Source organism: Rhodoglobus galactosidasius (assembly GCF_054957775.1).
Map to the genome: position 1 here is coordinate 1 of NZ_JBQIAV010000002.1, position 56908 is coordinate 56908.

The 56908-nt window shown below is 59.5% G+C and carries 59 protein-coding genes (1 of these 59 cut by a window edge); 56 read left to right on the top strand and 3 right to left on the bottom strand.

The window, feature by feature from the left end:
• The first annotated feature begins 206 nt into the window (after positions 1–206).
• From thrS to ACTJJW_RS02620, 13 genes are all read left to right on the top strand, one after another.
• Complete coding sequence (gene thrS, locus ACTJJW_RS02560; protein WP_462642883.1) at positions 207–2120, top strand: threonine--tRNA ligase; 1914 nt, start codon at positions 207–209, stop codon at positions 2118–2120.
• A gap of 3 nt (positions 2121–2123) precedes the next feature.
• Entirely contained in the window at positions 2124–2687 is a 564-nt protein-coding gene (locus tag ACTJJW_RS02565; RefSeq protein ID WP_462642488.1) for an HIT family protein, read from the top strand.
• Positions 2688–2739: 52 nt separating this feature from the next.
• Positions 2740–3642: a pyridoxal 5'-phosphate synthase lyase subunit PdxS gene (gene pdxS, locus ACTJJW_RS02570; protein ID WP_462642490.1), complete on the top strand. Its 903-nt coding sequence runs from the start codon at positions 2740–2742 to the stop codon at positions 3640–3642.
• A complete protein-coding gene (gene pdxT, locus ACTJJW_RS02575; RefSeq protein ID WP_462642491.1) occupies positions 3632–4243 on the top strand; it encodes a pyridoxal 5'-phosphate synthase glutaminase subunit PdxT in 612 nt (203 codons plus the stop codon). The genes pdxS and pdxT overlap by 11 nt, the downstream gene beginning before the upstream one ends.
• 18 nt (positions 4244–4261) lie before the next feature.
• Complete coding sequence (locus tag ACTJJW_RS02580; RefSeq protein ID WP_462642493.1) at positions 4262–4876, top strand: hypothetical protein; 615 nt, start codon at positions 4262–4264, stop codon at positions 4874–4876.
• 51 nt (positions 4877–4927) lie between these two features.
• Complete coding sequence (locus ACTJJW_RS02585) at positions 4928–5686, top strand: YebC/PmpR family DNA-binding transcriptional regulator (RefSeq protein ID WP_462642494.1); 759 nt, start codon at positions 4928–4930, stop codon at positions 5684–5686.
• Positions 5687–5689: 3 nt separating this feature from the next.
• Positions 5690–6295, top strand: a complete 606-nt coding sequence (gene ruvC / locus ACTJJW_RS02590) for a crossover junction endodeoxyribonuclease RuvC (RefSeq protein ID WP_462642495.1) — start codon at positions 5690–5692, stop codon at positions 6293–6295.
• Positions 6292–6909, top strand: a complete 618-nt coding sequence (ruvA, locus tag ACTJJW_RS02595) for a Holliday junction branch migration protein RuvA (RefSeq protein ID WP_462642497.1) — start codon at positions 6292–6294, stop codon at positions 6907–6909. The genes ruvC and ruvA overlap by 4 nt, the downstream gene beginning before the upstream one ends.
• Positions 6909–7940: a Holliday junction branch migration DNA helicase RuvB gene (gene ruvB, locus ACTJJW_RS02600; RefSeq protein ID WP_462642498.1), complete on the top strand. Its 1032-nt coding sequence runs from the start codon at positions 6909–6911 to the stop codon at positions 7938–7940. Before ruvA ends, ruvB begins: the two co-directional genes overlap by 1 nt.
• Positions 7941–8004: 64 nt before the next feature.
• Complete coding sequence (locus ACTJJW_RS02605; RefSeq protein WP_462642500.1) at positions 8005–8451, top strand: preprotein translocase subunit YajC; 447 nt, start codon at positions 8005–8007, stop codon at positions 8449–8451.
• 91 nt (positions 8452–8542) lie between these two features.
• The gene (secD, locus tag ACTJJW_RS02610) at positions 8543–10288 is read left to right on the top strand and encodes a protein translocase subunit SecD (protein ID WP_462642502.1); all 1746 of its coding nucleotides are present in this window, start codon (positions 8543–8545) and stop codon (positions 10286–10288) included.
• The gene (gene secF, locus ACTJJW_RS02615; protein ID WP_462642504.1) at positions 10288–11304 is read left to right on the top strand and encodes a protein translocase subunit SecF; all 1017 of its coding nucleotides are present in this window, start codon (positions 10288–10290) and stop codon (positions 11302–11304) included. Before secD ends, secF begins: the two co-directional genes overlap by 1 nt.
• Before the next feature lie 112 nt (positions 11305–11416).
• Positions 11417–13663, top strand: coding sequence for a RelA/SpoT family protein (locus ACTJJW_RS02620; RefSeq protein WP_462642505.1), 2247 nt, complete (start codon positions 11417–11419; stop codon positions 13661–13663).
• Here the strand turns inward: ACTJJW_RS02620 and ACTJJW_RS02625 are convergent.
• The 3 genes from ACTJJW_RS02625 to ACTJJW_RS02635 all read right to left on the bottom strand — a co-directional run bounded on the left by ACTJJW_RS02625 (position 13660) and on the right by ACTJJW_RS02635 (position 16424).
• Complete coding sequence (locus tag ACTJJW_RS02625) at positions 13660–14232, bottom strand: hypothetical protein (protein ID WP_462642506.1); 573 nt, start codon at positions 14230–14232, stop codon at positions 13660–13662. The genes ACTJJW_RS02620 and ACTJJW_RS02625 overlap by 4 nt on opposite strands.
• Before the next feature lie 82 nt (positions 14233–14314).
• Entirely contained in the window at positions 14315–15544 is a 1230-nt protein-coding gene (locus ACTJJW_RS02630; protein WP_462642507.1) for a DUF349 domain-containing protein, read from the bottom strand.
• Between the two features lie 85 nt (positions 15545–15629).
• The gene (locus tag ACTJJW_RS02635) at positions 15630–16424 is read right to left on the bottom strand and encodes a peptidylprolyl isomerase (RefSeq protein WP_462642509.1); all 795 of its coding nucleotides are present in this window, start codon (positions 16422–16424) and stop codon (positions 15630–15632) included.
• Between the two features lie 152 nt (positions 16425–16576).
• Between ACTJJW_RS02635 and ACTJJW_RS02640 the strand changes: the two genes are divergently transcribed.
• From ACTJJW_RS02640 to trpA, 43 genes are all read left to right on the top strand, one after another.
• Entirely contained in the window at positions 16577–17908 is a 1332-nt protein-coding gene (locus tag ACTJJW_RS02640; protein ID WP_462642510.1) for a replication-associated recombination protein A, read from the top strand.
• A gap of 254 nt (positions 17909–18162) precedes the next feature.
• Positions 18163–18792, top strand: coding sequence for a 30S ribosomal protein S4 (gene rpsD / locus ACTJJW_RS02645; RefSeq protein ID WP_343924933.1), 630 nt, complete (start codon positions 18163–18165; stop codon positions 18790–18792).
• A 117-nt stretch (positions 18793–18909) separates the two neighbouring features.
• Entirely contained in the window at positions 18910–19272 is a 363-nt protein-coding gene (locus ACTJJW_RS02650; RefSeq protein WP_462642512.1) for a DUF948 domain-containing protein, read from the top strand.
• Between the two features lie 68 nt (positions 19273–19340).
• Complete coding sequence (locus tag ACTJJW_RS02655; protein ID WP_462642513.1) at positions 19341–19568, top strand: hypothetical protein; 228 nt, start codon at positions 19341–19343, stop codon at positions 19566–19568.
• A gap of 46 nt (positions 19569–19614) precedes the next feature.
• Positions 19615–22269 (top strand): alanine--tRNA ligase, encoded by a 2655-nt coding sequence (gene alaS / locus ACTJJW_RS02660; protein ID WP_462642514.1) that lies wholly within the window; start codon positions 19615–19617, stop codon positions 22267–22269.
• A 3-nt stretch (positions 22270–22272) separates the two neighbouring features.
• Positions 22273–22734, top strand: coding sequence for a Holliday junction resolvase RuvX (gene ruvX, locus ACTJJW_RS02665; RefSeq protein ID WP_462642516.1), 462 nt, complete (start codon positions 22273–22275; stop codon positions 22732–22734).
• Positions 22735–22737: 3 nt separating this feature from the next.
• Positions 22738–24090: an endolytic transglycosylase MltG gene (mltG, locus tag ACTJJW_RS02670; RefSeq protein WP_462642517.1), complete on the top strand. Its 1353-nt coding sequence runs from the start codon at positions 22738–22740 to the stop codon at positions 24088–24090.
• Between the two features lie 11 nt (positions 24091–24101).
• Entirely contained in the window at positions 24102–24968 is an 867-nt protein-coding gene (locus ACTJJW_RS02675; protein ID WP_462642518.1) for a shikimate dehydrogenase, read from the top strand.
• An 81-nt stretch (positions 24969–25049) separates the two neighbouring features.
• Positions 25050–26255 (top strand): chorismate synthase, encoded by a 1206-nt coding sequence (gene aroC / locus ACTJJW_RS02680; protein ID WP_462642519.1) that lies wholly within the window; start codon positions 25050–25052, stop codon positions 26253–26255.
• Entirely contained in the window at positions 26245–26754 is a 510-nt protein-coding gene (locus tag ACTJJW_RS02685; protein WP_462642520.1) for a shikimate kinase, read from the top strand. The genes aroC and ACTJJW_RS02685 overlap by 11 nt, the downstream gene beginning before the upstream one ends.
• Entirely contained in the window at positions 26751–27827 is a 1077-nt protein-coding gene (gene aroB, locus ACTJJW_RS02690; RefSeq protein WP_462642521.1) for a 3-dehydroquinate synthase, read from the top strand. The genes ACTJJW_RS02685 and aroB overlap by 4 nt, the downstream gene beginning before the upstream one ends.
• A gap of 28 nt (positions 27828–27855) precedes the next feature.
• Entirely contained in the window at positions 27856–28311 is a 456-nt protein-coding gene (locus ACTJJW_RS02695) for a type II 3-dehydroquinate dehydratase (RefSeq protein WP_462642523.1), read from the top strand.
• A 71-nt stretch (positions 28312–28382) separates the two neighbouring features.
• Positions 28383–28946, top strand: a complete 564-nt coding sequence (gene efp, locus ACTJJW_RS02700; RefSeq protein ID WP_462642524.1) for an elongation factor P — start codon at positions 28383–28385, stop codon at positions 28944–28946.
• Positions 28947–29360 (top strand): transcription antitermination factor NusB, encoded by a 414-nt coding sequence (gene nusB / locus ACTJJW_RS02705; RefSeq protein WP_462642526.1) that lies wholly within the window; start codon positions 28947–28949, stop codon positions 29358–29360.
• A 92-nt stretch (positions 29361–29452) separates the two neighbouring features.
• Complete coding sequence (locus ACTJJW_RS02710; protein WP_462642527.1) at positions 29453–30283, top strand: ABC transporter ATP-binding protein; 831 nt, start codon at positions 29453–29455, stop codon at positions 30281–30283.
• A complete protein-coding gene (locus ACTJJW_RS02715; protein WP_462642528.1) occupies positions 30283–31320 on the top strand; it encodes an aliphatic sulfonate ABC transporter substrate-binding protein in 1038 nt (345 codons plus the stop codon). The genes ACTJJW_RS02710 and ACTJJW_RS02715 overlap by 1 nt, the downstream gene beginning before the upstream one ends.
• Complete coding sequence (locus ACTJJW_RS02720; protein WP_462642529.1) at positions 31307–32149, top strand: ABC transporter permease; 843 nt, start codon at positions 31307–31309, stop codon at positions 32147–32149. Before ACTJJW_RS02715 ends, ACTJJW_RS02720 begins: the two co-directional genes overlap by 14 nt.
• A gap of 101 nt (positions 32150–32250) precedes the next feature.
• Positions 32251–32778: a bifunctional pyr operon transcriptional regulator/uracil phosphoribosyltransferase PyrR gene (pyrR, locus tag ACTJJW_RS02725; RefSeq protein WP_462642531.1), complete on the top strand. Its 528-nt coding sequence runs from the start codon at positions 32251–32253 to the stop codon at positions 32776–32778.
• Positions 32775–33722 carry an aspartate carbamoyltransferase catalytic subunit gene (locus ACTJJW_RS02730; RefSeq protein WP_462642532.1) on the top strand — a complete coding sequence of 316 codons (948 nt, stop codon included), beginning with the start codon at positions 32775–32777 and terminating at the stop codon, positions 33720–33722. The genes pyrR and ACTJJW_RS02730 overlap by 4 nt, the downstream gene beginning before the upstream one ends.
• A gap of 58 nt (positions 33723–33780) precedes the next feature.
• Positions 33781–35106 (top strand): dihydroorotase, encoded by a 1326-nt coding sequence (locus tag ACTJJW_RS02735; protein WP_462642534.1) that lies wholly within the window; start codon positions 33781–33783, stop codon positions 35104–35106.
• Complete coding sequence (locus ACTJJW_RS02740) at positions 35099–35593, top strand: PH-like domain-containing protein (RefSeq protein WP_462642535.1); 495 nt, start codon at positions 35099–35101, stop codon at positions 35591–35593. The genes ACTJJW_RS02735 and ACTJJW_RS02740 overlap by 8 nt, the downstream gene beginning before the upstream one ends.
• Positions 35590–36729 carry a glutamine-hydrolyzing carbamoyl-phosphate synthase small subunit gene (gene carA, locus ACTJJW_RS02745; protein WP_462642537.1) on the top strand — a complete coding sequence of 380 codons (1140 nt, stop codon included), beginning with the start codon at positions 35590–35592 and terminating at the stop codon, positions 36727–36729. Before ACTJJW_RS02740 ends, carA begins: the two co-directional genes overlap by 4 nt.
• Positions 36729–40043, top strand: a complete 3315-nt coding sequence (gene carB / locus ACTJJW_RS02750; RefSeq protein WP_462642538.1) for a carbamoyl-phosphate synthase large subunit — start codon at positions 36729–36731, stop codon at positions 40041–40043. Before carA ends, carB begins: the two co-directional genes overlap by 1 nt.
• Positions 40036–40878 carry an orotidine-5'-phosphate decarboxylase gene (gene pyrF / locus ACTJJW_RS02755; RefSeq protein WP_462642539.1) on the top strand — a complete coding sequence of 281 codons (843 nt, stop codon included), beginning with the start codon at positions 40036–40038 and terminating at the stop codon, positions 40876–40878. The genes carB and pyrF overlap by 8 nt, the downstream gene beginning before the upstream one ends.
• Complete coding sequence (gmk, locus tag ACTJJW_RS02760; RefSeq protein WP_462642540.1) at positions 40878–41807, top strand: guanylate kinase; 930 nt, start codon at positions 40878–40880, stop codon at positions 41805–41807. Before pyrF ends, gmk begins: the two co-directional genes overlap by 1 nt.
• Positions 41800–42060, top strand: coding sequence for a DNA-directed RNA polymerase subunit omega (gene rpoZ, locus ACTJJW_RS02765; RefSeq protein ID WP_462642541.1), 261 nt, complete (start codon positions 41800–41802; stop codon positions 42058–42060). Before gmk ends, rpoZ begins: the two co-directional genes overlap by 8 nt.
• A gap of 11 nt (positions 42061–42071) precedes the next feature.
• The gene (coaBC, locus tag ACTJJW_RS02770; RefSeq protein WP_462642543.1) at positions 42072–43271 is read left to right on the top strand and encodes a bifunctional phosphopantothenoylcysteine decarboxylase/phosphopantothenate--cysteine ligase CoaBC; all 1200 of its coding nucleotides are present in this window, start codon (positions 42072–42074) and stop codon (positions 43269–43271) included.
• 29 nt (positions 43272–43300) lie between these two features.
• Positions 43301–44497 (top strand): methionine adenosyltransferase, encoded by a 1197-nt coding sequence (gene metK / locus ACTJJW_RS02775; RefSeq protein ID WP_462642545.1) that lies wholly within the window; start codon positions 43301–43303, stop codon positions 44495–44497.
• A gap of 2 nt (positions 44498–44499) precedes the next feature.
• Positions 44500–46476 (top strand): primosomal protein N' family DNA-binding protein, encoded by a 1977-nt coding sequence (locus ACTJJW_RS02780; protein WP_462642547.1) that lies wholly within the window; start codon positions 44500–44502, stop codon positions 46474–46476.
• Between the two features lie 54 nt (positions 46477–46530).
• The gene (gene fmt, locus ACTJJW_RS02785) at positions 46531–47451 is read left to right on the top strand and encodes a methionyl-tRNA formyltransferase (RefSeq protein ID WP_462642884.1); all 921 of its coding nucleotides are present in this window, start codon (positions 46531–46533) and stop codon (positions 47449–47451) included.
• On the top strand, positions 47448–48812 hold the full coding sequence (locus ACTJJW_RS02790; RefSeq protein ID WP_462642548.1) for an RsmB/NOP family class I SAM-dependent RNA methyltransferase: 1365 nt from the start codon (positions 47448–47450) through the stop codon (positions 48810–48812). Before fmt ends, ACTJJW_RS02790 begins: the two co-directional genes overlap by 4 nt.
• Before the next feature lie 13 nt (positions 48813–48825).
• Positions 48826–49488, top strand: coding sequence for a ribulose-phosphate 3-epimerase (gene rpe, locus ACTJJW_RS02795; RefSeq protein WP_462642549.1), 663 nt, complete (start codon positions 48826–48828; stop codon positions 49486–49488).
• Positions 49489–49524: 36 nt separating this feature from the next.
• Positions 49525–49899 carry an FKBP-type peptidyl-prolyl cis-trans isomerase gene (locus ACTJJW_RS02800; protein ID WP_462642551.1) on the top strand — a complete coding sequence of 125 codons (375 nt, stop codon included), beginning with the start codon at positions 49525–49527 and terminating at the stop codon, positions 49897–49899.
• A 61-nt stretch (positions 49900–49960) separates the two neighbouring features.
• Complete coding sequence (locus ACTJJW_RS02805) at positions 49961–50224, top strand: phosphoribosyl-ATP diphosphatase (protein ID WP_462642552.1); 264 nt, start codon at positions 49961–49963, stop codon at positions 50222–50224.
• 43 nt (positions 50225–50267) lie between these two features.
• On the top strand, positions 50268–51110 hold the full coding sequence (gene hisG / locus ACTJJW_RS02810) for an ATP phosphoribosyltransferase (protein ID WP_462642554.1): 843 nt from the start codon (positions 50268–50270) through the stop codon (positions 51108–51110).
• A 2-nt stretch (positions 51111–51112) separates the two neighbouring features.
• On the top strand, positions 51113–51865 hold the full coding sequence (gene hisF, locus ACTJJW_RS02815) for an imidazole glycerol phosphate synthase subunit HisF (protein WP_462642555.1): 753 nt from the start codon (positions 51113–51115) through the stop codon (positions 51863–51865).
• Positions 51862–52239 (top strand): phosphoribosyl-AMP cyclohydrolase, encoded by a 378-nt coding sequence (hisI, locus tag ACTJJW_RS02820; protein WP_462642557.1) that lies wholly within the window; start codon positions 51862–51864, stop codon positions 52237–52239. The genes hisF and hisI overlap by 4 nt, the downstream gene beginning before the upstream one ends.
• A complete protein-coding gene (locus tag ACTJJW_RS02825) occupies positions 52232–53758 on the top strand; it encodes an anthranilate synthase component I (RefSeq protein ID WP_462642558.1) in 1527 nt (508 codons plus the stop codon). The genes hisI and ACTJJW_RS02825 overlap by 8 nt, the downstream gene beginning before the upstream one ends.
• A complete protein-coding gene (locus ACTJJW_RS02830; protein WP_462642560.1) occupies positions 53755–54324 on the top strand; it encodes a Trp biosynthesis-associated membrane protein in 570 nt (189 codons plus the stop codon). The genes ACTJJW_RS02825 and ACTJJW_RS02830 overlap by 4 nt, the downstream gene beginning before the upstream one ends.
• Before the next feature lie 60 nt (positions 54325–54384).
• On the top strand, positions 54385–54615 hold the full coding sequence (locus tag ACTJJW_RS02835; protein WP_343924999.1) for a DUF6704 family protein: 231 nt from the start codon (positions 54385–54387) through the stop codon (positions 54613–54615).
• A gap of 1 nt (position 54616) precedes the next feature.
• Positions 54617–55387, top strand: coding sequence for an indole-3-glycerol phosphate synthase TrpC (gene trpC / locus ACTJJW_RS02840; RefSeq protein ID WP_462642562.1), 771 nt, complete (start codon positions 54617–54619; stop codon positions 55385–55387).
• Positions 55387–56604 (top strand): tryptophan synthase subunit beta, encoded by a 1218-nt coding sequence (gene trpB, locus ACTJJW_RS02845; protein ID WP_462642563.1) that lies wholly within the window; start codon positions 55387–55389, stop codon positions 56602–56604. Before trpC ends, trpB begins: the two co-directional genes overlap by 1 nt.
• Positions 56601–56908 carry the beginning of a tryptophan synthase subunit alpha gene (gene trpA / locus ACTJJW_RS02850; RefSeq protein ID WP_462642564.1) on the top strand. Its footprint extends 475 nt past the window's final position, so 308 of the gene's 783 nt are visible here — the first part of the coding sequence; it begins with the start codon at positions 56601–56603; its stop codon lies off the right edge, out of view. Before trpB ends, trpA begins: the two co-directional genes overlap by 4 nt.

Genomic DNA, 56908 nt, shown 5'->3' on the forward strand with positions numbered 1-56908 from the left:
ACCAGACAACGGGTCGAGTTGAGAGAGTTCGGCACACCTAAGGGTCACCGAGTATGACAACCTCGCTCTTGCCCAGTATTCATATGGTCAGATCAAGATCCCATCCACACGTTTTGGCCTATAACCCGCGGTTGGGCGAACGCCGCTAAAGTTGTTGTGTGAGTAAGACTGGATTTGACCTGTACACCGACCGCAACGTCGTCGCCATGCGCGTCAACGGTGAGTTGAAAGACCTCGCCACGACAGTCACAGAAACGGATGAGGTCGAGGCAGTCACCATCGACTCGCCTGATGGGCTCAACATCCTTCGCCATTCGGCAGCGCACGTCGCTGCGCAGGCGATCCAAACCATCAACCCTGAGGCGAAGCTCGGCATTGGCCCTCCCGTCACTGACGGCTTCTACTACGACTTCGATGTCGAGGAGCCGTTCACTCCTGAGGACCTCAAGGCCATCACTAAGGCGATGGATCGCATCATCCGGCAGGGGCAGCGTTTTCAGCGCCGTGTCGTCACTGAGACTGAAGCTCGCGAAGAGCTCGCCAACGAGCCGTACAAGCTCGAATTGATCGGTATCAAAGGCTCGGTGGGCGAGCGCGAAGCAGATAGCGACAATGAGTCTGTTGAGGTCGGCGGCGCAGAGCTCACCATTTACGACAACGTCGACGGCAAAACCGGCGAGGTCTACTGGAAAGATCTGTGCCGCGGGCCGCACCTGCCCAACACCCGCATGATCGGCAATGGTTGGTCGCTGACTCGCACCGCAGCCGCCTACTGGCGTGGCTCGGAGAAGAACAAGCAGCTTCAACGGGTCTATGGCACGGCATGGCCTACCAAAGACGAACTGCGTGAGTACCAAGCCCGTCAAGAAGAAGCGCTCAAGCGCGACCACCGCAAGCTCGGTGCTGAGCTTGACCTCTTCTCCTTCCCCGACGAGATCGGTTCGGGACTAGCGGTATTCCACCCCAAGGGTGGCATCATCCGTCACGAGATGGAGGACTACTCGCGCAAGCGTCACGCGCAAGAGGGCTACTCCTTCGTCAATACGCCTCACATCACTAAAGAGGCGCTGTTCGAGACATCCGGTCACCTGGGTTGGTACAAGGACGGAATGTTCCCGCCGATGCACCTCGATGAGGCTCGCAACGAGGAAGGCGAGATCACTCGCCAGGGTGCTAACTACTACCTCAAGCCCATGAACTGCCCGATGCACATCTTGATTTACAAGTCGAGCGGTCGCTCGTACCGTGACCTGCCAATGCGTCTCTTCGAATTTGGCACCGTCTACCGCAACGAGAAGTCTGGCGTGATTCACGGCCTTACTCGTGTTCGTGGACTAACTATGGATGACGCCCACATTTTCACCACGAAGGAGGGGATGAAGCAGGAGCTCACCAACACTCTCAACTTCGTGCTCTCGCTGCTGCGGGACTATGGCCTCACCGACTTCTACCTTGAGCTATCGACCAAGGATCCCGCGAAGTACGTCGGCGACGACGACACCTGGGACGAAGCAACACAGACTCTCGCCGAGGTTGCGGCGGAGTCGGGCCTTGAGCTTGTTCCTGACCCGGGTGGAGCCGCGTTTTACGGCCCCAAGATCTCGGTTCAGGCGCGCGATGCCATCGGCCGTACGTGGCAGATGTCTACTGTGCAGCTCGACTTCAACCTTCCTGAGCGCTTCGATCTGGAATATACCGCAGCGGATGGCTCACGCCAGCGCCCGGTGATGATTCACCGGGCGCTCTTCGGATCAATTGAGCGATTCTTCGGAGTGCTCACCGAGCACTACGCAGGCGCGTTCCCCGTGTGGCTGTCACCTGTTCAGGTCGTGGGCATCCCGGTTGCTGAAGCGTACGAAGCGTACTTGGGTGGCGTAATCGACCAGTTGAAGGCTCTTGGTGTTCGTGCCGAGCTTGATGCATCCAGCGAGCGTATGCAGAAGAAGATCCGCACGCACACGAAGTCGAAAGTCCCATTCCAGCTTATTGCGGGTGAGCAGGACCAGGCTGCTGGATCGGTGAGCTTCCGCTTCCGCGATGGAAGCCAGGAAAACGGTATTCCGATTGCGGATGCTGTCGCACGTATTACCGACGCGATCGCAACTCGAGCGCAGGTCTAGTTCGTGCGCGACTATGACGGTGCAGAGTTGCCAGCGGGGGAGTCGAGCAACGACTTCGCCGCGGTACCTGATGCTTTTCAGCGGCTCTGGACGCCACACCGCATTGCGTACATCCAAGATCAGACTCAGCCAGATAAAGACGACTGCCCATTCTGCGTAGCGCCGAGTCTGGATGACGAAAAGGCCCTCATCGTCGCGCGTGGTACCCATGCGTACGTGCTGCTAAACCTCTTCCCGTATAACAGCGGTCACCTTCTCGTGTGCCCGTATCGCCATGTCGCGCTCTATGACGAGGCTACGGATGACGAGATTGCTGAGATCGCCTCCCTGACGCAGACGGCAATGCGCATTCTGCGGGAGACCTCGAAGTCTCACGGCTTCAACATCGGCATGAATCAGGGTGCGCTGGCTGGCGCCGGTATTGCTCATCATTTGCATCAGCATGTGGTGCCCCGATGGGCTACCGACTCAAACTTCTTCCCTATCGTGGCGGGCACGAAAGCGATTCCGCGCCTGCTAGGCGAAGTGCGTGAAGAGCTCGCTAACGCGTGGCCGACGAACCACTGATTCTGAATTGGCTACGCTCTGAGCGGCCGATGCGACGGTAAAATTGGTTCACATGAGCGAGAACACTTCATCAAACCAATCGGGCACGAGCCGCGTTAAGCGTGGACTCGCTGAAATGCTCAAGGGTGGCGTCATTATGGACGTCGTCAACGCAGAACAAGCGAAGATCGCGGAAGACGCTGGCGCAGTTGCCGTCATGGCTCTTGAGCGCGTTCCCGCCGACATCCGCTCGCAGGGTGGAGTGGCTCGCATGAGTGACCCCGACCTGATCGACGGAATCATCGAAGCTGTCTCTATTCCCGTCATGGCAAAGGCGCGCATCGGTCACTTTGTTGAGGCGCAGGTTCTTCAGGCGCTCAAGGTCGACTACATCGACGAGTCCGAAGTTTTGAGCCCGGCTGACTACGTGAACCACATCGACAAGTGGAACTTCGATGTTCCCTTCGTTTGTGGTGCAACCAACCTGGGTGAGGCGCTTCGTCGCATCAGCGAGGGTGCCGCGATGATCCGTTCGAAGGGCGAAGCCGGCACCGGTGACGTTTCAGAGGCGACCAAGCACATCCGCACCATCAAAGGCCAGATCAACGAACTTCGTTCGAAGACCGTTGACGAACTTTATGTTGCGGCAAAAGAGCTTCAGGCTCCCTACGAACTCGTTCGTGAGATCGCTGAGACGGGGAAGCTTCCGGTTGTGCTCTTCACTGCTGGTGGAGTCGCGACTCCCGCTGACGCCGCACTCATGATGCAGCTCGGTGCTGATGGCGTCTTCGTTGGCTCGGGAATCTTCAAGTCGGGCAACCCGGCTCAGCGCGCAGCGGCAATCGTGAAGGCAACCACCTTCTTCGATGACCCGAGCGTTATCGCGGCAGCCTCGCGTGGACTTGGTGAGGCCATGGTCGGCATCAACGTCTCCGACCTTGCTGCGCCACACCGTCTCTCCGAGCGTGGCTGGTAGTTCACCAGTCGATCAGCTCCCCATCGGGGTTCTCGCTCTCCAGGGCGATTTTCGTGAGCACCTGAATGTGCTCCAACAACTGGGCGAAACTGCAGTAGCGGTTAAGACGCCTCAGCAGCTGGAGCACATTGCGGGCCTTATCATTCCCGGTGGCGAATCCAGTGTGATCGACAAACTATCTCGCCTCTATGGGCTTGCTGAGCCCATCCGATCCGCTATCGCCGCTGGACTGCCCGTGTACGGCACGTGTGCGGGGCTGATCATGCTTGCCGACACCGTGCTCGATGCGATCGAAGGCCAACAGTCCTTTGGCGGTCTCGATGTCACTGTGCGGCGTAATGCTTTTGGCTCACAAACTGAGTCCTTTGAAACGAGCCTCAACGTGCCCGAATTGGGAGCTGAGCCCGTGAACGCGGTATTCATCCGAGCTCCCGTAGTGGAGTCCATGGGCCCCCAGGTTCGCGCTCTTGCAACTCTCGACGACGGCCGCGTGGTCGCCGTTGAGCAGGGCACACTCATGGGCACGTCGTTTCACCCCGAGATCACCGGTGACACCCGCTTTCACCAATACTTCATATCGCGAGTGCGCAGCGGCCGCTAGTTCCTGCATCATGGGTGGATGCAACTGTACGCAGACCACGCTCCTCGACGGGCCCGCCAAGTGACCGGTGACATCGTCGCCCTAGTATTCATCGTTGTCTGGATCGCGCTTGGTGTGTGGGTCTATCAGTTGATAGCCGCATTCCAGCAGCTCGGCATTCAGATGCAAGAGGCAGGAGCCGGATTCAAGTCGACGATGGTTGAACTGGGGGACACCCTCGGGTCAGTTCCGCTTATTGGCTCAGGCATCCGAGTTCCCTTTGATGGCGCGAGTGATGCTGGTGCCGCGCTGGAGACTGCGGGGCAAAGTCAGCAAGACACCGTGCTCGCCACTGCAACCTCCGTTGGCGTGGTCATCGCAGTAGTGCCCATCATATTGATCCTTCTGTTGTGGCTGCTGCCTCGCGTACGGTTTGCGCGTCGGGCAACCGAAGCGAAGAACCTCCTGAGCTCGCCTGGCGGCGCAGACTTGCTCGCTTTGCGTGCACTGTCGACCCGCAAACTGGCGGAACTCGCCGAGATCGCGCCAGACGCGGCCTCGCTGTGGCGAGCAGGCGATCCAGCGACGGTTGCGCGGCTTGCTCAACTCCAATTGCGCTCACTCGGCGTGCGCACCGCGCTTGTAGAGCAATAGCACGGGGATTCGCGCAGGCGGACATCGGTCTCGCCCGGTAGAATGGTGTGCATGTCAGGGCATTCTAAATGGGCAACTACCAAGCACAAGAAGGCGATAACTGATTCTCGCCGCGCGAAGTCATTCGCGAAACTGATCAAGAATATTGAGGTCGCCGCCAAGATCGGTGGAGCAGACCTCTCGGGCAACCCGACTCTCGTCGACGCCATTCAGAAGGCTAAGAAGACCTCGGTTCCCAACGACAACATCGACCGCGCAGTCAAGCGTGGTTCTGGTCAGCTCGGTGATGCTATCGAGTATCTCAACATCATGTACGAAGGCTACGGCCCTAATGGTGTTGCTCTCATGGTCGAGTGCCTTACCGACAACAAGAACCGTGCTGCAGCGGATGTTCGCACGATCATGAGCCGCAACGGTGGCTCACTTGCTGATCCGGGCAGCGTCGCCTACAACTTCGAGCGCAAGGGCGTCATTTCGATCACCAAGACCGAGGGCGTCGCTGAAGACGACATCCTCTTGGCCGTGCTCGACGCAGGCGCTGAAGAAGTCAAAAACCACGGCGAGGGCTTCGAGGTAATCACCGATACGGCTCACCTCGTTCAGTCGCGAGACGCGCTGCAGGCAGCCGGAATCGACTACGACTCTTCAGAAGCCGAGTTCGTACCTCATCTCACAGTTGAAGTCGACGCGGACACGGCTCGAAAAGTGTTTCGCCTCATCGAGGCACTAGAAGAGTCTGACGATGTGCAGAACATCTACTCGAACTTCGACATCACGCCTGAGGTACAAGCCGAACTCGACGAGGACTAGTCAATGGCGTTGCGCGTAATCGGGATTGATCCCGGGCTTACGCGGTGCGGTATCGGCGTCGTCGATGTTGGGGCAGACCGCTGCGCGAGCTTGGTGCACGTTGGTGTTGTGCGCACACTGCCCGAAATGGCGCTCGAAGAGCGGCTACTTCTGATTGGCGAGGGGATTGACGCCGTCATCGCTGAGTTTGCGCCGCAACAGCTTGCCCTTGAGCGCGTATTCGCGCAGCTGAACGTCAGCACGGTTATGGGCACAGCGCAGGCGAGCGGGGTCGCGATGTTTGTCGCAGCCCAACGGGGCATTTCGGTCACGCTCCATACGCCCACCGAGGTCAAATTGGCGATTACCGGCTACGGCGGTGCAGACAAGAAGCAGGTTGGTGCGATGGTTGCCCGCGTTCTCGGGCTCGCTGAGGCACCCAAGCCGGCGGATGCTGCGGATGCCTGTGCCCTTGCTATTTGTGGAGCGTGGAAAGGTGCAACTCCCGTAGCGAAGCGCTCTCGTGCTGCGTCAGAACCCGGGCCTGCACACTCATCCTCGTTGACGCCAGCCCAGGAGGCGTGGCGGTCAGCCGAGAAGTCGGCGGGTGCTCGTAGGCTGAAGTCATGATTTCTTCCCTTCGCGGCACCGTTCTCGCCGCGGTCGGAACCTCCATTGTTGTCGAGGTTGGGGGAGTGGGCCTCGCCGTGAGCGTTACTCCGGAGCACGCACTCTCAGTTCGTGTTGGCGATGAGACGCAATTGAACACTGCTCTTATTGTGCGCGAAGATGACCTCGCGCTCTTTGGCTTTCGCACTTCGGATGAACTCGGCGCGTTCAACCTCTTGCGCGGAGTTACTGGAGTCGGACCCAAGAGCGCTATGGGTGTTCTAGCAGCTCTCACGCCTGACGACATCGCGCGCGCCGTCACTGAAGAGAACGACTCTGCCTTTCGCAAGGTATCGGGTATCGGTCCCAAAACGGCAAAACTCATCGTTCTCAATCTGGCGGGAAAGCTATTCGTTGCCGCTCCCCAGCGCGGCGCTCAGCCCGTTATCTCCACGCCAGTGTCCGAAAGCGTGTCGATGGCGTTGCAGGGACTCGGCTGGTCGGAGAAGCTCGCTCGACCTGCTGCAGAGGCCGCGTTCCGTGAGGCTAGCGACGCAGAGAAGGGCAATACGCAAGCAATCCTGCGACGTGCACTGTTGCTCGTTGGTTCTCAAGCGATAAACGGTGGTTCGTGATGCCTGAAGACGAAGACGTCGTGGCCAACCCCACAGTTGAGTCAGACGCAGAACTTGCCTTCGAGGGCGCCCTGCGACCGAAGTCTCTCGACGAGTTCGTTGGGCAGCAGAAAGTGCGTGGACAGCTACAGCTGCTCTTGCGCGCCGCCGCTATGCAGAACCGCACTGCGGATCACATTCTGCTTGCGGGGCCGCCAGGGCTTGGCAAGACCACCTTGGCGATGATTGTCGCGCATGAGAGCAATCGTCCGCTGCGTATGTCGAGCGGCCCCGCAATCCAGCATGCCGGCGACCTCGCAGCGGTGTTGTCGTCGCTGCTGCCCGGAGAAGTTCTCTTTATCGACGAGATCCATCGCATGGCCCGCTCCGCCGAGGAGATGCTCTACCTCGCGATGGAGGACTTCCGTATCGATATCATGGTGGGCAAGGGTGCTGGGGCGACATCCATTCCGCTCGATATTGCACCGTTCACGCTGGTCGGCGCGACTACGCGGTCTGGTCTGCTTCCCAATCCACTTCGTGATCGCTTCGGCTTCACCGCTCACCTTGAGTTCTATGACGAGCCCGAGCTGGAGCAGGTGCTCGTTCGTGCAGCAGTAATGCTCGATTTGGGGATCGAGAGAGACGCGATCGCCGAGATTGCCGGTCGGTGTCGGGGTACGCCTCGAATCGCAAACCGATTGCTGCGGCGCGTGCGTGACTTCGCACTCGTCAATGACATCCCTGCATCTCGGGATGCGGTTCGTGCTGCCCTTGAGCTCTACGACGTCGATGAACGCGGCCTCGACCGCCTTGACCGCGCGGTGATGCAGACCGTACTGACCCGTTTCGACGGTGGACCAGTGGGGCTTAGCACCCTCGCAGTTTCCGTTGGCGAAGAAGCTGAAACTGTCGAGTCGGTTGTTGAACCTTTCCTCGTGCGCATTGGGTTGCTATCACGCACGCCGCGAGGCAGAGTCGCTACTCGGGCCGCCTGGGAGCACTTTGGAATAGCCGACCGGAATTCGACTCTATTCAGTGATGAACTATAGTTTTAGTGGCTTAGCACGCGCCTCAGCTTGAGCGCCAGGCCCACAGACCACCGAAAGGTACCTCATGGATCCTCTTTCTATTGCGATGCTCGCCATTCTTGGCGTGCTCATCTTCTTCATGTTCCGCAACAGCCGTAAGCGCAAAGCTCAGATGGCAGAGCTGCGCGACCAGATGGTTCCCGGCGTCGAGGTTATGACCAACTTCGGGCTCTTCGGAACGCTCATCACCAACGACACCGTTGCTAACTCGGCAGAGATCGAGATCAGCAACGGCGTCATCGTCAAGGTGCACAGCCAGACACTCGCCAAGGTCGTCGTTGACGAAGTGACCGAAGAGGGTGCACCTCGTTCAGTCGAAGAAGCCATGGAGATTGCCAACCGCGAAGCTACAGAACGCGAAGTAGGAGAAGCAGGGGAAGAGACCTCGCAGGCTGCAACGAAGCCCGAATACGGTGAGCTCTCTGACACCGAGGCCCCCAAGTCGGCCGAGTCAAAAAAGGCGTCCGAGTAACCCACTAGTGTTGAGAGTCGTCCCTCCCGAGCGCGATTGTCCAACGGCGTGCGCTTCTGCACTGCTCTGTTAAGAAAGCTGAGTCAATTAGGTGGCAAGAACTACCCCTGTGAAAAACGCGTGGCGAGCCATCGTCTGGCTCACAGCACTCACGGTGGGGCTCTCCGTATTGATCGGTGCTGCCTCCATTTTCGGTTCGGCCTCCTGGGCTCCGAAGCTTGCTCTTGACCTTGAGGGCGGAACGCAAATTGTTCTCGCGCCTCAACTTGAGAGCGGGCAGACTGTTACTGGTGAGCAGCTGACTCAGGCGGTGTCGATTATTCGAGATCGCATTGACGCCAGCGGCGTCTCTGAAGCCGAAGTGACGACGCAAGGCGCGAGCAACGTTGTGGTCTCGATCCCCGGTATTCCTGACGAAGAGACGCTAAATCGCATCAAGTCGTCAGCGAAGCTTGAGTTCCGCCCGGTGTTGTACACCGAGGTTGCGTCGACTGCTACCGCCGAAGCAACTCCTGATCCTACCGACGCGGCCGAAACGCCAGACGACGAGGCAGCAACAGCTACTCCGGAGCCCACATTGGCAACTACGCCAACGGCAACGCCTACCGACGCGAGCGATCTCAACTGGATTACTGAAGCGCTGTTCGACGAATACAGCAACTTCGACTGCGCAGCACTAGACACTTTCAGTGTTGCTCCGACAGCTGAACCTCTCATCACGTGTGACGCGGATGACGCGTTCAAGTACATTCTTGGCCCGGTAGAGGTTGAAGGCAGCACGATTACCGACGCGAGCAGCGGCTTGATTTCGAGCTCGCAGGGCGTCAGCACCGGACAGTGGGGCGTGTTCCCCACGTTCGACGCCGAAGGCACCAAAGACGTCGCAGCGATGACGACTCGCCTCTTCGGTTTCGATCAGACTGACCCGCGCAACCGATTTGGCATCGTGCTCGATGGTCGAGTCATTTCGGCGCCGACAACTCAGGGGATTATCACGGGTGGCAACCCGCAGATTTCGGGATCTTTCACTCAGGACAGTGCGACGGTTCTTGCTGATCAGCTGAAGTTCGGCGCACTGCCGATCGGCTTCGAAGTGCAGAGCGACCAAAAGATCTCCGCGACGTTAGGAACAGCGCAGCTCAACTCTGGTTTGGTCGCTGGTTTGATCGGACTGCTGCTGGTCGTTATCTATTCACTCTTCCAATACCGCCTGCTCGGTTTGGTTACCGTCGCGTCGCTGGTGGTCGCTGGAGTGCTCACCTATCTCGTGATCGCGTACTTGTCGTGGCGTCACGGCTACCGTCTTTCGCTGGCGGGTGTAGCCGGTTTGATTGTGGCCATCGGTTTTACGGCCGACTCGTTTATCGTCTACTTCGAGCGCATCCGAGACGAACTTCGTGATGGTCGTTCGCTGACCGGGGCTGTCGAAGCAGGCTGGAAGCGTGCACTGCGCACGATCTTCGCAGCGAAGGCCGTCAACCTGCTCTCTGCCGTCGTGCTGTTCGTTCTTGCCGTCGGCAACGTGCGAGGCTTCGCGCTGACTCTGGGGCTTACTACGGTGATCGACGTGCTCGTCGTCGTTCTCTTTACTCACCCAATGCTGCAGTTGCTCGCAACCACGAGGTTCTTCGCGAGCGGACACCCCATTAGTGGTCTTGATCCCAAGGCGCTGGGCGCTGTCTACCGTGGTCGCGCACAATTCCGCACTCCGGTGGCCACGAAGGGCACGGCGGGGGCCAGCCGCGAGGCTGCGCGTCGCCAAACTATTGCTGAACGAAAAGCTGCTGAGTTCGCGGGAACCGCCAAAGATTCCAGCTCAGATGGAAAGGAATCCTGATGGCTAGCTTCTCGAAGTTCGGCAATGACCTCTACACCGGTGAACTATCGGTCAACTTCATCGGGCGTCGCAAGGTGTGGTACATCCTCGCGGCAATACTGATTGCTGTATCGATCGTCGGTCCCGCCCTCCGCGGCGGGTACGTGTTCGGTATCGAGTTCACCGGCGGTTCACAGTTCCAGATTGACTCTGTCGAAGCACTGGCCGATCCGGATACGAATGCTGAGGCTCAGAATCTTGCAACTGACACCGTTACTGGCGTTGTTGCTGATGCTGATCCCAAAATCACTGTCGTTGGCACTGATTCCCTGCGAATCCAGACAGAACAACTCAAACCCGATGAATCGAACGCGGTAGGTGATGCCCTCGCCGGTGCGTTCAACGTCGACAACGACGAAGTAGCTGCGTCCTTTGTCGGCCCGTCGTGGGGCGCGGATATCACGAGCTCCGCACTACGCGCTTTGCTGGTTTTCATCGCGCTTGCATCGATCATGATGGCGATCTACTTCCGCACCTGGAAGATGTCGATCGCCGCAATGATTGCCCTGCTTCACGACGTTGTGATCACTGCCGGCGTCTACGGGATTTTCGGTTTTGAGATCACTCCATCCGCCGTAATCGGCTTCTTGACGATCCTCGGCTTCTCGCTGTATGACACCGTTGTTGTGTTCGACAAGATTCGCGAAAACACCTCCGAAGACGGTTCCGAATCTCGGCGGACATTCGCCGAGTCTGTCAATCTCGCGGTCAATCAGACGCTTGTGCGTTCCATTAACACGGGCGTTGTTGCAGCGCTTCCCGTTGCGGCGATTCTGTTCATCGGTGCCTATGTTCTTGGTGCTGGTACGTTGCGCGATATCGCGCTTGCACTCTTCATCGGAATCGTTGTTGGTACGTATTCGACCATCTTCATTGCTGCACCGCTCTACGCGCAGTTCCGCGAAAATGAGCCGGACATTCTCAGTCGCACCAAGCGGTTGACTGCGTCGCGTGCCGAAGCGAAGGACCGCAAGTAGTCAGCATGTGCGGGCGTGCATTAGAACGTTCGCAAGCTACGGTGCGCCTCAGTAGCGCTCACGGCGTCCTCACGCCCGTACACGTTCTAGAATTGTTCTAGGAGGTAGCGGGATGAGTGAATCACCACAGTCGACTGCCTCGTTCCGTGCGTTATTGCCGAGGATTTTCTCTCGTGCTCAACCAGCGGGGGCCGTCGAGAATCTTCTTCGTACAGTAAAGACCCATCACCCTAAGGCAAACCTTGCGCTCATTGAGCGCGCCTATGCCGCCGCATTTCGTGCGCACGATGGGCAGAAGCGCAAGAGCGGTGAGCCCTACATCACGCATCCTGTAGCGGTTGCGCAGATTCTGGCAGATCTCGGCATCGGTGAGAAAACCATTGCTGCTGCCCTCTTGCACGACACTGTGGAAGACACCGCATATTCGCTCGATGAGTTGCGGGTTGAGTTTGGCGACGAGATCGCCATGCTCGTCGATGGAGTAACGAAGCTCGACAAGGTCAAGTACGGCGACAGCGCGCAGGCTGAGACGGTACGCAAGATGATCGTCGCGATGTCGAAAGACATTCGTGTTCTCGTGATCAAGCTTGCCGACCGGCTCCACAACGCACGGACGTGGGGCTTTGTGCCTCGCGAATCAGCTTCCCGCAAGGCCCAAGAGACTCTCGAAATCTATGCCCCATTGGCTCACCGACTCGGAATCCAAGCGATCAAGATCGAGCTTGAAGACCTGTCGTTCGCTGTGCTGCATCCCAAGATTTATGTCGAGATCGAGAGCCTGGTAACCAAGCGCACTCCGATGCGCGACGAATTCGTTGAGGAAGTCATTGCTTCGGTCAATGACGACCTCAAGACTTCTCGGATAAAGGGAACCGTCGCTGGTCGGCCCAAGCAGTACTACTCGATCTACCAGAAGATGATCGTTCGTGGCCGTGAATTCGACGAGATCTATGATCTGGTGGGCATCCGCGTGCTCGTCAACTCTGTTCGTGACTGTTACGCAGTGCTCGGATCTATTCACGCACGGTGGAACCCGATTCCTGGTCGCTTCAAGGATTACATCGCGACCCCCAAGTTCAACCTCTATCAATCACTTCATACGACCGTCATTGGCCCACATGGGCGTGCTGTTGAGATCCAAATTCGAACCAGCGAGATGCATCACCGTGCCGAGTTCGGCGTAGCAGCACACTGGAAGTACAAAGATCGCAGTGCGGGCAGGATCGTCGCGTCTGGTCCGGTAGACAGCGATATGGCATGGCTCGCTCACATCACCGATTGGCAAGCCGAGACCTCAGACCCCAGCGAGTTCCTTGAATCTCTGAGATTCGAGATTGGCGCGAAAGAGGTCTACGTTTTCACGCCGCAAGGAAAAGTCGTAGGACTTGCCGCTGGCGCGACACCGGTCGATTTTGCTTATGCCGTGCACACCGAGATCGGGCATCGAACGATGGGCGCCAAGGTTAATGGTCGTCTTGTCCCATTAGAGTCAGAGCTGACGAGTGGCGATTCCGTCGAAGTATTCACGTCTAAGAGCCCGGATGCCGCTCCGAGCCAAGACTGGCTCGGATTCGTCAAGAGCACGCGGGCTCGCAATAAGATTCGTGCTTGGTTCACGAAGGAACGTCGTGACGAAGCCATTGAGCAGGGCAAAGATGCGATCGCTCGCGCTATGCGCAAGCAGAACATGCCGTTGCAGAAGCTCATGAATCACGAGTCGTTTGCGGATCTTGCATCGACAATGCGCTACGAAGACGTGTCGGCTTTGTACGCGGCGGTCGGCGAGGGGCACGTCTCAACGCAATCTGTGATCGAGAAACTCGTCGCGTCGTTGAGTTCAGGCACGGAAGAGGATGAGGGCGAGCTCACCTTCCCGGCGCAGGGAAAGCTACGCCCGTACAAGCACTCGGACTCGGGAATTCTTGTTCGCGGTGCGCCAGATATTTTGGTGAAGTTGGCACGCTGCTGTACTCCGGTGCCAGGGGACGACGTCGTTGGATTCGTCACCCGCGGTGCAGGTGTCTCGGTTCACCGTGCGGATTGTAAGAACGTGCAGTCACTGCTCGATGAGCCCGAGCGCATGATCGAAGTTGAATGGGCTCCCACCTCCAAGAGTCTCTTCCTTGTACAAATTCAGGTCGAAGCGCTCGATCGATCGGGGCTGCTGTCAGACATCACGAAGGTGCTGAGTGAGACCCACGTCAATATTCTTTCCGCGACTGTCAACACCTCGACTGACCGTCTCGCGATTAGTAAATTTGTCTTTGAAATGGGCGACACAACTCACCTTGACCGTGTACTCAACGCTGTACGTCGAGTTGACGCGGTCTACGACGTCTACCGCGTCAACAGCGGTTAGCCCGCCGTAGCGTGCGGACGGCTCGCGCAGACGCGTGCGAGCCGCTCAAGGGCGATTCGTTTCTGCGGCAGGTTGCGCCGTGCCGACAGCGAGTGTGAACACGTTGAATGGTCCAATTTTCCGTCTGCCATCAGAGTGGCGATGGCTGAGATCTCGCGGTCACCGAAGATGTCACTGAATCTCAGTAGGTCGATGACGGTGCGGAGCCTCGAGGTCACGCTCACTCCAGCTACAGTGTCGATTTCTTCGGGGGAGATCACTACTTCGCGCAGAGTCGCACTGAGGCTCGGATGCGGTCGGGTGCGTGCCCCGATTGCAACGCACAGCTGATGCCGACGTGGGGGAGTGATCAGTGCGCCCCACACCCAGGCTGCGCTTAACCGCTCAGCAATGATTCGTGGATCGAGCACGAGTCCGAGCGCTCGCGCACGCAGGTGGATAGTTTCGAACTCATCGATGGGGCAAAAGCACTGATCGAGGGCATAGAGCTCTCCATCGAGGGCGGCACATTGGAGCTCGGCTAGCGGGAGATCGAGCGCACTGAGCACGGAAGGAAGTCGCGGGGTCATTCCTCAATCGTGCAGCCGTACTCAGGCCGATAGTTTGCGCACGCCTGTTCAGTGGACAAACCGTTGGCCTGTGGAAAGTCTGTTACTTCAGCGCGCCGAGCCATGCCTTGCGTGCATCGAGCGCATCCTGAGCAGCCGCAATCTTCTTAGCGTCGCCGCTGGACTGTGCTTCAGCAAGTTCGGCTTCGAGCTTGGCGATTGCCTCGTTGAGCTGGCCCAAGAATCCATCGGAACGCTCTTGGCGTTCCGGGTTGCTCTTGTTCCAGTGGTCCTCGTCAAGCTTGCGCACGGCAGTTTCGATCTTGCGCAGGCGTTCCTCTGTGACTTTGATCTTGTCGCGGGGGACCTTGCCAATTTCGTCCCAGCGCTTCTGGATCGACAGCAGTGTCTTTTTTGCCTGAGCGCGGTCGGTAGCGGTCAAGAGCGGCTCGGCTTCGTCGAGCAACGCCTTCTTGAGATCCCAGTTCGCTGTGAACTCAACGTTGTCTTGCGCGTCCACTTCAGACTTCGCAGCGTAGAGCACGTCGCCAGCTTGCTTGAATTTCGCCCACAGCGCGTCGTCAAACTTCTTGCCAGCGCGGCCAGCAGCCTTCCAGCGATCGAGGAGGCGTCGATAGCTCGGGATCGCATCAGCCCCCTGTGACACGAGGGCTTCGGCCTCGTCGACAAGTACTTGCTTGTCTGCGCGAGCTTGCTTGTGGGCAGTATCGAGTTCAGCGAAGAACGCACGGCGGTGGGTGTCGATCGTGCTGCGGGCGGCGCGGAACCGTTTCCACAGCTCGTTGGCTTCTGCCTTCGGCAGGCGAGGGCCATCTGCTTGATGTGCTTTCCAACGCCCGAAGATGTCATCGATCTGGGCAGTGACCTGTTTCCACTGGGCCTTTGCAGGGTCGGCTGCAGCGAGAGTCTCGGCTTCAACCACGAGTGCCGTGCGGGTGGCGATCGCTTCGCCGAGTGCAAGTTTGGCTTCCTCGCCCTGCTTCTCGGTGAGCTTAGTTACTGAGCCGCCGAGGGCTTCCACGCGCGTGCCAAGCGCAGCCAGGTCGCCGACAGCATTGGCTGTCGCAATGGACTCGTTGAGGGTGCTGATTGCCTTAGAGACGTCTGCGGCGGGCGCACCATTCTTCACGCGCTGCTCGAGCAGCGTTACCTGGCCGGCAAGTTCGTGGTACTTGCGGGTGAAGTAAGCCAAAGCTTCTTCGGGCGTTCCATCGGGATATTGACCGACAGCGCGTTCGCCTTCTGCTTCGCGTACAAAGACCGTACCCGTCTCATCGACGCGTCCCCACTGGTTCTGCTCCTGTGTAGCCAATTACTTCACCTTGCTGGTTATGCCGGAAGCCGCTGCCCGGGTGAACCCAAGCTTAGGACAACCACGCTCACGGTCGCTGACGCTGTTACTGGATCGTGAAGCCCGTGATGCTTGTGGCAATAACCGGGGCCCCATCTTCGGCATCGTCGACAATGCCACCAGCGATGATCTCTGATTGCAAAGAATCGAGACCAGAAACGACCGTACCGACGATGCTGTAGCCGCCGGCGGTGTCGTCAGGGATTATTGCATCGTCAAAAACGATGAAGAACTGTCGCCCATTGGAGAACGCGTTGTCGCCCGTGCGCGCCATTGCGATGGTGCCCGCGGGGTAGAATCCGCCGACTCCCGCGTTTTCGATGGGGCCGTAGGCGTAGTCGGGATCGCTAGCGCCGGTGCCGTCGAGTGAGCCGCACTGAATGAGACCAGCGTTCTCCGTTCGCACGACACGGTGACAGGTCGTCCCTACGTAGTAGTCAGAGGCAATGGAGTCAACAATTGAGGCGACGGCCTGGGGTGCCGCTGCTCCGTCGAGTTCGATTCCGAGAGCGACGTCGTTGAGAGTGAGTTCGCCGGTCCAGATGCGGTCCTCGGATGCGGACGCATCCGGTACGTCGCCAACATTTTCTTGGGCGGTCGCGGTCGGTTCTGGAGTAAACGACGGCGCTGGCTCTGGTGTTCCGGGTCCGCCGCTGAAGTAGAACACTTGAGCGGTTGCCACAAGAGCGATCACGATGAGCCCGATGCCAACAGAGAGAACGTTGTCGCGCTTGCGTCGCGCGAGAGTGCCCTCATGCACGGCGTTGCGAGCAGAATAGTGGCGCAGGCGTTCCCGAGCGTCTCGTTGCTCGCGTGAATGCTTCTTGCTGGATGCCACCATTACTCCTTGAAGAATTGCGGATGTCGCCGCGGTTGTAGGAACGCCACACTGAACCTTACGGTCTCGTGCGAATCTCGACCAAACGCCACAGCGTTCTGGTGCTGAGCGTGAGCGCTGCTCTTTCCGTCAGTACAGACGATTACGATTGAGTTATGGATGCTTCCGCGAGTCTTCACAGCGGGGCCACGCCGCTTGCTGTGCGTATGCGTCCGTTGGCGCTTGACGAAATTGTCGGCCAGAAGCATTTGCTGCAGCGCGGCTCTCCGCTCATGAGTCTCGCGTCAGATGCCGAGGGTAGTCACGGTTCAGCATCCATTATTTTGTGGGGGCCTCCTGGCACGGGCAAGACCACTATCGCCAAGGCGATTGCGCGAGATTCGCAGCGCAAGTTCGTAGAGCTCTCTGCGGTGACGGCCGGTGTGCGAGACGTTCGCAAGACAATGGATGAAGCCCTCAGCGCCCGCGATCTCTATGGGGTCTCGACGGTCCTCTTTCTCGACGAGATTCACCGGTTCAGCAAGGCGCAGCAGGATGCCTTACTTCCCGGTGTCGAGAACGGGTGGGTGATCTTGATTGCCGCCACCACCGAGAACCCGTCTTTCTCGGTGATCTCACCATTGCTCTCGCGGTCGCTTCTATTGACGCTCAATCAGCTCGACGATGACGACCTGGGGGAGTTGGTCGACCGTGCCGTGAGCGACCAACGCGGGCTCAAAGGTGCGGTGTCTCTCGAGCCAGAAGCGCGAGCGCTACTCGTTCGGCTGTCCTCGGGTGACGCTCGACGGGCACTGACGGCTCTTGAGGCGTCAGCGGTGTCAGCGGCCAACGATGACGACGCCGCGACACCCGTAGTGGTAACCGCCGAGCACGTAGCCAACGCGGTTGATCGTGCCCTGCTGCGCTATGACCGTCAGGGTGATGAGCATTACGACGTCACTAGTGCGTTCATCAAGTCGGTGCGCGGATCTGACGTTGACGCGGCGTTGCACTACCTGGCACGGATGATCGAGGCAGGCGAAGATCCGAGGTTCATCGCTCGACGCGTAATCATCAGTGCTGCCGAGGATGTCGGGGTCGCTGATCCGCAAGCTTTGGTGATTGCTGTGGCAGCTGCCGACGCTGTGCAACTGATCGGCATGCCAGAAGGTCGCATTCCGCTGGCTGAGGCCGTCGTCTATCTTGCAACAGCGCCCAAGTCGAACGCGGCCTATGTGGCCTTGGATGCAGCAATTGCCGATGTTCGTGCTGGCAAGATCGGTCGCGTGCCTAAGCCCCTTCGCGATGCGCACTATCCGGGCGCGAAGCGGCTGGGCCACGGTAAGGGGTATCGGTACTCTCACGATTCGGAGTTTGGCGTCGTGAATCAGCAATATTTGCCCGACGTGCTGAAGGGCACCGAGTACTACACGCCGACCAACAACGGAAATGAGCGAGAAGTGTCGGCGCGTTTAGCCAAGTTGCGAGAAATTATTCACGGCGATTAGCGCTCCCCACCACGGGGTGACGAAGGGCGCGGCGTTTCGCGGCGTCGGCTGGCTCAGCGTGTTAGAGTTATGCGTCCCATCGATACGGTTTCGGCGCGCGGCTGCAATGAAACCGGATATCGCGGAGCAAAGGTCTGTAGCCGACCAGTCTCCATTGGGCCATCCCTCTACTTTCTTTTGGTGTGTTGTGTACGCGCGTTCGCGTGCGAGTAATCACCAGAGTGTTCTTACTTGAATCAATCGAAAAGGATCTTGTGTCTACTAAGTCACGTACCCGCAGCAAGACTCGCCTGTCGCGCGCACTGGGCATTGCCCTCACGCCGAAGGCGGCAAAGTACCTCGAAAAGCGTCCCTATGCTCCGGGTGAGCACGGCCGCACCAAGCGCAAGCAGGACAGCGACTATGCTGTTCGTCTTCGCGAGAAGCAGCGTCTACGGGCCCAGTACGGAATCCGTGAAGCTCAGCTGAAGATTCAGTTCGAAGAGGCTCAGAAGACCGCCGGCCTGACCGGTGAGAACTTGGTTGAGCAGCTCGAAATGCGTCTCGACGCTCTGCTCGTTCGTTCGGCAATTGCCCGCACGACCGCTCAGGCTCGTCAGATGATCGTTCACCGCCACATCTTGGTTGACGGCCAGCTTGTTGACCGTCCGTCGTTCCGCGTCAAGCCGGGGCAGCTCATGCACGTCAAGGCTCGCAGCGAAGGCATGGAAATCTTCCAGGTCGCCGCAGCTGGTGGACACGTGGATGTTCTTCCGAAGACTCCTGGCTACCTTGAGGTAGAAATCGACAAGCTGCAGGCACGCCTCGTGCGCCGCCCGAAGCGCGCCGAAGTTCCCGTGACCTGTGAAGTTCAGCTCGTTGTTGAGTACTACGCAGCACGCTAACTAACGTGGAAAGGGCCGGGGCTTACGCCTCGGCCCTTTTTCGCGTTCGGCGGCATGTTGGTGTGTTTGTCGAATAGCGTGTAACCACCACTATTTTTGAGACTGATCGGAGTAGCCATGACTGGCGGAGATATCGCAGGGCTCATTGCGGCAGGAGTGTTCGCAATTCTCGTGGGGTTGCTTGCAATTCCATTGCTCAAGCTTGGGCGCGTGTTCGATGAAACTAGTTCAGCCATCCGTGGAGTGAGCGACAATCTTGACCCCATGCTGACCGAGGCGACAGCTACGATCTCTGAGACGAATCGTCAGTTGGCTCGGGTAGACGCGATCACGCGCAACGTCGAGGAAACCACTGGCAACGTCTCCGCGCTAGTTGCTCTAGCAGCCGCCACCGTTGGCGGCCCACTGATCAAGATCGCCGGACTCAGCGCCGGCGTGCGCGCAGCGGTGCTGAGCATCCGCCCGAAGCGCCGCCGCTGAGCCACCCAAACCGCCTAAGCTAGTACGGTTCCTGTACCGCTATTGCACCCCAATCTGAAGGAGAAATTATGAAAGGCGCAGTTCTTTTCGTTGTTGGTATTGCTGTCGGTTTTCTCGCAGCACACCAGGTCGCCAAGACTCCTGAAGGTAAGCAGTTCTTCTCGGATGTAGACAGCAAGACTCGTGAATTTACGAGTGCCGTTGTTGACGGCTATCGCGAACGTGAAGCAGAGCTTCGCGCAGCGGTTGGCGAGGCCGAAGAGGCGCTTTCGGACTTCTCGCAGCGTTCTAAGTAAGACATTCAGGGCCCTCGGGCCGCATCATTGAGTTCCCGGGGATCCCATGCAGACCGCAGACATTCAGAACCGTTGGTTGACCTATTTTGGTGACCGTGGTCACACCATCGTTCCTTCAGCCTCGCTTGTCAGCGATGACCCGACGCTGTTGTTTACCGTCGCGGGCATGGTTCCGTTTGTTCCGTACCTGACCGGCCTAGTACCGGCTCCGTACGCTCGCGCAACGAGCGTGCAGAAGTGCATCCGTACGCTCGATATCGAAGAAGTCGGCAAAACCCCCCGCCACGGAACGTTCTTCCAGATGAACGGAAACTTTTCCTTCGGCGACTACTTCAAAAAGGAAGCTATTCAGTTCGCGTGGGAGTTTCTGACTCTACCCGAAGCTGATGGTGGGCTCGGATTCCAGCCAGAAGACCTGTGGGTCACCGTCTATGAAGACGATGACGACGCGGTCGCGTACTGGAAAGACACTGCGGGTCTGCCGGATGAGCGCATTCAGCGACTGGGCATGGACACCAACTACTGGTCCACAGGACAACCTGGGCCCGCTGGACCCTGTTCAGAGATCTTCTTCGACCGTGGCCCGGAGTACGGCGCCGACGGTGGCCCAGCTACCGACGACGACCGTTACGTTGAAATCTGGAACCTCGTCTTCATGCAGTACCTCCGCGGCGAGGGCAAGGGTAAAGAGTTCTCGATTCTCGGGGAGCTTCCTAAGCAGAACATCGACACCGGCATGGGTTTGGAGCGCGTCGCGTTCCTCAAGCAGGGTGTCGAGAACATGTACGAGATTGACCAGGTTCGCCCGGTGCTCGACAAAGCTGCAGAACTTTCCGGTCGCACCTACGGTGCTGATCACGAAGCCGACGTTCGGCTGCGAGTAGTCGCCGATCACGTGCGATCAAGCCTCATGCTGATCTCGGATGGGGTTACGCCGAGCAACGAGGGTCGCGGCTACGTTCTGCGCCGTCTCTTGCGCCGCACGGTGCGCGCCATGCGTCTGCTCGGTGTGGAAGGCACCACCTTCGCTGAACTGTTCCCTGAGTCACGGGATGCCATGAAGGCTGCCTACCCCGAGGTCGAAAAAGACTACGATCGCATTTCTCGCATCGTTCTCGCTGAAGAAGACGTCTTCATGCGCACCCTCGCGAGTGGAACAACGATCCTCGATACAGCAGTCGAGAACATCAAGAAGTCTGGCGCTTCAGAGCTGCCGAGCGACACCGCGTTCCTGCTGCACGATACTTTTGGATTCCCGATCGACCTCACCCTTGAGATGGCTGACGAGGCTGGGCTGTCCATAGACCGTGACGCTTTCGACACACTCATGAAGCAGCAGCGCGACCGTGCGAAGGCAGACGCCGGCTCCAAGAAGCAGTTCCTCGCCGACCTTTCGGTTTACGGCGCATTCCGCGCACTGGGCGAAACCACCTTCACGGGCTACGAGAACCTCCACACCGACTCAAGCGTGATCGGAATCATCGTCGATGGCGTGTCAGTGTCGCGTGCGGCTGCCGGCCAAATTGCTGAAGTGATTCTTGCTGAGACCTCGCTCTACGCCGAATCCGGTGGTCAAGAAGCGGATGCCGGAGCAATCGTCGGTGCCAGCTACCATCTCGAAGTACTCGATGTTCAGCGCCCCGTAAAGGGACTCATCAGCCACAAGGTCCAAGTGACCTCCGGCGAGGTGGGAGTCGGAGATCCGGCTACCGCGCTTGTTGATGCTGAATGGCGCCGGGGGGCGACCCAGGCGCACTCGGCGACCCACGTCATCCACGCTGCGTTGCGTCAGATCCTGGGCAAGGATGCTCACCAGTCGGGTTCGTACAACAAGGCCGGCTACATGCGTTTGGACTTCTCGTGGTCGCAAGCGCTATCGGCAGAGACCAAATCAGAGATTGAAGAGGTCGCTAACACTGCGGTGCGTGACAACCTCGAAGTCACGACCCGGATCATGGCGCTCGATGACGCCAAAGACTTGGGTGCCATGGCACTCTTCGGCGAAAAGTATGGCGACACTGTTCGTGTCGTCGAAATCGGTGGGCCGTGGTCGCTCGAACTCTGTGCAGGAACTCATGTCGGCCGCTCGGCCGAAATCGGATTGATTTCGCTGGTCGGTGAGTCGTCAGTTGGTTCCTCAAATCGACGGGTTGAATCGCTCGTCGGCTTGAATGCGTTCCGCAACTTTGCGGCAGAGCGCGCAATCGTGTCCGAACTCACCACCAATTTGAAGACCCCGCGGGAGCAGCTTCCTGACCGGATCGCCGAACTCATGGCGAACCTGAAGACGGCCGAACGCAAGATTTCCCAGCTCGAGGCTGGTCAGTTGTCGCAGCGCGTACCAGCCCTGGTCGAGACAGCCCAGGTGCTGGGTTCGGTAAAGGCAGTCGTCGAGAATGTCGGTGAACTTCCGTCGACCGATGACCTGCGCGGACTTGTGCAGTCCGTTCGTGAACGACTGGGCTCTGAAGCAGCAGTCGTAGCACTCGCTGCGACGGTCGGCGATAAGCCAGCGGTGATTGTGGCAACGAACGACGCATCTCGTGCTCAGGGCTTTGCTGCCGGTGCACTCGCCAAGGCTGCTGCAGGCGTGCTCGGCGGCGGCGGTGGCGGTAAGCCGGATATCGCTCAGGGCGGTGGCGCGAACCCCGCAGCGATCCCTGACGCGCTCGCGCTGATTACGTCGACCCTCTCGGCATAGCCAATGCGCTCGGGTACTCGACTCGGCGTTGACGTCGGCAAAGTGCGCGTCGGAGTTGCGCGCAGCGATCCGCACGGGATGCTAGCGACTCCAGTAGAGACTGTTCAGCGCGCCGACCGCAGCGTGCAGCGAGTTCTTGCCCTCGCGGCTGAACACGATGCTGTGGAGTTTGTCATCGGCCTCCCGATCGCTCTCTCTGGCCGGGACACTGCGTCTACGGGCGACGCTCGTGAGTTCGCACAGCAACTTGCGGACCGCTCGGCGTTGCCCGTGCGCCTCGTAGACGAGCGGATGACGACGATGAGCGCGAACTCTGCGCTGCGGGCATCCGGTCGAACGGCCAAGAATTCTCGATCGGTCGTCGATCAGGTTGCCGCCGTTATAATTTTGCAACACGCCCTCGACTTCGAGCGCTCAGCGGCGCAACCGCCCGGAGAGCTTGTCGAACCGACGCTAGGATCCTGAACTATGGCTGATGAACCGAACTGGGAAGACATCTTCAGCGATCAGCCCGATGAGAGTGCACCCAAGTCAGCCCGCGCTGCAGCAGCACACGGGACAGAGAGTACTGAGAGCTCACAAGATTCAGGGGGCGCAGAAGCATCCACGCCCCTGATACTTTCGGGCGAACAGCCAATGACGCGCCGCGAGGCGCGTGAGGCTCAAGAGTCGCGAGCCTCCCGTCGGTCGCAGAACTTGGCCGACCCCGTCGCCGATTCCTCGACGGTGCAATCCCTTCGACGCAAGCGCCGTTTGTGGCTCATCATCGGGCTTCCTATCCTCATCATCGCCGTGGCCGGCGCAACAGTTAGTACTTACGCCTGGATCAACTACGAAGAGAAGATCCGTGAAGTGCTCGGGTGGGAATTGCCGAACGACTTCGAGGGCGCCGGAAACGGTGAAGAGATTGTCGTCACCGTGAACTCGGGCGATATCGGGTCGGACATCGCCCGCAGCCTCCACGATGCCGGCGTCACCATGACCTTCGACGCGTTCTACGACCTGCTGCTCGTACAAGACAGCGATCCGGCGTTTTACCCTGGCAATTATGCGCTGCAGGGGGAAATGAGCGCTCAGTCGGCGCTTGACGCACTGCTTGACCCGGAGAACAAGGTGACCGACAGGCTCCTGATCACCGAGGGCACAACTCTGCCCGATGCGCTTGAGATCATTTCCGAGACGACCGGCATCGCGCTGGCAGACCTGCAGGCGGCATCCGAGGATCTCGCCCACTTTGGACTCCCAGCCGAAGCGATCAGCCTCGAGGGTTATCTGTTCCCGGCAACCTACGATCCGGACGGCAACAAAGACCCCTACGCCGTGCTCGACACGATGGTGAACACGATGTACGAGAAGTTGGATGCCGCTGGTGTCGCTGTAGAGGACCGCTACCGAATTCTGACCATGGCAGCGCTCGTGCAGCGTGAAGCCGGCCCGAACACTGACGACTTCTACAAGATCGCTCGAGTGTTCTATAACCGACTCGACCAGGGCATCCTGCTGCAATCTGACGCGACAGTCGCGTACGGCACCGGAAACCTGCACACCGTGTGGACGACGGATGCCGAACGGGCAGACGCGAGCAACCCATACAACACCTACGCGAACCCTGGTCTGCCTGTCGGTCCCATTGGGCTCCCCGGCGAACTGGCGATCGATGCAGCGCTCAATCCTGTTGCGGGGGATTGGCTCTTCTTCGTGCCGATCAACCTCGCGACAGGCGAAACAGTCTTCACCACCAACGTCGATGACCACGAAGCGGCAGCGCAGCAACTCCGCGACTGGTGTGCCGAGAGTGAAGAAAATGGAAGCTATTGCTAGACAGTTCTCACATGCCTCCTGCGGCATCCGATCGTTCGAAGCTCGCTGTTCTTGGTTCTCCGATCGCGCACTCGTTGAGCCCGGTGATCCACCGGGCGGCGTATGCGACTCTCGGTTTTGACTGGGAATATGATGCCGTTGAGTTGTCGCGGGAGTCGCTGCCGGCCTTCATGAGTGCGCTCGATGGGCGCTGGCGAGGCCTGTCGTTGACGATGCCGCTCAAGCGTGATGTCGTGCCGTTGCTGGACTGGGCTGATCCGCTCGTCGAGCTCGTCGGTGGTGCGAACACTGTCGTGGTCACCGATGACGGCCTTCGTGGGTACAACACCGATGTCGAAGGCGCCATGCGCAGCTTTCTCGACGCGGGTCTCTCGAGCCTCGAGTCAGTGTGGATCCTCGGGGCCGGAGCCACAGCGGCATCACTGCTCGTGGCATCCATTCGTTTAGGTGCACAAAGCGTAGAGATTTTTGCGCGCACGCCAGCGAAGGCCGAACCGTTGAAGGAGCTGGGCGAATCACTCGGCGCGAGCGTTGTGGTTCGGCAGTGGCAAGAAGCGGCGCTGTCGGCCGAGATTCCTTCCGCAATCATCACCACGGTTCCCGGTGGGTCACTGGATGTGGAGTTCGACGAGAGCGTGCGTACCGCCGCCGCACTGTTCGATGTTGCCTACGACCCCTGGCCTAGCGAGGTTGCGAAGAGTTGGATGGCCGTCGGCGGCACAGTGATTTCAGGTCACGATCTGCTGATTAATCAGGCCATCGCTCAAGTGCGCATCTTTTCAGCGGGCACTCCAGACGTGCCCCTTGCTCGCGAAGCTGATGCGATTGACGCGATGCGCGCCGCAATTGAGTCTCCGACGAGCCACGACCACTCCTGACCATGCACGCCCGTGGTTCCGCTGCGGGGGAGCCTCACTCTGGGTAAAAACTGGCACCCGCTCGTGTGGGAGGATTGACGCATGCTTCGATGGTTAACGGCCGGTGAATCGCACGGCCCAGAATTGGTCGCAATTCTTGAGGGGATGCCGTCAGGCGTGCCCATCTCACCTGAACAAATTCAGGCAGATCTGGTGCGCCGCACCCTCGGCTACGGCCGTGGTGCCCGAATGAAGTTCGAGCAGGATGAGCTCACGCTGAGTGGCGGAATCCGTTTTGGCGCCACCATGGGCAGCCCCGTCGCGTTGCGTATCGGCAACACCGAGTGGCCTCGCTGGATTGATGTAATGAGCCCCGTGCCGGTTGACCCTGAAACTCTGCCCAAGGGTCGTGGTGCTGCCCTTACACGTCCGCGCCCTGGTCATGCCGATCTTACGGGCATGCAGAAGTACGACTTCGCGGAGTCCCGCAACGTTCTTGAACGCGCCAGTGCCCGCGAAACCGCGGCACGTGTCGCGCTCGGCGCTGTTGCTCGCGCTTTCCTCGACGGTCTCGGCATTCGCCTTGTTAGCCACACCCTGTCGATTGGCACAGTGCGTGCGCCAGACGGTAGCGCACTGCCAACACCCGGCGATGTGGCAACTCTTGACGCCGACCCCCTGCGGTGCTTCGATCCAGAGACCTCGAAGCGCATGGTTGCCGAAGTTGATCTCGCTCACGAAGATGGCGACACTCTCGGTGGAGTTGTTGAGGTTCTCGCTTACGGTTTGCCACCGGGGCTTGGCTCGTACACGCACTGGGATCGCCGACTCGATGCCCAACTTTCAGCCGCACTCATGGGCATCCAAGCCATCAAGGGTGTCGAGGTCGGTGATGGTTTTGAGACTGCTGCCCGCCGTGGTTCAGTCGCGCACGACGAACTCGTGCACTCGGCCGACGGCATTTCTCGCGAGAGTGATCGTGCAGGCGGTATCGAGGGCGGTATGACGACCGGCACGGTGCTGCGTGTTCGTGCCGCGATGAAGCCGATCTCAACTGTTCCCCGTGCTCTTCGCACTGTTGATATTGCGACAGGCGAAGCAGCAGTAGCGCATCACCAGCGTTCTGACGTGTGTGCGGTTCCGGCCGCCGGAGTGGTCGCAGAAGCGATGGTTGCTCTCACTCTTGCGAACTCAGTGCTTGAAAAGTTCGGCGGCGACTCGCTCGGCGAAACCAAGCGAAACCTTGAGTCGTACCTGGCAGCGATTCCTGACGCTCTTCAGACGACACGGGCTACCTATGCTCAATGATGGCGGAGCGATCGTTGTCATCATCGGGGCACCCGGTTCAGGAAAGACCAAAGCAGGCAAGAGACTTGCCAAAATATTGGATGTCCCGCTAATCGATACCGACAAGGTCGTCGTAGCGTCACACGGCCCCATCGCTGAGCTCTTTGCCGAGTTCGGCGAAGAGTACTTTCGGGAGCGAGAGCGGGAGGCTGTAGCCAACGCTCTTCTCGAACCTGCCGTCGTCACTTTGGGCGGGGGAGCAGTACTCAACCTCGACACTCGTGCAGATCTCACATCGCACCGCGTTGTGCAGTTGACGATGTCGAAGGCTGCTGCTCGACTGCGCATAGCGGGCAGCAAACGTCCGCTCGCCAAGAACGCTGACGAGTGGGAGAAGCTAGTCGAGACCCGTCGGCCTATCTATGACGAGCTATCGTCGCTCACGATCGATACTTCACTGAAGCCTATGGAAAAAGTCGCGCGCGAGATCGCCGACTGGTTGGGAACTCAACAGCAATGACTGAAACCACGATCATCCCGGTCGCAGGCACGAACCCGTACGACGTACTCATCGGGAGAGGTCTGTTGCCGCAACTCTCCGAACAACTTGGCCCCCGTGTAGCGAAGGTGTTGATCATCCACCCGGCAACGTTGGGTGCGCGTGCCAACGCGCTGCGCGATTCGCTTGCGGAGAAGTACGAAGTTCTCCTTGCCGAGGTTCCGGATGCCGAAGACGCTAAACGGGTTGAGGTTGCCGCTTTCTGCTGGCAGATCATGGGCCAGACCGACTTCACTCGCACGGATGCCGTAGTGGGTTTCGGTGGCGGGGCAACGACCGACCTGGCTGGTTTTGTCGCGGCAACGTGGTTGCGCGGGGTGAAGCTCATCCAATGCCCGACGAGTGTCGCGAGCATGGTTGATGCTGCGGTCGGGGGAAAGACCGGCATCAACACTGCTGAGGGCAAGAATCTGGTCGGCGCCTTTTACGCTCCCAGCGCTGTCGTTGCCGATCTTGATGTGTTGGAAGACCTTCCCCACAACGAGATTCTGGCTGGTTTCGCGGAGATCGTGAAGTGTGGTTTCATCGGCGAACCCGAGATTCTGGACATCATTGAAGCGAATGTCGAGAAGGTCATCGACCCACACTCTGAAGAGTTCCGCCGGGTCGTCGAGTTGTCGATTGGGCTCAAGGCTCGCGTCGTTGGCGAAGACTTCACCGAGACTGGTCTGCGCGAGATTCTGAACTACGGTCACACGCTTGGCCACGCCATCGAGCACGCTGAGCGCTACCGCTGGCGCCACGGGGCTGCGGTTTCCGTCGGCATGGTGTTTGCTGCAGAACTAGCCCACCTCGCTGGTTCGCTGAGTTCTGAGGTTGTCGACCGGCACCGCAGCATCCTGCAGTCGTTGAGTCTGCCCATCGATTACCCCCTCGGGCGCTGGAACACTTTGCTCGCGACCATGCAGCGCGACAAGAAGGCCCGCGCGGGCATGATCCGTTTTGTAGTGCTCGACTCGGTTGGCCGCACGTCGATGCTGAACGGGCCAGACGAAGCGATGCTGTACTCGGCGTACCAAGAAGTCGGGGTCTAGCGGGCGCTCGCCTCGCTAGAGTGGAGCGGTGACTACAGTATTTGTCCTCAACGGGCCCAATCTCGGTCGGCTTGGCAGTCGCGAGCCTGACGTTTATGGCGGTGGAACGCTCGTTGACCTTCGTGCCGCTCTCGAGTCCCACGCAGCTAGTCTCCCGAACGCGGCCGCGCTGTCGCTCGACTTTCGTCAGACTGACAGCGAAACAGAGCTGATTTCGTGGTTGCACGAGGCAATTGACACGGAGTCGCCGGTGATCATGAACCCTGCTGCCTTCACTCATTACTCCTACGCGTTGCGGGATGCCGCAGCCCAGGTCACTGGCGCAGGGCTTCCGCTCGTCGAGGTGCACATCACGAATCCGCATGCACGTGAGGAGTTTCGCCACACGAGCGTGATTTCTGGCGTCGCTACCGGAGTGATTGCGGGATTCGGTTTCGAGTCGTACATTCTCGGCCTCGATGCAGTTGCTCGGCGACTCAGTTAGACTCGAACGTCGCATTTGTCGCCTTCGCGACGCAACTGCGCTTTTGCTCGTTAACAGAAACGGATTTACGCATGGCCTCTACCGCTGACATCAGGAACGGCGTCGTTCTCAACATGGACGGTGGATTGTGGACCGTTATCGAGTTCCAACACGTCAAGCCGGGCAAGGGCGGCGCCTTTGTCCGTACCAAAGTGAAGAACGTGCGCACGGGCAAGACCGTTGACCGCACCTTCAACGCTGGCGCGAAGATTGAAACCGAGACCGTAGACCGTTCAGAGTTTCAGTACCTGTACAAGGATCTCGAGAACTTCGTGTTCATGAACACGAGCGACTACGACCAGATCACGTTGAGCGCTGCCGCTGTCGGCGACGCCGCAAACTTCATGCTCGAGAACCAGAACGTGGTAATCGCGCTGCACAACGGCGAGCCACTGTATGTGGAGTTGCCAGCATCCGTAGTTCTCGAAATCACGTACACGGAGCCGGGCCTTCAGGGCGACCGTTCAACGGGCGGCAGCAAGCCCGCCACGGTTGAAACTGGCTACCAGATTCAGGTTCCGCTGTTTCTCGAGCAGGGCACCCGAGTCAAGGTCGACACCCGCGATGGCGGCTACCTCGGTCGCGTGAACGACTAAATGGGGGCACGCAGCAAGGCGCGTAAGCGCGCGCTTGACCTTATGTACGGTGCCGATGTTCGTGGCGAGAGCATAAACGAAGCGTTGGCAGCGGAGTCTTCACGAGCAATGAACGACCCAGCACGGGCAACGTCATGGGCGTATGCCCAGCAGGTTGTTTTGGGTATCACCGCCCACGGTGATGAGATCGATGAACTCATCGAAACCTATTCGCAGGGGTGGCCGCTCAACCGGATGCCCGCCGTAGACCGAGCTCTTTTGCGCATTGGTCTGTGGGAAATCTTGTACAACGACGAGGTACCGACCGGTGTCGCTATCTCTGAAGCTGTCGAATCTGCCAAGGTGCACTCCACTGAAGATTCGGCCGGTTTCATCAATGGTTTGCTTGGTCGGATCGCCGCCAGCAACGAATAGTTAGCCCTTCTGTGACGTAGCGTTACGCACTCGCGTGACGCTACGTTACGGCGCAGATAGCCAGCGCGATTGCCTAGTCCTAGCGTTCAAGGATGAGTTCTCCATCCTCCCGCTACAGCACGACGGCCCCGGCCCCGGCGCTGTCGGTCTCGATTCGCTCTCTCGCGCGGACTTTTGGCGACCGTGGTGTCCTCAGCAACGTCTCCCTCGACATCGCCGCCGGCGACATCGTCGCACTCATCGGTCCATCGGGTTGTGGCAAGTCCACGCTCCTGCGACACATCGGTGGACTCGATGCTCCCACCAGCGGAACTGTCGATATTGGGGGTCGCCCGGTTGTCGGACTCGATGAGCGCTCCGCGATTGCCTTCCAAGAGCCTCGGCTGCTCCCGTGGCGTTCGATCACGCGAAACGTAGAGGTCGGTTTGCGTCGTGGCAAGCGCACACGTGATGACCGTGATCGTGTCGGACACCTTCTCGAGCTCGTCAAGCTCTCTGGGTCAGCGCACTTGCGCCCTCGTGAGATTTCTGGCGGAATGGCTCAAAGAGTTTCGCTTGCCCGCGCACTAGCCCGACGGCCAGGGGTGTTGTTGCTCGACGAACCTTTCGGGGCATTGGATGCGCTCACTCGGCTGGCGATGCAAGATCTCCTCCTCGAGCTCCATGCTGCGGAGCCGGCGACGATCGTCATTGTCACGCATGACGTTGACGAAGCGCTCTACCTCGCCGATCACGTCATCCTTTTGGGTTCGCCCGGCGGCGAGGCATCCTCCGAACCCGCGAGCATCCAGTCCACGGTCACTGTGCCCGGCGTCCGTCCGCGTGACAGGGGCAGCGGCGATCTAGCAGAACTCCGCGTCGAACTGCTTGACGGCCTCGGCGTTCCCACCCACCACCTATCGTCACCCTCAAGAAAGACATAATGACTACCAAATCTCTTATCGCGACCGCCGCAGGCGTTGTTGCGCTCGCCCTTGGCCTCTCCGGTTGCATCGCGGGCGAAGGTTCGTCGCTCGCGCCGGAAGCCTCGACTGAGTCGGCAGGCTGGAGCAGCGACCAACTCACGGTTGACTTCGCGACCTACAACCCGCTCAGCCTCATTATCAAGGAAGAAGGGTGGCTCGAAGCCACGCTTGGCGATGACGTCGATGTCACGTGGATTCAATCGTCCGGTTCGGCGGCCGCGAACGATGCGTTGCGGTCTGGCTCGATAGATGTCGGCTCCACGGCTGGTTCGGCTGCGCTCCTTGTCCGCGCCAACGGTTCGCCGATCAAGACGATCGACATCTACTCGCAGCCCAACTGGTCAGCGATTGTGGTGGCGGCAGATTCGCCCATCCAATCGGCTGCGGATCTTCGCGGCAAGAACATCGCGGCAAACGCGGGCACCGACCCGTATTTCTTCCTGCTGCAGACTCTCGCCGAGGCGGGAATCGGGCTCGAGGAAGTCACCATCACTCAACTGCAGCACGCTGACGGTAAGACGGCTCTTGAGGCCGGCACCGTCGATGCGTGGGCGGGACTCGATCCGCTCATGAGCGCGTCTGTTGTGAACGCCGGATCGCGAATCGTCTACGACAACCCCGACTTCAACAGCTACGGCTTCCTCAACGCGACCGAAAGTTTCTTGGAGAAGTCGCCCGACCTCGCGCAGCTGGTCGTCGACGCTTACGAGAAGGCTCGCCAGTGGGCAGCAGACAACCCAGATGACGCAGCAGCGATCTTCGCGGACGTTGCAGGCATCGACCTTCCGATCGCCAACTCGGTTCTCCTTGAGCGCACCAATCTGGCCATCGATCCCGCGCCCGGTGATGCGCAGCGGGCAGTTCTGAATGTTATTGGCCCGGTATTTGTCGAATCCGGCGCGGTCGCATCGCAGCAGCAAATCGATGACGCGTTTGATTCACTCTTCGAGACGTCATTCATTGACACAGCGGATCCGAGCCGTGTCAACGAATAAGAGCGTCTTAGAGCGTCCCGTCGCAGCCGCGGTAGCAACCACGCCGCTGGCTGCGACGGTCGCTCGTCCTCGTCGTCGGTTGCTCCGGACAATGCTGCTAGGCGCAGTGATCCCGATTGTGATTCTCGTTCTGTGGCAGTTCCTCGCGACGTCTAACCTCATCCCAAGCTATCGGCTGCCCTCACCCGTGAGCGTGTGGGCTGCTGGCGTCGATCTCTACGAACGGGGAGTGCTCTACCAGCACATCGCGATCTCGACTCAGCGCGTGTTGCTGGGGTTCGCGATTGGAGCGATTGTCGGACTAGCGTTGGCAGCCCTCGTGGGGCTCTCAGCGAGAGCATCCGACCTCTTTGCACCGACGTTGGCAGCAATACGCGCGGTGCCGTCGTTGGCGTGGGTGCCCCTGCTGGGGCTCTACATTGGGCTCAACGAAGATTCAAAAGTCGCTCTAGTTGCGATCGGCGCGTTCTTTCCCGTGTACACGACTGTCGCGTCGGCTCTGCGGCATGTGGATGCTCACCTGGTCGAACTGGGCAGAAGCTATGGCTACTCCGGCACGGCACTACTGGGTCTCGTGCAGCTGCCTGCCGTTGTGCCCGCGGTCATCTCTTCGCTGCGGCTTGCACTTGCGCAGGCGTGGCTGTTTCTCGTGGCAGGGGAGCTGCTTGGTGCCTCGCTTGGCCTGGGCTTCTTGCTCGTGGACTCTCAACAGAATGGCCGCATAGACCGGCTTTTCCTGACGATCATCTTGCTTGGACTGCTCGGTAAACTCACCGATACTGTGGTCGGGTTGCTCGAACGTTTCTTGCTCAAACGTTGGGGTTCATAGTCCCGTCGAAAGTGAGTATGAATTGAACGTCTGGGCACGCTATAGTCGGTGAAACAGATTTCCTTTAAATTCCGTCCAGAGAGGCGGGGAAGGAGGTCAGAATGTCTGTACGCACAGTGTTGCAGCATGCTGATATCACCCGAGCGTTGACTCGTATTTCCCACGAAATTCTTGAGTCCAATCGCGGTTCAGACGATCTCGTCATCCTGGGCATCCCTACGCGCGGAGTAACTCTCGCGAAACGGATTTCCGCGATCATCCAGTCAGTGGACTCCGCGGTCGTCCCGGCCGGTGCACTCGACGTCACGATGTATCGCGATGATCTCGCCCAGAACCCCACGCGGGCAACGGGGCCGACCGACATCCCGAGCGGTGGCATCGACGGCAAGACTGTCGTGCTCGTTGACGACGTGCTCTACTCGGGGCGCACCATCCGTGCTGCCCTGGACGCGCTGGGCGATTTAGGCCGTCCGCGAGCAGTGCGATTGGCCGTGCTCGTCGATCGCGGCCACCGCGAGTTTCCGATTCGTGCCGACTTCGTGGGCAAGAACCTTCCCAGTTCCATGGAAGAACGCATCAACGTGCGCCTCGAAGAGATCGATGGAACCGACGAGGTGACGATCGGATGAGACACCTACTCACAACACAGGGCCTGCCCCGCGACGAAGCAATCGCGATTCTCGACGTTGCCGAAGACATGGCCGAAGTCGGAGAGCGCGAAGTCAAAAAACTGCCGACGCTGCGCGGCAAGACCGTCATTAACCTGTTCTTTGAAGATTCCACGCGCACCCGAATCTCCTTCGAAGCCGCAGCAAAACGATTGAGCGCAGACGTCATCAACTTCGCAGCCAAGGGCTCGAGCGTGTCGAAAGGGGAGAATCTCAAAGACACGGCTCAGACGCTGGCCGCGATGGGTGCTGATGCTGTTGTTGTGCGGCACTGGGCATCCGGTGCTCCCAAGACTCTTGCCGATAGCGGCTGGATCGACGCTGGCATTGTGAATGCGGGTGACGGCACGCACGAACATCCAACTCAAGCACTGCTTGATGCCTTCACTATTCGTCGCAGGCTTCACGGTTCGGCTGCGCGCGGTCGGGACCTAGACGGTGTGAGCATCACCATTGTTGGCGACATCGTGCACTCGCGGGTCGCTCGTTCAAACGTGTGGCTTCTCACAACGCTGGGCGCTCGAGTAACGCTCGTTGCTCCAGCGACTTTGCTGCCGGTAAATCTCAGCGGCTGGCCTGTTGAGGTCTCGTATGACCTCGATCACGCCATCGCACAACGCCCTGACGTCATCATGATGCTGCGAGTGCAGGCTGAGCGGATGGCGGCCGCGTTCTTCCCCAACGCACGCGAATATTCGAAGCAGTGGGGACTCAATGACGAACGGATGCGGGCACTGCCAGCAAGTAGCATGGTTATGCACCCTGGCCCCATGAACCGAGGCCTAGAAATCTCGGCTGCAGCCGCAGATTCGCCACAGTCGACCGTGCTCGAACAGGTAGCGAATGGCGTCTCAGTGAGAATGTCGGTGCTGTATCACTTGCTGTCCGGAGCTGTGGAGCGGTGAGCGCAGAACTAGCCCCCGCCACCCCTGTACGCCCATCAACCCAGAGAAGAGGACTCTCGTGAGTATCAGAATCGTCAACGCAACCTTGCCTAGCGGCGAGCGCGCCGATTTCACGATTGATCGCGGCGTCTTCAGCGACGCCAGCTCTGCGGATCGCACAATCGATGCATCTGGGCTGCAAGCTCTTCCTGGTCTCGTCGATCTCCATACTCACCTGCGCGAACCGGGTTTTGAACAGAGCGAAACCGTGCTCTCTGGCAGTCGTGCCGCAGCGATGGGAGGCTTCACCGCCGTCTTTGCGATGGCGAACACGATGCCGGTGCAAGACACCGCCGGAGTGGTTGAACAAGTGCAGTCGCTGGGTGACACCCACGGTTACGCCACAGTGCGCCCCATCGGCGCGGTAACTGAGGGGCTTGGCGGAACGACACTCTCTGAGATCGGGGCCATGGCGAACTCGCGTGCCGGAGTCCGCGTCTTCTCCGATGATGGCAAGTGCGTGCACAATGCCCTGTTGATGCGCCGGGCGCTTGAATACGTGAAAACCTTTGATGGTGTTGTCGCTCAGCATGCTCAAGAGCCAACCCTGACGGTTGATGCGCAGATGAACGAGGGCGCAGTTTCGAGCGAACTTGGTCTGGCCGGGTGGCCTGCGGTAGCCGAAGAGTCCATCATCGCCCGCGATGTTCTTCTCGCCGAGCATGTCGGTGCACGGCTCCACATCTGCCACCTCTCGACCGCGGGATCGGTCGACGTGATTCGTTGGGCAAAAGCTCGCGGCATTGCCGTTACCGCTGAAGTCACGCCACATCACCTGCTGCTGACCGAAGAACTTGTGCGTGGCTATGACGCTCGCTTCAAGGTCAACCCACCGCTGCGACGTGATGAGGATGTGCACGCGTTGCGTGCGGCCCTTGCCGACGGAACCATCGATATCGTCGCCACCGACCACGCGCCGCATCCACCTGAGGCGAAAGAGTGCTCGTGGGCCGAGGCCGCCTTCGGCATGGTCGGGCTGGAATCTGCCCTGAACGTCGTGCAAGAAGCAGTTGTCGACACCGGGCAGTTGAGCTGGGCAGATGTCGCGCGCGTTCTTTCGCAGACGCCGGCGCAGATCGGGCGTCTCGACGGCTATGGCACCCCGTTCGCCATCGGCTCAGCAGCGAACCTTGTACTGGTTGATCCCAGCGCACGCTCAACGTTCAGTGCCGACTCACTGCGCGGCAAGAGCGCGAACTCGCCGTACTTGGGGCGCACGCTTCCCGGTCGAGTGATGACCACCATCCACAATGGCTACGAAACTGTTCGGGATGGCGACGTCGTTGAGGCTGACGAAGTTGCTCGGAACGCTCGGCTCGCGGCTGCGGAGGCGAACCATGTCTAAAGATGTTTCGACGCTGATTGTGATCGGTCTCCTCGTGGTGCTTCTCGGCCTGATGGTGGCCGGCTGGTACGCGCGCAAGCGTCGCCAAGCGCACATCGGCGCGCCGCAGCAACCGCCAGCAGACTTACCAAGCGGACACCCCAGCTTCAGCGGAAAGTACGTTTCGACAACTCTCGCTGGCGACCAGCTCAACCGGGTCGCGGTTCACAGCTTGGGATTCCGCGGCAATTGCACAATCGAAGTTCACCCGGTGGGCGTTGCGGTATTCCGCGACGGCGAACGGGATCTCTGGATTCCCCGCGACGACGTGCGAGGAATCGTGCGCGCAACGTGGACCATCGACCGTGTGGTCGAAAAAAACGGACTGCAGGTAATCGAGTGGACGCTCGATGGCACCGCAGTCGATAGCTATTTCCGAATGGACGACCCCGAGGCCTGTGAAAAGGTGCTCGCTGGTGTTGTTGGCAATGAAAGGCAGTCCCCATGACCTTTGACGCAGCAGTGCTCGTACTTGAAGATGGCACGCGCTATCTCGGGCAGGCTTACGGTGCCCGTGGGCAGCGACTCGGTGAAGTGGTGTTCGCGACCGGAATGACCGGCTACCAAGAGACGATTACCGACCCCAGTTATGCGGGTCAGATTGTCGTGATGACGGCACCTCACATCGGTAACACCGGGGTCAACGACGAAGACCCAGAGTCGTCACGAATCTGGGTCTCAGGCTTTGTCGTGCGAGACGCCAGCCGTGTTGTCTCAAACTTCCGCGCAAACGGATCCTTGGATGATCAGCTCACCGAGCAGGGCATCGTGGGCATCAGCGGTGTCGACACTCGCGCGATCACCCGCCGCCTGCGCGATTCGGGCGCAATGCGTGGCGGCATCTTCTCTGGTGCTGACGCCGAGCTGAGCCACGAAGAACAACTCACAGCGGTGAAGGATGCCGCGCAAATGACGGGACGCAGCCTCTCTTCAGAGGTTTCGACCGCTGACGCATATGTGGTTGACGCTGTCGGTGAGAGCATCGGCCGTCTTGCTGTGCTCGACCTCGGTGTGAAGACTTCTACTCTCAACTACTTGGCCGAGCGTGGCTTTGATGTGCATGTGCTGCCTCAGACCGTCTCCTTCGACGAACTGCTCACGATCGGTCCGGTCGCGGTCTTTTACTCGAATGGCCCTGGCGATCCCTCCGCATCCGATGCTCATGTTGCGCTCCTCACTGAGGTACTCAAGAAGGGATTGCCATTCTTCGGGATATGCTTCGGCAACCAGCTGCTGGGTCGGGCACTCGGCTACGGCACCTACAAGCTGCCGTTCGGTCACCGCGGCATCAACCAGCCCGTCATCGACGTAAACACGCTTCGCACCGAGATCACTTCGCACAACCACGGATTCGCGGTTGACGCCCCAGTTGGCGAAATCAGCCAGTCACCGGCGGGCTTCGGCCGCGTCGAAGTGAGCCATGTCAACCTCAACGACAACGTTGTTGAAGGTCTGCGCGCACTCGACATTCCCGCTTTCTCCGTGCAGTACCACCCTGAGGCGGCCTCCGGTCCGCACGACGCCAATTACCTTTTCGACAGGTTCCGCGACCTTGTTCTCGAGAACGCAAAGGACAGCAAGTAATGCCCAAGAGACAAGACATTTCATCGGTACTCGTTATCGGTTCTGGCCCGATCGTCATTGGTCAGGCAGCAGAGTTCGACTACTCGGGAACGCAAGCGTGCCGCGTGCTGCGTGAGGAGGGCATCCGTGTCATCCTCGTGAACTCGAACCCGGCGACGATCATGACCGACCCCGATTTTGCTGATGCGACTTACATTGAGCCCATCACGTGGGAGGTCATCGAGACGATCATTGCCAAGGAGCGTCCGGATGCCCTGCTTCCGACCCTCGGTGGCCAGACCGCTCTCAACGCGGCCATCGAGCTCGACGCTCACGGCATCCTCGAGAAGTACAACGTTGAGCTAATCGGCGCCAACCTCGAGGCCATCAACAAGGGCGAGGACCGTCAGATCTTCAAGCAGCTCGTGCTTGATTGCGGTGCGGATGTCGCCAAGTCACACATTGCTACCACCGTTGCTGAGGCGGTCGATTTTGCCGAGGATCTCGGGTATCCGCTCGTGATTCGCCCCTCGTTCACCATGGGCGGACTCGGGTCTGGTTTCGCGTACACACGCGAAGAACTTGTGCGCATGGTCACCGATGGGTTGCACCAGAGCCCAACCACTTCGGTGCTTCTTGAAGAGAGCATCCTGGGGTGGAAAGAGTACGAGCTTGAGCTGATGCGCGACACCGCAGACAACACTGTTGTCGTGTGTTCGATCGAGAATGTCGACCCTGTCGGTGTTCACACCGGTGACTCGATCACTGTTGCTCCGGCACTGACGCTCACCGACCGCGAGTACCAGAATCTGCGGAATATTGGCATCGACATCATTCGTGCTGTCGGTGTTGATACCGGCGGTTGCAACATTCAGTTCGCGATCGACCCTGCTGACGGCCGCGTCATTGTTATTGAGATGAACCCGCGGGTTTCCCGTTCGAGCGCCCTGGCCTCCAAGGCGACGGGCTTCCCGATTGCGAAGATCGCCGCAAAGCTAGCAATCGGGTACCGCCTTGACGAGATCCCGAACGACATCACCAAGGTCACCCCGGCGAGCTTCGAGCCAACCCTCGACTATGTCGTGGTGAAGGTTCCGCGCTTCGCGTTTGAGAAGTTCCCTGCCGCAGACACTCGCCTGACGACCACCATGAAGTCGGTGGGTGAGGCGATGGCAATCGGCCGCAACTATTCGACAGCGCTGCAGAAGGCGCTTCGTTCGCTGGAGAAGCGCGACTCAAGCTTCCATTGGAACGGTGCAGTCGGCGATAAGGCCGAACTGCTCGCGCTTTCGTCGATTGCCACGGATGGTCGCATCATTACTGTGCAGCAGGCGATGCGCGCTGGGGCGACAACCGAGGAGGTCTTCGAGGCCACCAAGATCGACCCCTGGTTTATCGACCAGATCGCGCTCATCAATGAAGTAGCAGTCGATATTACGGATGCTCCTGAGCTCAGCGCCGCGCTGCTGACCCATGCAAAGAATCACGGATTCAGCGATATCCAGATTGCGGACATTCGCGGCGTCTCTGAAGCCGAAGTTCGCGACCTGCGCTGGAACCTTGAGGTGCGTCCTGTGTTCAAGACTGTCGACACGTGCGCGGGGGAGTTCCCCGCTCTGACCCCATACCACTACTCGAGCTACGACTCTGAGACCGAGGTAGCTCCGAGCGATAAGCGCAAGGTCGTTATCCTCGGTTCGGGCCCGAACCGAATCGGTCAGGGCATCGAGTTCGACTATTCCTGCGTGCACGCGTCGTTCGCTCTCTCGGACGCGGGCTACGAGACGATCATGATCAACTGCAACCCAGAGACAGTGTCGACTGACTACGACACCAGCGATCGTCTCTACTTCGAACCGCTCACGCTAGAAGACGTGCTGGAGATCATCCACGCGGAGAGCAAGAGTGGCGAACTGATGGGCGTCATTGTCCAGCTCGGCGGCCAGACCGCTCTCGGGCTTGCTCAGGGGCTGAAGGATGCCGGCATCCCGATTCTCGGAACAACTCCCGAAGCAATCGACCTTGCTGAGGAACGCGGACTGTTCTCGGCCATTCTCGACAACGCTGGCCTTCTTGCACCCAAGAACGGAACCGCAACCAACCAGGCTGAAGCAATCGCTATTGCCGAGAACATCGGATATCCCGTGCTGGTGCGCCCGTCGCACGTTCTCGGTGGGCGCGGCATGGAGATCGTGTACGACACCACGGCACTCGCCGATTACTTCGAGCGAGTGCGCGACGTCGTGATCATCTCGGAAACGTCACCACTGTTGGTCGACCGGTTCTTGGATGACGCAATCGAGATCGACATCGACGCCCTCTATGACGGTACCGAGCTGTATGTCGGCGGAATCATGGAGCACATCGAGGAGGCCGGTATCCACTCCGGTGACTCAGCCTGCACCCTTCCTCCCGTGACATTGGGGCGCGATGTGCTCAAGCGTGTTCGCGAAGCGACACTGGCAATTGCCGAAGGTGTCGGCGTTCGCGGGCTACTGAACGTGCAGTTCGCGATTGGGCAGGGCATCCTCTATGTGCTCGAAGCTAACCCGCGCGCTAGCCGCACGGTACCCTTCGTTTCTAAGGCCCTTGGTATCCCGTTGGCGAAGGCTGCTGCCCTCGTCATGGTGGGTTCCAGCATCCGTTCCCTCGTAGAGGGCGGCCTGCTTCCCGTTCTTGACGGTTCGCAAGTGCCGTCAACGTCGCCAGTTTCAGTAAAGGAGGCCGTGCTTCCGTTCAAGCGCTTCCGCACCGTCGAAGGCAACGTCGTTGACTCGGTGCTTGGCCCGGAGATGCGCTCAACTGGTGAAGTTATGGGTATCGATTCCAACTTCCCGAAGGCTTTCGCGAAGAGTCAAGAAGCTGCTTACGGTGGATTGCCTGACAGCGGTACGGTGTTCGTTTCGGTCGCTGACCGTGATAAGCGCGCGGTGATTCTCCCGGTGTTGCGCCTCAGCCAGTTGGGATTCACCATCCTCGCTACCGAAGGTACTGCCGAAATTCTGGCCCGCAACGGCATTGAAGCTCACGTGGTGCGCAAGTACTTCATGGGCCAAGAGGTCGATGCTGAAGAGCCGTCGATTGTCGAGCTCATCAACGACGGCAAGGTGGACGTGGTCATCAACACGCCAAGTGGACGAAGCGCTCGCGCCGATGGCTATGAGATTCGCACGGCGACAGTTGCGGCAGACAAGCCCATCTTTACGACGATCGCCCAACTCGCCGCCGCTGTGGCATCGTTCGAGGCGATCCGAGACGGCTTCGATGTGCGGTCGCTCCAGGACTACGCCCTCGATCGTGCGGCGGAACTCGAGAAGGTTGCGAACAATGCCTAGTTTTGCGTCCCGCCTTGTCGCCACCTTTGAGGAATTCGGCGGTGTCTGTATGGGCATCGATCCGCATCCTTTCCTGCTTGAAAGTTGGGGCCTCTCCAACGACGTCCATGGTGTTCGCGAATTCGCACTGCGTGCAGTGGATGCCGCAGCAGGCAATGTAGGGATGATCAAGCCGCAGGTTGCCTTCTTCGAGCGCTTCGGCTCTGCCGGCTATGCGGTGCTCGAGGAGTCTTTCGCCTTGGCTCGCTCGGCTGGGTTGCTCGTTATCGCCGATGTGAAGCGCGGCGATCTTTCTTCATCTGTTGATGCGTACGGTCAGGCCTGGCTCACCCCGGGATCACCGTTGGAAGCGGATGCGATGACCGCGGTCGCCTATCAGGGTGTTTCCGAGCTTTCGGGTCCGTTTGAGTTGGCACGAGACTCTGGCAAGGGCATTTTCGTACTTGCTGCGACCTCGAATGCTTCGGCTCAGAGCATCCAATCTGCTCGTATTGTTGAGGGCGAGCACGAGGGTGCCACCGTGGCTGCCAGCGTTGTTCGCGATGTTCGTGCGCTGAATTCAGAAAGCGGTCTCGGATCGTTTGGCGTTGTTATTGGTGCAACGGTGAACGTAGCCGACTACGGCATGCGCCGTGAAGAATTGATTGATCTGCCTATTTTGGCTCCGGGTTTTGGCGCTCAGGGCGCTCAAGTTGAGCAGGCGCGTGAGCTGTACGGCGCTGCAGTCGCCAACACGATTGTCACAGTGTCCCGAAGCGTTCTCCAAGAGGGATCGAGCCAAGTTCCGTCGGAACTGCGCTCGTTGCGGTCACAACTTCGTGAGCAGGTGCGTTGATGGGCCCGCGTCCTGAGCCCCCAGAGGTTGACCGTGCTGCTGCATCGCGGGCTGCGATCGCTGCCCGTCGAGCTCGCGCTTCCGTCAAGCGCGAAGTAGCTGAACGTGCTCGAACCGCGTTGAGTGTTGCGCGCACGGCGTGGTCGATGCCCGAGAGCCCCGAAGCGCGATTGTTGGTGCGCGAGCTTCTGCTCAGCGTGCCATCACTCGGACCGACCCGCGTCGACACTGTGATGGAAGAACTCGCGATTGCCGAACGCAAACGTGTCGGAGGTCTCGGTCCAAAACAGCGTAAGCGACTCACCGCCTACCTCTCGGATCGCCAGGGCCCAGAGCCAACACGCCTCGTGGTGCTGGCTGGCCCGACTGCCGTCGGCAAGGGAACAGTCTCGAGCTACATCCGGGAAAATCATTCGGATGTCTTGCTCAGCGTTTCTGCAACAACTCGAAAGCCCCGGCCGGGGGAGATCGACGGAGTTCATTACTACTTCCTCAATGATGACCAGTTCAATGCGATGATTGCCAACGATGACCTGCTCGAATGGGCGGTCGTGCATAATTCCTACCGCTACGGCACACCACGCCCGCCGATCGATGCTGCGCTGGCCGAGGGCAAGCGCGTTCTGCTCGAGATTGACTTGCAAGGCGCGCGATCCGTTCGCACGGTGATGCCCGAAGCCCTGTTGGTCTTCTTGTTGCCACCGACCTGGGAAGAATTGGTGCGTCGATTAATCGGTCGTGGCACCGAAGATGCAGCCGAACAGGCCCGCAGATTAGAGACCGCGAAGGTCGAATTGGCGGCTCAAGAAGAGTTCGATGTGAAAGTCGTGAACACAGAAGTAAGCCAAGCGGCTCAAGAAGTCGTAGAATTGATGGATGCGCCCGCTGGCGCGACCACTTCCGACTCCAAGGAGCACCCCAATGGTTGACAAGAACTCGGGCATCATTGATCCCCCCATCGACGAATTGCTGACGAAGGTTGACTCCAAGTACCAGCTCGTAATCTTCGCGTCCAAGCGTGCTCGCCAGATCAACGACTACTACGCGGACCTCCACGAGGGAAGCCTGTTCGACAACGTCGGACCCCTCGTTGACTCGACGATCGAAGACAAGCCTCTCTCGGTTGCTCTTCATGAGATCAACGAAAACAAGCTCGAGCTCAAGCGACTCAGCGGCGAATAGAACTTACTGCGGTGACCGCGCTCAACGTAGTCGTCGGAATTTCTGGCGGAATCGCTGCCTATAAGGCGGTCTCGGTTGTGCGCGATCTCGTGCTCGCGGGCCACGACGTTCACGTTGTCGCCACGAGCAACGCTCTCAAGTTTGTGGGATTGCCCACGCTTGAGGCCATTAGTCGTAACCCAGTTCACACTGACCTCTACGAGGGTGTGGATGAGGTGCGCCACGTTTCTGTCGGCCAGGCTGCCGACGTGATCGTGGTTGCGCCCGCTACTGCCAACACGATCGCCAAAATCGCGACGGGTCAGGCAAGCGACTTCCTTGGCAACACCATTTTGGCCAGCACGGCGCCGATTGTTGTTGCTCCGGCCATGCACACCGAAATGTGGCTGAATCCGGCCACGGTGGCCAATGTTGAGACACTGCGGTCACGCGGCATCCACATTATCGGGCCAGAATCAGGCCAATTGACGGGCACTGATAGCGGGCCCGGCCGGATGTCAGAGCCCAGCGACATTGTTGCTGCCGCGTTAGACGCCGTGGCCTCCTCTCACGACCTTTCCGGCCGCACAGTGCTTGTCACTGCGGGCGGTACCCGTGAGCCTCTCGATCCGGTGCGCTTTATCGGCAATCGTTCGAGCGGTAAGCAGGGTGTTGCTGTTGCGACCGCTGCTGCGGCGCGTGGCGCATCCGTGGTTCTGATCGGTGCCAACCTTGAGGTTCCGGCGCCGGCGGGCGTCCGGCTCGTTGAAGTAGGTACCACGCTAGAGCTACAAACGGCTGTTGAGGCTGAAGCTACTGCGGCAGATCTGGTGGTCATGGCCGCCGCTGTTGCGGACTACCGCCCGACGGAGACTGCTCAGACCAAGATTAAGAAGCGCAGTGACTCACGCACGCTCGAACTGCGTCTGGAAGAGAACCCTGACATTTTGCGTGGGCTATCAAACAACCGCTCACGCGATCAGGTGATTGTTGGGTTTGCGGCAGAGACCGAACCAGACAGCGATGCGCTTCTGCAACTGGGTAGCGCCAAAGTTTCACGCAAGGGCTGTGACTTTCTGGTTCTCAACCGTGTGGGTTGGACCGAAGGCTTTGCCTCGGACCGTAACACTGTCGTCGTGATCGACAAGGCCGGAGATAGAGTGGGCGAGGCGAGCGGAAGCAAGTTGTCGGTGGCCCACCGCATTCTGGATCTTGTGTTCGCAGCCCGCTGACATCCATTCATCACTACCGGAGACGGCTTATGACTTCGCCCCTGCGCACCTTCACCTCGGAGTCTGTTACTGAGGGACACCCCGACAAGATTTGCGATCAGATCAGTGACAGCATCCTGGATGCTCTCCTTGAGGAAGATCCCCATGCTCGTGTTGCGGTTGAGACCCTCGTAACCACCGGTCTTGTTCATGTTGCTGGCGAGGTCACGACATCCGGTTATGCGGACATTCCCGCTATCGTGCGGGATCGTATCTCTGAGATCGGGTACAACTCCTCGGCTGTTGGTTTTGATGGTCGTTCCTGTGGCGTCTCGATCTCCATTGGTGCGCAGTCGCCAGACATTGCGCAGGGCGTTGATGTTGCTTTGGAGACCCGAGAAGGACACTCGAGTGACAAGCTCGACGTTCTCGGTGCTGGCGACCAGGGTGTTATGTTCGGCTACGCCACAATCGAAACTCCTCAGCTCATGCCAGCACCGGTCTGGTTCGCGCACCGGATGGCGGAACGCCTCGCTGAGGTTCGCAAGCTCGGTCTGGTCGACTATTTGCGCCCGGATGGCAAGACACAGGTGACGGTGGGCTACGAGGGAGATATCCCGCGCAGCATCGAGACTGTCGTGCTGTCGACCCAGCATTCTCCCCACATTTCGACCGCACAGTTGCGTTCTGAGATCGAAGAACTCGTCGTTCGTCCCATTGTCGAGAGTTCGGGTCTTGACCTGTCGAACCTGCACGCGATCGTGAATCCGAGCGGCCGCTTCGAAATCGGTGGGCCGCAGGGCGACGCTGGAGTGACCGGCCGCAAGGTTATCGTCGACACGTACGGCGGAGCATCGCGTCACGGTGGCGGCGCATTCAGCGGCAAGGACCCGTCGAAGGTTGACCGCTCGGCTACCTACGCCATGCGCTGGGTCGCCAAGAACGCTGTAGCGGCCGGCCTCGCCGATCGTCTAGAAATTCAGATTGCCTACGCAATCGGTCGTGCTGCGCCGGTGAGCCTGTATGTAGAGACTTTCGGCACGGGGCACGTTTCTGACGATGCCATCTTGGGCGCGATCCATGAGGTATTCGATTTGCGACCGGGGGCTATCATCCACGATCTTGATCTCTTGCGGCCTATCTATGCGAAGACCGCCACCTACGGCCACTTCGGTCGTGAGTTGCCCGAGTTCACCTGGGAACGACTCGACCGCGTTGAGGCTCTTCGCAGGGCCGCCGGGCTCTAGAGATGGCTGAAGCATCCATTGCACGGGTGCTCATTGACTCTCCGCTGCCGCAACTCGACAGACTTTTCGACTATACAATTCCTGAGAAGCTTCGGGATGAAGCCCGTGCTGGCGTTCGAGTCAAAGCTCCGCTGAGGACTCTCGGCCGCCTGGTCGAGGGGTGGATTGTTGAACTCACCGACACAGTGGGTTTCGCAGGTAAACTGAGTGAGCTCGATTCGGTGATCTCACCGTTTCCCGTTCTGACTCCAGAAGTGTGGACTCTTGCCCGGGCTGCGGCAGATCGAGCTGCGGGTAACGCGGCGGATGTGCTGCGACTAGGAATACCTAAGCGTCACGCCCGAGCTGAAAAGTCACTTCCCGATCCTGCAACGGCGTCATACGAGCATTCAGGCGAACCGCTACCGGTCTCCTATTTTGATGCGGCTTCGATCACTACTCTTCTCTCAGCGAGAAAACGTGCGGCACTGTCGGCGCCGACGGGGGTCGTTCAAATTTCGCCGGGTAAGTGGGTCGGTCGATGGGCGGTAACCATGGCTGAATTGGCTGCCCAGACTCTCGCTCGTGGTTCGACTGCAATTCTGGCGACTCCCGATTTTCGTGATCAGGAACAACTGGAAACTGCGGTAGCTGCGCTTATTCCGGGGGATCGAATTCTCCGCCTCGATGCACGCCAGAGTGTCCAGCGTCGCTACGGAAATTTCTTGCGTGCCCACGACGGCACGCCGTATGTGATCATCGGCAACCGGTCGGCTGTCTACGCGCCGGCGACGCGGCTGGGCCTTATCGCGGTTTGGGACGACGGAGATTCGCTCTACAGCGAGAACCTCTCGCCCTACATCCATACTCGAGACGCAGCGTTGCTTCGCCAAGAACAGCAGCAGTGTGCGCTCGTGTTCTTGAGCCACTCCCGCAGCACCGAAGTGCAGCGGCTTGTTGAAGTCGGGTGGCTTGGAGCGATGAGCCCCGGAGGGATTCGTCCGCCGAAGGTCATCCCGTCGGCCAATCAGGTCAGCCAGGATCGGCTTGCCGCAATTGCTCGCATCCCGTCGGCAGCGTGGAAAGCGGCGCGTGCGGGTCTCGATGAGGGCCCAGTTCTGGTGCAGGTAGCCCGCCCAGGCTATGCGCCTAGGCTCGCATGTGCGGATTGCGCTCAGACTGCACGTTGTACAACCTGTGCCGGACCCCTGGCGCAACGCTCCGCCTCTTCGACGCCCAGCTGTGTGTGGTGTGGGGCGCTGGCCGTGAAATGGCAGTGTCGTGAATGTGACGGCGCTCGTCTTCGGATGGTGGGTTCCGGCAGTGCCCGAACCGCTGACGAGTTGGGGCGAGCATTTCCCGGATACCGCGTGATAGTCGCCGACGGAGATCATCAGGTCACTACAGTCTCGTCGGAGCCGTCACTAGTGATCGCAACGCGAGGCGCCGAGCCGGTCGCTGAGGGGGGCTACCGTGCGGTACTGCTCCTTGACGGGGCCGGCATGCTGGCCCGTGAAAGCTTGCGCGTGTCGGAGGATTGCCTTCGCTGGTGGTCGAATGCGATTGCGCTGGCGGCCGACGGTGCTCCGGCCGTGGTCGTTGGTGTGGGCGGAGCCCTTGCGACGGCTCTCGTTACCTGGCGCCAAGAAGACTTTGCCAGCTCTGAGCTCGCGGACCGCCGAGAGCTTCGGTTTCCGCCGGCGATTCGTGTGGCAACGCTCACCGGCAAGGTTGCACTCGTCTCCGAAGCGATCGAGCAGCTGCCGGTTGAACCGCTTGACGTGTTGGGCCCAGTAGATCTTCCCGACGGTGTTGTGCGCACGATCATCCGGTTCGACTACAAGGCGGGTCCGGCAGTCGCAGAACAGCTCAAGGCCCTTGTGGTGGCTGCAACAACCGTGTCGCGCAGTAATCGCAAACCAGGCATGCCTCGAGCCAGCCAGCCGGCGCCCGGCTTGCGAGTTCACCTCGACGATCTTGAACCTTTTGTCGATCTGTAGCCGCACTGTGCGAACGCCTGTGGGATTTCGCGAGAGAATTGGTGAATGACTTCGTTGCGACTTCTCTTTGCCGGTAGCCCCGAGGTTGCTGTTCCGAGTCTCGATGCACTCCTGGAGAGTCCTCACGAGGTCGCTGGTGTGCTCACCCGCACTGATTCTGCGCAGGGTCGCCGCCGAGTAATGACGCCGACTCCCGTTGCGGCGAGGGCCGAGCACGCCGGCATCAATGTAATCCGGGCAAACCGTCTCGATGACGCGGCAAGCCAGGCAATTGACGCACTAAATGTCGATCTTGGTGTGATTGTCGCGTACGGCGGGCTAGTGCCGAAGAGCGTGCTCACCATCCCGCGCCTGGGTTGGATTAACCTCCACTTTTCACTGCTTCCTCAGTGGCGCGGTGCAGCACCCGTTCAGCGAGCGATTATGGGCGGCGATACTCTCGCTGGCGCCACTGTTTTTCAGTTGGTTGAGAAGTTAGACGCCGGCGACATTTTCGCGACAATGACCGAGCCGATCGGTGCACAACAGACTGCCGGTGCGCTGCTTAAGCAACTCTCTTTCTCTGGCGCAGACCTGCTTTCGCGGGTGGTTAATTCGTTAGCCGATGGCAGCGCTCTCGCGGTGCCGCAGTCGGGCGAGGTCACCTTGGCTCCGAAACTGACATTGGATGACGGCCGGATCGATTGGTCTCAGCCAGCGCAAGCAGTACACAATCAGATCCGCGGCGTCACTCCTGAACCTGGTGCGTCGACCCAGGTCGATGGCAAGAGACTAAAAGTTCTCGAGGCAGCAATTGCGCGCGAGACCCCTGCGCTGCCTGCTGGGCGCATCGACTTCGTCGGCAAGAAGGTTTTTGTCGGCACAGCAACAGAACCAATCGAGCTTCTCCGGGTGCACCCGGAGGGGCGTAATGCAATGGATGCCGCAGCCTGGTGGCGCGGCCTGAATTCAGAATCAGAGGTGGTGGCTTCGTGAGCTACGCACAGTCAGCCCGTCGAGTCGCGCTCGATGTCATTATGGCGGTGCGCGAGTCGGATGCGTATGCCAATTTGCTTTTGCCTGTTCACCTCGAGCGGGCGAAGCTTTCGCCCGCCGATGCAGGTCTGGCTACCGAGCTCACTTACGGCACGCTGCGCATGCAGGGCTACTACGATGCCGTGATTGCGCAGGCCGCCGGGCGTGCTGTCTCGAAGATTGATCCGCCGGTCCTCGATGTGTTGAGGCTCGCTACTCACCAGTTGTTGTCGATGCGGGTTCCGTCGCACGCCGCCGTTGATGAGTCGGTTCGCTTGGCGAAAACGATTGGTTCACGCTCGGCAGTTGGTTTCGTCAACGCTGTTTTGCGTGCGATCACGAAGCACGAGCCTGAGGTGTGGCGCGAGCGTGTCATTGGTGCGGCGGGGTCGGGCGAGGAAGCCCTCGCGTTGGCGTACTCGCACCCGCTCTGGGTTACCCGTGCGTTCCGGCAGGTGCTGGTCGCTGAGGGGCGTGAAGCCGAGCTTGAGGGCCTGTTGGCCGCAGATAACGTTCCTGCCCGAGTATCCGTTGCTGCTTTGCCAGGGTTCTCGGATGCCGCACAGATCGATGTGACCATCGCCGAGTATTCGCCGGTCGGCGGAACACTGCGCGAGGGTGATCCTGGCAAGAACGCAGCCGTGGCTTCGGGACGCGCACGCGTTCAAGACGAGGGCTCTCAGTTGGCTGCACTCGCGTTGAGCCGAGCTCGTCCGATTGTTGCGGGGGAGTCGTGGCTCGATATGTGCGCTGGCCCTGGGGGCAAAGCTGCGCTGCTCGCGGCCGAAGCGCTCATTGGTGGCGCTCACCTGACAGCGAATGAACTCATTCCTGCTCGGGCGAAGCTTGTACGCAACGCTCTTGCCGTGTTTGATACCCCTCCTGAGGTGTGGGAGAAAGACGGCGCTGAGATTGGCCAAGAGCATCCGGGAGAGTTCGACCGAATCTTGCTTGACGCGCCGTGTACCGGGTTGGGTGCTCTGCGTCGTCGCCCCGAAGCGCGCTGGCGCAAGCAACCCGGTGATGTCGCACAGCTTGGTGCTCTGCAGACTGCACTACTTCACTCCGCTCTTGATGCGCTGAAGCCGGGTGGGGTGCTTGCTTATGTCACGTGCTCTCCGCACGCTGCAGAAACGAAAGCGATCGTGGGCTCGGTGCTTCGTAAGGTTCCGAGCGTGACCAAGATGGACACTCCAGCGGTAGTGCGCGAAATCGCAGTGGGTGAACTTGACATGCCAGAAGCCAGTCATGTGCAGCTGTGGCCACACCGCCATGGCACCGACGCAATGTTCATTCAGCTGCTCGTGAAGGCTGACTCCTAGATAGGCTCACGGTATGTCAGTACGTATTAACCCCAGTATTCTCGCTGCCGATTTCGCGAACCTCGAACGTGACATTTTGCGGATCTCAAATGCCGATCTCGTGCACGTCGACATCATGGATAACCATTTTGTGCCCAACCTCACGTTTGGGTTGCAGATGACGGAACGCATTCAACAGGTCTCGCCAATTCCACTCGATGTGCATCTCATGATTGACAATCCTGAGCGCTGGGCACCCGACTACGCCGATTTGGGCGCGTTTGCTGTTACTTTTCACGCAGAAGCGTCAACGGATGCTGTTGCACTGGCACGCACATTGCGGTCTCAGGGCACGCGCGCCGGTGTAGCGCTGAAGCCCGGCACGGCCGTCGAGCCCTACCTAGAGCTGCTTGAAGAGTTCGACCAGGTACTCATCATGACTGTCGAACCCGGCTTTGGTGGCCAGAGCTTCATGGAAGAAACGATGCCGAAGCTGCGCCAGTTGCGCGAGCTGGTCGACAAGCGCGGGCTCGACGTGTGGCTCGAAGTCGACGGTGGTGTCGACGATCGCACGATCGAAATCGCAGCAGCGGCCGGTGCCGATACTTTTGTCGCGGGCTCATCCGTCTACCGCGGAGCTGATCCTTCGCTTCGAGTCACCGAGTTGCGCGAACGCGCGAGCGCTCACCGCCATTAGTCAGCTCGCTGCTACCGCGTCTGGTTGACTAGACACATGAGCGATTCAGGAAAAACCAAGCCAGAGGTCGAGTTCTATGAGGGCCAAGCGCCCGCTGAACTCGTTGTTATCGATATTGAAGAAGGAACGGGAGCAGAGGCCACGCCCGGAGCGACCGTAAATGTTCACTACTTGGGCGTCGATTTCGAGTCGGGCGAAGAGTTCGACTCGTCATGGAGCCGTGGTGAGTCCATCAACTTCCCTCTCACCGCTCTCATCAGCGGATGGCAAGAAGGCATTCCAGGCATGAAGGTTGGCGGACGCCGTCAGCTCATCTGCCCGCCGCACCTTGCCTACGGCCCCGCAGGCGGAGGACACCAGTTGTCTGGTCGCACCCTGACCTTCGTGATCGATCTTCTTGGCACGAACTAGGCAGACGTTCGCATCTTGTGAAACGGTGAGGTACCGCCCTTCGGGGCGGTACCCTTGACCTGTGAAAGACTTTGACGCACTTTTTGCAGAACTAAGCCGCAAAGCGGTTGATCGCCCGGCCGGCTCAGGCTCAATTGCCCTTCTCGATGCCGGAGTGCATTCGATTGGCAAAAAGATCGTCGAAGAGGCTGCCGAAGTGTGGATGGCAGCAGAATTCCAGTCCGACGAAGAAACTGCCGAAGAAATTTCGCAGCTGATCTATCACCTCCAAGTTCTGATGGTTGCCAAGGGGCTTACCCCCGAGGACGTGTGGCGACATCTCTGACGCCGCTACCCCCTTTTTTCGCGCGAACTGACTGAGAGTTGACATGTTAAGAGTTGCAGTGCCCAACAAGGGTTCACTGAGCGATACCGCTTCCGAAATGCTTTCCGAGGCCGGCTACGTTGGTCGCCGAGATCCCCGTGCGCTCAACGTGCGTGACGAACGCAACGGTGTTGAGTTTTTCTACCTTCGCCCCCGCGACATCGCTACCTATGTCGGCTCCGGAGCCCTTGATGTCGGCATCACTGGCCGAGACTTGCTCTTGGATTCGCAATCGCCCGCGGTAGAAATCGCGAGTCTCGACTTCGGGGGATCGACGTTCCGCTTTGCGGGAGCTCCCGGTCGTTTTACCGAATTATCTGACCTCAGCGGTGTGCGGGTCGCAACAAGCTACGCAGGACTCGTTGGCGCGTTTCTCGAGCGCAACGGCGTAAAGGCCGAGCTCGTGAGCCTCGATGGTGCCGTTGAGTCCGCGATCCGACTCGGGGTTGCGGATGCCGTTGCTGACGTCGTGTCGACAGGTTCGACCCTCCGCGCGCAGGGTCTTGAGATCTTCGGCCCGGTCATCCTCGACTCCACCGCCGTGCTCATTAGCTCCGGCACTGCGGAAGGCGATGGTGTTGCCACCCTTCAGCGCCGCTTGCAAGGTGTGCTGGTTGCTCGTCAGTTTGTGCTGATCGACTACGACGTGCCCGTGCGGCTTCTTGAAGCAGCAACGAAGGTGACGCCCGGAATTGAGAGCCCTACGGTTTCACCGTTGCAGGATCCCGACTGGGTGGCTGTTCGATCGATGGTTCGTCGCACAGACACTAATCACGTCATGGATGAGCTCTACGCCGTGGGGGCACGCGCCATTCTCGTCAGCACCATTCACGCAGCGAGGATCTAGCGATGGCTGTCGCAGTCCGGGTTATTCCCTGCCTCGATGTCGCCGATGGTCGCGTCGTCAAGGGCGTCAACTTCAAAGATCTTCGCGACGCAGGCGACCCCGTCGGACTCGCTCGCATGTACTACGAGCAGGGTGCAGATGAAGTCACCTTTCTTGACGTCACCGCAACTGTTGAGGGTCGCGCGACGATGTACGACGTCGTGCGGTCAGCGGCAGAACAGATCTTTATCCCGCTGACGGTTGGCGGTGGTGTGAGGGAACCCGATGACGTCTCCAAGCTGCTCGCTCACGGCGCAGACAAAGTTGGCGTCAACAGTGCCGCTCTCGCGCGACCACAGCTCATCGACGATATTGCACGACAGTTTGGAGCTCAAGTCTTGGTGCTGAGCCTCGACATTAAGCGGCGTGGGGACGGCTGGATCGTTACTACCCACGGCGGCCGCACAGAAACTGACCGCGATGCGATCCAGTGGGCGCACGAAGTGATGGAACGTGGTGCGGGAGAGCTGCTCGTCAACTCGATCGATGCAGACGGGACCAAGCAGGGATTCGACCTTGAACTGGTATCTGCGATCAGCGAGTTTGCGACAGTGCCCGTCATCGCCAGCGGCGGTGCAGGTGCGGTTGAACATTTTGCCCCAGCAATCGAGGCCGGTGCTGATGCCGTGCTCGCGGCATCCGTGTTCCACAACCGTCAACTGACAGTTGGCGACGTCAAAGAAGCCCTTCGAAGTAATGGATTGGTTACCCGATGAGCGACGAACTCACACCAGCGACAGTTAGCGACGTTCTCGAGCGCGCACAGTTCGCGCCCGACGGGTTACTGCCGGCGATCATTCAGCAATGGGACACCAAAGAGGTGCTCATGCTGGGCTACATGAATGCTGAGGCCCTCACGCGAACGCTCACCGAGGGTCGCGTGACCTTCTATAGCCGCAGCCGCCAAGAACTGTGGCGCAAGGGCGATACCAGCGGTCACCGCCAATACGTGCGCACGGCAGCGTTAGATTGCGATCGTGATGCTCTTCTTGTTGGCGTCGAACAGGTCGGGGCGGCGTGCCACACGGGTGCGCACTCCTGCTTCGAGGTTGACCCGCTCGTTCCGCTTCAGGGATTCTCCGATGAATAGCACCACAGACCACGCAGAGTTTGAGCGACTCGTTTCAGCGGGCAATCGGGTCGTTCCGGTCATCCGTGAGGTTTTTGCCGACGGTGAGACACCTGTCGGCGTGTATCGCAAGCTTGCCCAGGCCAAACCGGGAACATTTCTTCTCGAGTCCGCAGGGCAGGGTGGAATCTGGTCGCGTTTCTCCTTTGTGGGAGTCTCCAGCTTTGGCGTGCTCACGCAGCACGAAGACAGCGTTGACTGGATCGACTACGGCCTGTCGCGTGAACGAGTGCTCGGCGCCGATTGCCCGACAGCACCGCTAGACGCGCTTGCGCACCTCAACGAACGGTGGAAGACACCAAGGGTTGCCGGTCATCCACCTCTCACTGGAGGGCTCGTCGGCTTTATCGGCTGGGAGGCAATTCGACAGTTGGAGAATCTTCCAGATGCTCCACCCGCCGATTTCGAGGTCCCGAGCCAGGCGCTGAGTTTCGTTTCTGATCTCGTAGTGCTTGATCATCGCAACGGAACAGTGCTGCTCGTTTCGACCGCACTCAACGATGGATTCCTTGACGCGGCAACGATGTGGGCCGAAGCTCAGTCTCGACTGGATGTGCTCCAAGCTGGTCTCGCTCGACCGACGGAGGCCTTTCTCTCTGAAGTTGATATTGAGATCGAACCTACGCCAATCCCACGAAGCACCCCTGAGCAGTACGCTCACGCGATTGCTCGCTCTAAAGAGTTCATCCGTGAAGGGGATGTCTTTCAGGTCGTGATTTCGCAGCGTTTCGATCACGAGCTCAGCGCGAGCCCACTCGATGTCTATCGCGTACTCCGCACGCTCAACCCCTCGCCCTACATGTATCTGCTGTCGCTGGTGGATGTTGACGGTCGCCCCTATTCGATCGTTGGCGCCAGCCCCGAGGCGCTCGTCAAGGTCTCACAAAAACGGGTGCACATGCATCCGATCGCTGGATCGCGCCCTCGCGGTGCCGATACCGAACACGACCTCGAACTGGCAGAAGAGCTGCTCGCCGACACCAAAGAGCGTGCAGAGCACCTCATGCTTGTCGATTTGGCTCGCAATGATCTCTTGAAGGTCTGCACGCCGGGCACGGTTGCTGTCACTGAATTCATGCAGGTGGAGCGTTTCAGCCACATTATGCACTTGGTTTCCTCGGTAGAGGGCGACCTTTTGCCGAATGCCTCAGCTGTAGATGTGTTCCGTGCGACATTCCCCGCAGGAACCCTCTCCGGCGCGCCCAAGCCTCGCGCTCTAGAAATCATCGATGAGCTCGAGCCAGCCCAGCGAGGTGTCTACGGGGGAGTCGTCGGCTACTTCGACTTCGCAGGCGACGCCGATCTCGCCATCGCGATCCGCACAGTCACCATCGTCGATGGAGTCGCCCGCGTTCAGGCCGGAGCTGGCCTGGTGGCTGACTCAGATCCTGCTGCCGAACATCAGGAGGCGCAAAATAAGGCCGCGGCACCATTACGTGCGGTTGCGGTCGCTAACGCGATGCGGCGGCTGAATTCATGATCCTGAAACGCTCTCGGCCCATCGTGTTGGCTGGTCTCGTGCTTCTCGGCGCAACAGTGATGCTCTCGTGGACCCAGCGGTGGTTCACGATCATCCTGAACGAGGGCTCTAGCGTTGACGTGCTCGGCAGTGATGCTGCCGGGCCAATCGCGGCACTTGCTCTCTCCATCTTCGCTCTGGTTGCGGCGCTCAGTCTTTCTTCGCTCATGGTGCGGCGCGTTCTCGGGATTCTCGCCGCGGTTGTCGGGGGCATTATCGTTACCGTTGCCCAATCGGCAATTGCCGATCCGCCGCGTGCGTCCGGCGCATTGATCACTGAGGCCACAGGAATCAGCGGCGCGGATTCCCTTCGCGCCATGGTAGACGTGGTCAACGTCAGCGGGTGGCCGATACCCGCGATCACTGCCGGCGGACTCATCGTTGTCTTAGGACTATTCGCGACCTTCACAGCGCATCGCTGGCCAGGACCGACCAAGAAATACGACCGCGCGTCGGCCGTAGTCGCCGACGATCCCGCATCTCAGTGGGATGCTCAGAGCAGAGGAATCGATCCCACTGCCAGCTGAGTGGCACAACCGCGAGCTTTACTCCCGCTAGAATTTAGGATCAGCAAAGAATGGAGCCTGATGAGTACTGATAATGATCCCGGCCACGGCAATTCTCCCGCGGCATGGACCGCCGTTGTCATCATGTTGGTCGCGTTCACGATTGGAACGCTCGCATTCTGGTTCGTCGTGCCGTGGCTGGTATTTGCCTCGGCAGGCCTCGTCGTCGTCGGACTGATCGTCGGACTGGTTCTGCGCAAGCTCGGCTACGGCGTCGGTGGCGACAAGCTCACCGTCGAGCCCCACAACTAGAGTGCTCTCCGATTTAGTCGGCGGCGCGCTTGAAGATGCCGCCGTTCGCCGTGAAGCTGTCAGTCTCGCTGATGTAGAACGTGCTGCGGCTGAAGCTGTGCCAGCTTTGGATGCCCTTGAGGCGCTGTCACCGCGCGAGTGTGTTCACATCATTGCTGAGATCAAACGATCGAGCCCCTCGCGTGGTGCGCTGGCCGAGATTAGCGATCCTGCATCGCTCGCTTTGTCATACCAAACTGGCGGCGCCAGTGTGATCAGCGTTTTGACTGAGCCGCGTCGATTTGATGGTTCGCTCGAGGATCTCATGACGGTGAAGTCTGTCGTGCGACTTCCTGTATTGCGCAAGGACTTCATTGCCGAGCCGTATCAGGTGTTTGAGGCTCGCGCTGCGGGTGCTGATCTCGTTCTTCTCATTGTTGCTGCTCTCGATCAGCAGACTCTCGCGACTCTCTACAACCTGGTCGTCGAACTCGGGATGACTCCGCTCGTCGAGACCCATTCTGCTGAAGAGGTGTCCCGTGCGCTAGATGTCGGAGCCGGCTTGGTCGGCGTCAATGCGCGCGACTTGAGCACCTTCGAACTTGACCAGAATCTGTTCGGCGAGTTGGCCGATCAGATCCCCAGCGGTGTAATCCGCATTGCTGAATCTGCCGTGAAATCTGCGGCTGATGTTGCCCACTATCGCAGGGCGGGCGCCGACGTAGTTCTCGTGGGAGAAGCACTCGTCACCGGTGACCCCATTGCCACCCTGCAAGAGTTTTTGGACTGCTAATGCTGAGAGATGAACTAGGCCCATATTTTGGAGAGTTCGGTGGACGTTTCGTTCCCGAGTCGCTGATCGCTGCTCTCGATGAGCTTGATGCCGCGTACAACGCGGCTAAAAACGATCCCTCGTTCCAAGCAGAACTCGCGGAGCTCCACGCGAGCTACACGGGCCGACCCTCGATCATTACCGAGGCACCTCGTTTCGCGGAGCACGCGGGCGGCGCTCGCATCATCCTGAAGCGCGAAGACCTCAACCACACCGGCTCCCATAAGATCAACAACGTCCTCGGCCAGGCTCTGCTCGCTCGCCGTCTTGGCAAGACACGCTTGATCGCAGAGACCGGTGCCGGTCAACACGGTGTTGCTACAGCCACGGCTGCCGCACTCTTTGGCATGTCCTGCGTCGTCTACATGGGCGAAGTCGATACCGAGCGTCAAGCCTTAAACGTCGCTCGAATGCGTCTTCTCGGCGCCGAAGTCATCCCGGTGACGGCCGGTTCGCGCACGCTTAAGGACGCGATCAACGAAGCGCTTCGCGACTGGGTGGCCAACGTCGAAGATACCCACTACCTCTTGGGGACTGTCGCTGGCCCGCATCCGTTCCCTGTCATGGTGCGCGACTTTCACAAGGTCATCGGCGACGAGGCTCGCGGGCAGGTCATTAAGCTCACTGGTGCACTGCCTACCGCCGTTGTGGCGTGTGTTGGCGGCGGCAGCAATGCAATGGGAATTTTCCATGCGTTCCTTGATGACGCCGATGTTGCGCTCTACGGTTATGAGGCTGCAGGCGAAGGCCACCTCACCGAGCGCCACGCTGCAACCCTCACGCGCGGACGTCCGGGAGTTCTCCACGGTGCCCGCAGCTACATGCTGCAAGACGAGGATGGCCAAACCATCGAGTCTCACTCTATTTCGGCCGGTCTCGACTATCCGGGCGTTGGCCCCGAGCATTCGTGGCTGAAAGACATCGGCCGAGCTAGCTATTTGCCCATTACCGATGCTGAAGCCATGGATGCACTGCGCTTGTTGAGCAGAACTGAAGGAATCATTCCTGCGATCGAGTCTGCCCACGCACTTGCTGGCGCCCTCGACCTGGGAAAGCAGCTCGGGCCCGATTCGGTGATCTTGGTGAACCTCAGCGGCCGAGGCGACAAAGACATGGAAACTGCTGCGGAATACTTCGACCTCATTGATGCTGACGCTGCGGCGGAGGAGAAGTATTGAGCGCTGTAGAAAATACCATCGCACAGGCGAATCGTGACCGTTCAGGCGCTCTCGTCGGCTACCTTCCTGTTGGCTTTCCCACGATCGCCGACAGCGTTGAGGCAGCCGTAGCTCTCGCGGAGAATGGCGTTGACGTCATTGAACTCGGATTGCCATACTCAGACCCTGTGATGGATGGCCCAGCCATTCAGAAGGCTACCCAGCAGGCTCTGGCCAATGGGTTTCGACTGCAGGATGGCTTCGATGCCGTTGCAGAGATTACTTCGCGGGTGTCGACGCCAGTGCTTCTGATGAGTTACTGGAA

Bases quoted from the DNA above. Each gene is read 5' to 3' on its own strand.
- efp (WP_462642524.1), top strand. From the start codon at position 28,383: ATGGCCTCTACCGCTGACATCAGGAACGGCGTCGTTCTCAACATGGAC.
- trpB (WP_462642563.1), top strand. From the start codon at position 55,387: ATGCTGAGAGATGAACTAGGCCCATATTTTGGAGAGTTCGGTGGACGT.
- ACTJJW_RS02650 (WP_462642512.1), top strand. From the start codon at position 18,910: ATGACTGGCGGAGATATCGCAGGGCTCATTGCGGCAGGAGTGTTCGCA.
- ACTJJW_RS02580 (WP_462642493.1), top strand. From the start codon at position 4,262: ATGCAACTGTACGCAGACCACGCTCCTCGACGGGCCCGCCAAGTGACC.
- carB (WP_462642538.1), top strand. From the start codon at position 36,729: ATGCCCAAGAGACAAGACATTTCATCGGTACTCGTTATCGGTTCTGGC.
- ACTJJW_RS02830 (WP_462642560.1), top strand. From the start codon at position 53,755: ATGATCCTGAAACGCTCTCGGCCCATCGTGTTGGCTGGTCTCGTGCTT.
- ruvX (WP_462642516.1), top strand. From the start codon at position 22,273: ATGCGCTCGGGTACTCGACTCGGCGTTGACGTCGGCAAAGTGCGCGTC.
- ACTJJW_RS02800 (WP_462642551.1), top strand. From the start codon at position 49,525: ATGAGCGATTCAGGAAAAACCAAGCCAGAGGTCGAGTTCTATGAGGGC.
- ruvC (WP_462642495.1), top strand. From the start codon at position 5,690: ATGGCGTTGCGCGTAATCGGGATTGATCCCGGGCTTACGCGGTGCGGT.
- pyrF (WP_462642539.1), top strand. From the start codon at position 40,036: ATGCCTAGTTTTGCGTCCCGCCTTGTCGCCACCTTTGAGGAATTCGGC.
- ACTJJW_RS02605 (WP_462642500.1), top strand. From the start codon at position 8,005: ATGGATCCTCTTTCTATTGCGATGCTCGCCATTCTTGGCGTGCTCATC.
- aroC (WP_462642519.1), top strand. From the start codon at position 25,050: ATGCTTCGATGGTTAACGGCCGGTGAATCGCACGGCCCAGAATTGGTC.
- ACTJJW_RS02825 (WP_462642558.1), top strand. From the start codon at position 52,232: ATGAATAGCACCACAGACCACGCAGAGTTTGAGCGACTCGTTTCAGCG.
- ACTJJW_RS02585 (WP_462642494.1), top strand. From the start codon at position 4,928: ATGTCAGGGCATTCTAAATGGGCAACTACCAAGCACAAGAAGGCGATA.
- ACTJJW_RS02740 (WP_462642535.1), top strand. From the start codon at position 35,099: ATGTCTAAAGATGTTTCGACGCTGATTGTGATCGGTCTCCTCGTGGTG.
- hisF (WP_462642555.1), top strand. From the start codon at position 51,113: ATGGCTGTCGCAGTCCGGGTTATTCCCTGCCTCGATGTCGCCGATGGT.
- pyrR (WP_462642531.1), top strand. From the start codon at position 32,251: ATGTCTGTACGCACAGTGTTGCAGCATGCTGATATCACCCGAGCGTTG.
- aroB (WP_462642521.1), top strand. From the start codon at position 26,751: ATGACTGAAACCACGATCATCCCGGTCGCAGGCACGAACCCGTACGAC.
- carA (WP_462642537.1), top strand. From the start codon at position 35,590: ATGACCTTTGACGCAGCAGTGCTCGTACTTGAAGATGGCACGCGCTAT.
- metK (WP_462642545.1), top strand. From the start codon at position 43,301: ATGACTTCGCCCCTGCGCACCTTCACCTCGGAGTCTGTTACTGAGGGA.
- gmk (WP_462642540.1), top strand. From the start codon at position 40,878: ATGGGCCCGCGTCCTGAGCCCCCAGAGGTTGACCGTGCTGCTGCATCG.
- hisI (WP_462642557.1), top strand. From the start codon at position 51,862: ATGAGCGACGAACTCACACCAGCGACAGTTAGCGACGTTCTCGAGCGC.
- rpoZ (WP_462642541.1), top strand. From the start codon at position 41,800: ATGGTTGACAAGAACTCGGGCATCATTGATCCCCCCATCGACGAATTG.
- ACTJJW_RS02625 (WP_462642506.1), bottom strand. From the start codon at position 14,232: ATGACCCCGCGACTTCCTTCCGTGCTCAGTGCGCTCGATCTCCCGCTA.
- hisG (WP_462642554.1), top strand. From the start codon at position 50,268: ATGTTAAGAGTTGCAGTGCCCAACAAGGGTTCACTGAGCGATACCGCT.
- ACTJJW_RS02685 (WP_462642520.1), top strand. From the start codon at position 26,245: ATGCTCAATGATGGCGGAGCGATCGTTGTCATCATCGGGGCACCCGGT.
- pdxS (WP_462642490.1), top strand. From the start codon at position 2,740: ATGAGCGAGAACACTTCATCAAACCAATCGGGCACGAGCCGCGTTAAG.
- thrS (WP_462642883.1), top strand. From the start codon at position 207: ATGCGCGTCAACGGTGAGTTGAAAGACCTCGCCACGACAGTCACAGAA.
- rpe (WP_462642549.1), top strand. From the start codon at position 48,826: ATGTCAGTACGTATTAACCCCAGTATTCTCGCTGCCGATTTCGCGAAC.
- nusB (WP_462642526.1), top strand. From the start codon at position 28,947: ATGGGGGCACGCAGCAAGGCGCGTAAGCGCGCGCTTGACCTTATGTAC.
- ACTJJW_RS02780 (WP_462642547.1), top strand. From the start codon at position 44,500: ATGGCTGAAGCATCCATTGCACGGGTGCTCATTGACTCTCCGCTGCCG.
- ACTJJW_RS02620 (WP_462642505.1), top strand. From the start codon at position 11,417: ATGAGTGAATCACCACAGTCGACTGCCTCGTTCCGTGCGTTATTGCCG.
- ACTJJW_RS02835 (WP_343924999.1), top strand. From the start codon at position 54,385: ATGAGTACTGATAATGATCCCGGCCACGGCAATTCTCCCGCGGCATGG.
- ACTJJW_RS02710 (WP_462642527.1), top strand. From the start codon at position 29,453: ATGAGTTCTCCATCCTCCCGCTACAGCACGACGGCCCCGGCCCCGGCG.
- ruvB (WP_462642498.1), top strand. From the start codon at position 6,909: ATGCCTGAAGACGAAGACGTCGTGGCCAACCCCACAGTTGAGTCAGAC.
- ACTJJW_RS02640 (WP_462642510.1), top strand. From the start codon at position 16,577: ATGGATGCTTCCGCGAGTCTTCACAGCGGGGCCACGCCGCTTGCTGTG.
- secF (WP_462642504.1), top strand. From the start codon at position 10,288: ATGGCTAGCTTCTCGAAGTTCGGCAATGACCTCTACACCGGTGAACTA.
- ACTJJW_RS02730 (WP_462642532.1), top strand. From the start codon at position 32,775: ATGAGACACCTACTCACAACACAGGGCCTGCCCCGCGACGAAGCAATC.
- ACTJJW_RS02635 (WP_462642509.1), bottom strand. From the start codon at position 16,424: ATGGTGGCATCCAGCAAGAAGCATTCACGCGAGCAACGAGACGCTCGG.
- ACTJJW_RS02655 (WP_462642513.1), top strand. From the start codon at position 19,341: ATGAAAGGCGCAGTTCTTTTCGTTGTTGGTATTGCTGTCGGTTTTCTC.
- ACTJJW_RS02715 (WP_462642528.1), top strand. From the start codon at position 30,283: ATGACTACCAAATCTCTTATCGCGACCGCCGCAGGCGTTGTTGCGCTC.
- ruvA (WP_462642497.1), top strand. From the start codon at position 6,292: ATGATTTCTTCCCTTCGCGGCACCGTTCTCGCCGCGGTCGGAACCTCC.
- ACTJJW_RS02675 (WP_462642518.1), top strand. From the start codon at position 24,102: ATGCCTCCTGCGGCATCCGATCGTTCGAAGCTCGCTGTTCTTGGTTCT.
- mltG (WP_462642517.1), top strand. From the start codon at position 22,738: ATGGCTGATGAACCGAACTGGGAAGACATCTTCAGCGATCAGCCCGAT.
- alaS (WP_462642514.1), top strand. From the start codon at position 19,615: ATGCAGACCGCAGACATTCAGAACCGTTGGTTGACCTATTTTGGTGAC.